Here is a 57,671-nt window from a genome sequence, read left to right on the forward strand (position 1 = left end):
CAGCACGTCGGCGCCGTGCGCGGCCAGCACCCGGCCGGCCACCGGCCCGGCGAGCACGTGCGTCAGCTCCAGCACCCGGATCCCGCCCAGCGGCCGGTCCGAGTAGAACAACGTCCGCTTCGGCGCGTCATCGATCGAACCCAGGTCGGCCAGCGGCAGCGACGCCACCGCCGCACCTTGGGGATGCGCGGCCCAGTCCGACGGCGAGCGCAGCTCGGCGGCCGCTCCCCCGGCGCTGACGACGGCGTGCTCGACCTCCCGCGCGCTGCGTCCGGCGACCGCCTTCGCGACCGCGCCGCGGCTCCCGGGCACGCCGAGTCCCCAGCACACCGCCGCTTCGTGGCGCGGGTAGTTGGCGTGCAGGCGCACCCAGCCGTCGGCCGTGCGGTAGTTGCCCGACAGCGGCGCCCAGGCCGACCCGGCGCCGACGCCGTCCACGCGCAGCAACTGCTCGCTGTGGAACGCCGCCGCCGCGTGCCGCGTGTCCGCCGTGACTACGCCCGGCTCGATCTCGCGCAGCTTCAGCATTTCGCCGGCGGCCAACGTGGCCGCGGCCACGGAAGCCGCGGCGGCCGCCGCCACCCGGTACGGCCCGGGCAGCACGTCCTCGGCGCCGGTCAGCTCGAAGGGGCCCGGCCGCGCTCCGGTGAGGGCGTGCCAGACGCCCTCCACAACCTCGCGCACTACGGGAGCGCCGCGACGAGCTCGGCGGGCGGCACGCGCGTGCCGGTGTAGAACGGGATCTCCTCGCGCACGTGCAACCGCGCCTCGGTGCCGCGCAGGTGGCGCATCAGGTCGACGATCCGGTGCAGCTCGTCGGCCTCGAAGGCGAGGATCCACTCGTAGTCGCCGAGGGCGAACGACGCGACGGTGTTGGCGCGCACGTCCGGGTAGTCGCGGGCTTCCTTGCCGTGGTCGGCGAGCATCTTGCGGCGGTCGGCGTCCGGCAGCAGGTACCACTCGTAGGACCGCACGAAGGGATAGACGCAGATGTACTTGCGGGCCTCTTCCCCGGCCAGGAACGCCGGGATGTGGCTCTTGTTGAACTCGGCGGGGCGGTGCAGCGCGGTCTGGCTCCAGACCGGCGTCGACGCGCGGCCGAGCGGTGTCCGGCGGAACCCGGCGTAGGCGGCCTGGACCTGCTCGATCTCCTCGGCGTGCCACCAGATCATGAAGTCGGCGTCGGCGCGCAGGGCGGACAGGTCGTACACGCCGCGGACGACGACGCCCTTGGCCTCGAGCCCGTCGAGGTACTCCGTGGTCTCGCGGCCGGCCGTCCCGCGGTCCTCACCCAGCTTGCCCGGCTCGATCCGGAAGACCGACCAGGTGGTGTAGCGGATGGTGTCGTTGAGCTCGTTGTAGTTGACCCGCGCCATGGCTCCATCCTGTCACCGCGGCGACCGGACTGCCGCCACGGGTCGGGTGAGAGCACTCACGAAGAGAGGTGCGGGCCGGGACCTACGCGGTGAGGTGGGCGGCGATGCGGTGCGCGGCCGCTTCGGCCGTCGCGACGCAGGCGGGCAGGCCGACGCCGTGCAGGGTCGCGCCCGCGACCGCCAGCCCCGGCAGTTCCGCGACCGCCTTCTCGATCCGCTCGACGCGCTCGAGGTGGCCGGGGCCGTACTGCGGCAGGCCGCCGCCCCAGCGCGTCACCAGCGTCTCGATCGGCGCCTCCGTCACGCCGGTCAGCCGGGCGAGGTCGGCGCGGACCACGCGGACCAGCTCGACGTCGTCGGCCTGCAGGGCGCCCAGCTCGCCGAAGCGCCCGACCGAGCCGCGGACCAGCACCGGCCCGGTGGAAAGGTGCGCCCACTTCCGCGAAGAGAACGTGAACGCCTTCGCCGCGTACGGCATGCCGGAAGCGTCTCGTTCGCCCTGGCCGATGAGGATCCCCGAGGCTTCGGGCAGCCGCGTGCCCGGCGGGAGCGCGAGCGCGACGACGGCCATCGACGCCAGCTCCACCTCGCCGAACGCCGCCGAGGCCGCCGGCACCGGGTCGGCCAGGAGCCGGCGGGCCGACGGCGCGGGCACCGCGAGCACCACCGCGTCGACGTCCTCGGTGTTGTCCGCCGGGGCGTGCGCGGTCGGCGCGGCGCCGATGCGCAGCCGCCAGCCGGCGCCGTGCCGCTCGATCTCGCAGACCGGCAGGCCGGTCCGCAGCTCGGCGCCGGAGAGTTCGGTGAGCCGGTCGATCACCGTGCCCAGGCCGCCGGGGACCGTGCCGAACACCGGTGCGGCCGAGGGGTTGGCCGGGAGCTGCGCGGCGGCCGCCGCGGTCAGCGAGCCCGCGCCCGCGGCCACCGCCGACGCCAGGCCCGGCATGGTCGCGCGCAGGCCCAGGCCGTCGGCACCGCCCGCGTAGACGCCGCCGAGCAGCGGGTCGACGAGCCGGTCGACGAGCTCGTCCCCGAACCGCGAACGCAGCAGCGGCCCCAGCGGCACGTCGCCGCCCGGCAGCCTCAGCTCGGGCAGCGACGCCTCGGCCTCGACGGCCCGGCGGCCCGCTTCCGACAGCACTCCGGCGACCGACTCCGCCGACGACGGCACGCCCATCACCGTGCCCGGCGGCAGGCCGGTCACGGTGCCGCCGGCGTGGATCTTCGCGCGGGCCTTCGTCGGGTTGACGACATCGATCCCCAGCTCGCGGGCCAGTGCGAGCATCTCGGGACGGCGGACGAGGAACGCCTCGGCGCCGACGTCGTAGGGCACCCCGGCGAGCTCGACCGTGCGCAGCTTGCCGCCGGGCGTCCGGGTCTTCTCGAACACGACGATCTCGCAGGCGTCGCCGAGCAGCCGCCGCAGCCGGTACGCCGCGGTCAGCCCGGAAACGCCGCCCCCGACGACCGCGACGCGCTTCACAGCTCGTGCACCAGCCCGGCCACGCGGGTCAGCACGTCCGGGTCGACACCCGGCAGGACGCCGTGGCCGAGGTTGAAGATGTGGCCGTCGGCCGCGCGTCCCTCTTCGACGATGCGACGGACCTCGGCTTCGAGAACCGGCCACGACGCGTGCAGCAGCGCCGGGTCGAGGTTGCCCTGGACGATCGCCTTCCCGCCGAGGCGCCGCACCGCCTCGTCCAGCGGGATCCGCCAGTCGACGCCGACGACGTCGGCGCCCGCGTCGCGCATCGCGGCGAGGAGCTCGCCCGTGCCGACGCCGAAGTGGATCCGCGGCACGCCGTAGGAGGCGATGCCTTCGAGCACCTTCGCCGAGTGCGGCAGGACGAACTCGCGGTAGTCCCGCTCGGACAGCGCGCCGGCCCAGGAGTCGAACAGCTGGATCGCGTCGACGCCGGCGTCGAGCTGCGCCCGCAGGAACGTCAGCGCGACGTCGGCCAGCCGCCCGGCCAGCTCGTGCCACAGCGCCGGCTCGGAGTGCATGAGCGCCTTGGTGTGCTCGTGGTTGCGGCTCGGGCCGCCCTCGATGAGGTAGCTGGCCAGCGTGAACGGCGCGCCGGCGAAGCCGATCAGCGGGGTCCCGCCGAGCCGCTCGACGAGCAGCCGGACGCCGTCGGCGACCTTCGAGACCTGGTCGGTCTCCAGCTCCGGCAGCGCTTTCACGGCGGCGAGGTCGCGCACCGGCGCGGCGGCCACCGGGCCGGTGCCGGGGACGATGTCGATGTCGACCCCGGCCGCCTTGAGCGGCACCACGATGTCGCTGAACAGGATCGCGGCGTCGACGCCGTGGCGGCGGACCGGCTGCAGCGTGATCTCGGCGAGCATCTCGGGGTCGAAGCAGGCGTCGAGCATCGGCACGCCCTCGCGCAGGGCGCGGTACTCGGGCAGCGAACGACCGGCCTGGCGCATGAACCAGACGGGCGTGCGGGCCGGGCGTTCGCCGCGCGCGGCGGCCAGGAACGGGGCTTCGGGCAGCTCGCGGCGGCCGGACGTGGTCGTCTGCTGCGGCAAGGGCGGCAAGGGCGTGGTCGGAGACATCGCACGCAATCGTGCCACGTGCCCCGGCGGCCCCTTCTCTCGGCGCGCCTGCGCCCGCAACGGGGCGTGCCCGCCCTAAAGTCGATGCGTGACCGCGATGACGCCAGTGCCCGAACTCTTCCGCGAAGCAGTCGCGGCGCTGCAGTCCGTCCGGCCCCGCCGGGAGGTGCTGCTGGAGCCGATGCGCCCGCCGCAGCGGCTCGCGCCGTGGTCGTACGCGGTCAGCTGCGAAGTGTCCGGCCCCGCCGACGTGCTGGCCTCGGGCCGGCTGGTGCTGCTGCACGACCCGGACGGCCAGGACGGCTGGGACGGCGTGCTGCGTCTCGTCATGTACGTGCGCGCGGAGCTCGACCGCGAACTGGCCACGGATCCCTTCCTGCCCGCGGTCGGCTGGTCGTGGCTGACCGACGCGCTCGAGGTGTCCGGCGCGAGCTGGAAGGCGCTCGGCGGCACGGTGACCGAGACGTCGTCGGCCCGCTTCGGCGACATCTCCGGCCCGGCCCGCACCGACGACCTGGAGGTGCGGGCGTCGTGGACGCCGACGGACGCCGCGCTGCTGCCGCACGGGCAGGCCTTCTGCCAGGTCATGGCGAGCGTCGTGGGCCTGCCGCCGGTCGGCGTGACCCTCTTCGGGCAGCGGCAGAACTCCTGATCTCCCGGGCGATCTTCGCAACGAAACGGCAACGGGCGCCCGCCGTCGGCCGCCCCGGGACCGCCTCTTGTACGAATGTGAGCAAATTTCACATCCACTGAACGCCGTCCAACCGCCTTGTCCGGACGCCTGTGGGCACCGCTGCGCGCGCGGGGCGGCCCACCCCGATGGGGGACCCCGGAGCCCTCACCTCGCGGTTCCTGAGGCTGATTCACGTCCCCGCCCGGCGTCCCCGTTCGTGACGCGAGGCGGTCACACACCGCAACAAGATCAACTTGCGGCACAGCGCGCGTGCGCACGCCCGCACGCGACACGGACAGTCACCGTTCCCGGCGGGAAGACGGGGCGCCGGGCCACCGCCGCGGAGTTGATCATGCCCCGGCCGGAGCCACATTCCGGGGGCCTCGGGCGCCCATCCGGCCCCCCGCCACTAGGCGCACCGGCAGCTGCACACCTCATCTGCACGGCCATTTGGGTGCCGGTAACCAGTGTGCATCGTGTTCGCTGGGCTATCCGTTAGCAACCGGCCGTGTACTAGCCCGATCGTGTTACTACGAACCCACTGAGTGACTGTTCGTTTGAGATAGATACCCATTCGATCCCCCCGCAACGGCCTCAGGGCGGCTACAGTGCCTTCGACGACACCACTTTCGGTCTAAAGCTGGCGCGGCTGAACGGCCGAAGGTCCCGGTGCCGGTCGGGGGGCACGACCGACTCCAGGGAGGTAGTGACGTGGCTACCGTCGGCTTATCTCAGGCCGTCCGATCCACGCCAGCCGGTGCTTTGCCGGCGAGCATGGTTCCGCACCCGCGGGAAGAGCTTTTTTCCGTGTTGGTGGTCGATGACCACCCGCTGTTGAGGGAGGCAATCGCAGCAAGACTCGCACAGATGGGTGCGGGTACCGTCCACGAAGCCGCCACGGTGGCCGAGGCGAGGGCGCGAGCACAGGCCACTGGGCCTTGTGACCTGGCGATCCTCGATCTCGGACTGCCGGACGGCAGCGGCATCGAGCTGGTTACGGAACTCCGTAGCCACGGGTGGCCGCGCGTGGTGGTCCTCGCATCCTCGGACGACCCGTACGCGGTCCGCTCGGCCTTCCAGGCCGGGGCCCAGGCGTACCTGCTGAAGTCCGCGTCGCCGGTCGTCGTGACCGACGGCGTGCGGCGTGTGCTCGAGGGCGGCGTCTACGCCGACCCGAGCGTGGCACCGGTGCTGGCCACCGGGACCCGCGTCGCGGGCACCGACAACACCCCGCGCGAGCTGTCCGCTCGCGAGGTGGAGGTGCTCCAGCTGGTCGCCGACGGGCAGTCCAACAAGGAGATCGGCGAGGAGCTTTCGCTCTCCGCTCTCACCGTCAAGTCCCACCTGTCCCGGATCGGGCGCAAGCTCGGCACGGGCGACCGGGCTCAGATGGTGGCGCTGGCCATGCGGGCCGGCGTGATCCGCTGACACAGGCGAACCTCCCTGCGGGACGGGCGGACCAGGCGCGGTATGCCCGTCCCGTAGGGTCGTCAGTTATGGAAAGTGCAGAGGCCGAGGACACCGGGATGGAGATCGAGTCCACGGGCGGCCCTGTGCTGCTACGCGAACCCGCCGAGGGCACGCCCCCGGTGGTCACGGATCCGGTCGCGCTGGCCGACGCCTGCGCGAAGCTCGCCGCGGGCACCGGCGCGGTCGCCGTCGACACCGAACGCGCGTCCGGCTACCGGTACTTCCCCAAGGCCTATCTCGTGCAGCTGCGCCGCGAAGGGTCCGGCACGGTGCTGATCGACCCGATCGCACTCGACGACCTCGCCCCGCTGCGCGAAGTCCTCAACTCCCTGGAGTGGGTGCTGCACGCCGCCTCCCAGGACCTCCCCTGCCTCGCCGAGCTGGGCCTGCGCCCGGCGGCGCTGTTCGACACCGAGCTGGCCGGACGGCTGGCGGGCTACGAACGCGTGGCGCTCGGGACGCTCGTCGAGCTGCTGCTCGGCTACACCCTCGAGAAGGGGCACAGCGCGGCCGACTGGTCGAAGCGACCGCTGCCGGTCGACTGGCTGAACTACGCCGCTCTTGACGTCGAGCTGCTCATCCAGCTGCGCGAGAAGCTGGAAGCGGAGCTGGGCGCCCAGGGCAAGCTGGAGTGGGCGCGGCAGGAGTTCGAGTTCGTGCGGACGGCCCCGCCGCCGCCCCCGCGGGCCGAGCCGTGGCGCCGGACGTCCGGCGTGCACAAGATCCGCAACCCCCGCAGCCTCGCGGCGGTCCGCGAGCTCTGGCAGGCCCGCGACGAGCTGGCCCGCAAACGCGACCGCGCACCGAGCCGCATCCTGCCGGACAGCGCGATCATCAACGCGGTGACGGCGGACCCGAAGACGGTCGAGGAGCTGCAGGCGCTGCCGGTGTTCAGCGGCCGGGTCCAGCGCAAGTACACGTCGAGCTGGCTGCGCCACCTGCAGGCGGCACGGGCCCTCCCGGCTTCCGAGCTGCCGTCGCCGTCCCAGCCGACCGACGGCCCGCCCCCGGTGAACCGCTGGGCGGACAAGGACCCGGACGCGGCGGCCCGCCTGTCGGCGGCCCGTGCGGCCCTGACGGCGATCGCGGAGGACCGCCGGCTGCCGGTGGAGAACCTCCTGCTGCCGGACCTCGTCCGCCGCACGTGCTGGCGCCCGCCCGCGGAGACCGACGAGGACTCGGTGGCGGAAGTCCTGCGGGCGGGCGGAGCCCGGCCCTGGCAGGTGGAGCTGACGGTCACGGCGTTGAGCAAGGCACTGCAGACCGTGGCTTCCTGACAGCGAATCGGCTCAAGCGCCCCAATGTGGTGTTCGGTGCGTCCAACGCACCCAATGTGGCGTTCGGTGCGTCCAACGCACCCAATGCTCATTGGGGTGTTCAAGACCGGTCAGTCCGTAAGCGTCGCCAGCAACGCGCGGGCCTCCGCCCGCAGCTCGTCCGACGGCTGCGGCAGCCCCACCAACCGGACCACGCCGTCGGCGCCCTCCCGCACGTGGGCCTCGACGTCCAGACCCGGGTCGTCGCGGCGGACCACCGCGATGCTCTCCACCAGCCCGAACACCAGGTCCGTCCGGATCCCGACGGCCGATGGCGCCACGCCCGCAGCCGCCACCAGGCGGCCGTAGGACTCCTTCAGCTCCGCGCGTTCCGTGCGGAAGCGGGCCAGGTTGGGTGAGCCGACCTCGGGCAGCAGGTACAGCGCACCCAGGTTGTGGCGGGCGCCGCCGAGCAGCCCGATGTCCGCGTACGCCAGGGCCCACAGCCGGACCGCCACCGGCGCGGACTCCGCGACGAGCCGGGCGGCCAGGGCCAGCGACGGCCGGACCGTCTCGGCCAGCAGGGCCGCGAGGATGTCTTCCTTGGCCGGGAAGTGGTAGTAGAGCGACGCCTGGCGCAACCCCGCGCGTTCGGCGATCGCCCGTGTCGTCGTCGCCGCGTAACCGGCTCCGGTGAACAGTTCTCCCGCCGCGTCGAGCACCGCCTGGCGCGCGTCCGGCCGGTTCGCCGCCGCTCCGCTCGCCCTCGGCCTGCCGACCCCCGACCCTTTGACCACGGATGTGATCTTGCCAGGTCACGCACCGCGACACGCGCACGGAGGTGCGGTTACGCCCGGATGTCGTCATTGACGCGGCGTCGATCCCGCCGTTAACGCACACATAACAGGACGGAGACCATCGCGTCGTGGTGGCGACCTAATTTCTGTCAAGCGACAGAAACAAGGAGCCCGCATGACGCCACCCGACGAACTCGCCGCCTTCGGTTACCGCCAGGAGCTTCGCCGGTCGCTGGGCGGGTTTTCCGCCTTCGCCGCCGGCTTTTCCTTCGTCTCCATCCTCACCACCGTCTTCCAGCTCTTCGGCTTCGGCTACACCTTCGGCGGGCCGCTGTTCTTCTGGACCTGGCCCGTCGTCCTGGCCGGCCAGCTGCTCGTCGCGCTGATGTTCGCCGAGCTCGCCGCGCGCTACCCGCTCGCCGGATCCGTGTACCAGTGGGCGAAACAGCTCAGCAAAGGCTTCCTCGGCTGGCTCGCCGGCTGGATGATGCTGCTCGGCTGCATCGTCGCGCTCGCCGCCGCCGCGATCGCGCTGCAGATCGTGCTGCCGTCGGTGTGGGACGGCTTCCAGCTCGTGAGCGGCGACCCGTCGGTGACGTCGCCGTCGGGCGCGGCCAACGCCGTGCTGCTCGGCACGCTGCTGCTCGTCTTCACCACCGCGGTCAACGCCGGCGGGGTCCGGCTGATGGCGCGGATCAACGACGTCGGCGTCGCCGCGGAGCTCGTGGGCGTCGTCGTCCTGATCACCGGGCTGGTCCTGTTCGCCGTGCGGGGCCCGCAGGTGGTGCTGCACGACGCCCCGGGCACGAGCGCCGGCATCGGCGGCGTGCTCGCTTCGGCGCTCATGGCCGCGTACGTGCTCTACGGCTTCGACACCGCCGCGTCGGTCGCCGAGGAGACGAAGGACGCGCGCCGGGCGGCTCCGCGGGCGGTGCTGCGCGCTGTGCTCGTGTCCGGGATCGGTGGCCTCGCGGTGGTGCTCACCGCGCTGATGGCCGCGCCGAGCCTCACCGACGGGCAGCTCGCCGGCAAGGGCCTGCCGTACGTGATCACCGCCGTCTTCGGCGACACGCTCGGGCGGGTCTTCCTCGCCGACGTCGCGGTCGCCGTCATCGTCTGCACCCTCACCATCCAGACCGGCACCGTCCGGCTGATCTACGCGATGGCCCGCGACGGCGCCCTGCCCGGGTCCGCCCGCCTCGCCGGGGTCAGCCCGCGCACCGGGACGCCGGTGGCGCCCGCGCTGCTGTCCGGCGCGCTGGCCATCGGCCTGCTGCTGCTCAACTTCGGCAACCCGACGCTGTTCAGCACGATCACCGGGACGTCGGTGGTCGTCGTCTACCTGGCGTACCTGCTGGTCACCGGCCCGCTGCTGGTGAAACGGCTGCGCGGGCGGTTCCCCGCCGAGCCGGGCCGGTTCTCCCTCGGTCGCTGGGGCGTACCGCTGAACGGAGCAGCCGTCCTCTACGGAATCGGCATGATCGTGAACATCGCCTGGCCGCGTGCGGAGATCTACGATCTCGCCGGTTCGGGCTCCCCCTGGATGCTCTTGTTCCCGATAGAGTTCGTCGGCGGCGCACTGGTGATCGGCCGGCTCTGCTGGTTGCGGCTGCGCCCCGCTCCCGCCCTCGAACCCGCGATTTCAGAGAGGACGCCATGAGCACCACCGCGACGACCTACGGCGCTCGCGACCACGCCCGCGCCCAGGCAGGCACCGTCGTCGACACGATGCCGTCGATCCCGGCGAGCACCTGGCCGTCACCCCCGCCCGAGGTCGCGCCCGAGGCGCTGACCTGGGCCGAGACGGTGGCCGGCGGCGGGTACACGCACAAGGTGCTGGCCCGGGGCACGCGGCTGCGGCTGACCGACGTCGACGGCGACGCCTGCGCGCACCTGCTGCTGTTCAACGCCGAGGCGCCGTGGGAACGGCTGAACGTCGCCGACACGGTCAAGGTGCAGTGGAACGCCTACCTCGGCGAGTCGGTGGCGCTGCTGTCGGACCAGGGGCGGGTGCTCGCCACGGTCGTCGCGGACTCCGGCGGGAGGCACGACGCCCTGTGCGGGACGTCCACTGTGGACGGAAACACGGCGCGTTACGGCAGCGGGGCCCCCGAAGGCCCCTCCCCCGCCGGGCTGGCGCTGTTCACGCTGGCGGCGGCGAAGAACGGCCTCGGGCCGCGCGACCTGCCGCCGAGCCTGTCGTTCTTCCAGGGCGTGCGGGTCCAGCCGGAAGGCGGGCTGGAGTTCACCGGCTCCGCGGGCGCGGGCAAGGCCGTCGACCTGCGGATCGAGCTGCCGGTGATCGTGCTGCTGGCCAACGTCGCGCACCCGGTCGACCCGCGGCCGGACTACACCGTGACCAAGCTGGAGGTCCTCGCCTGGCGCGACCGGCCGTCCACACCGGACAGTCCGGAGTGGACGTACACGCCGGAGGCGCAGCGCGCCTTCGAGAACACCGCCGACTACCTCACCGCCCGGGGGATCGCATGAGCACGGCGTACGAGTCCCGGCTGGAAGTCGGCTACGACGTCCCCGCGCGGGCACCGTTCTCGACGGTGCTGAAGCGGGGCCAGGAGCTGACGATCATCGACCTTGGTGGCAACCAAGCCGTCGACTTCCTCTGCTACGACGCGAACGACACCGCGAAGCGCTACAGCGCGGCCGCGACGATCGCCGCGCAGCGGAACATCTTCCTGACCACGGGCAGCGTGCTGCGCACCCAGGAAGGCGCGCCGCTGCTGACGGTCGTCGCCGACACCTGCGGGCGCCACGACACGCTCGGCGGCGCGTGCAGCAAGGAGTCCAACAGCCTCCGCTACGGCCAGCACACGCGGTACCAGCACGCCTGCGTCGAGAACTTCCTCATCGAGGGCGCCAAGTGGGGCCTGGGCAAGCGTGACCTGGTCAGCAACGTCAACTGGTACATGAACGTGCCGGTCGAGGCGGACGGCACCCTCGGCATCGTCGACGGCATCTCCGCGCCGGGCCTGGAAGTCCGGCTGCGCGCGGAGACCGACGTGCTCGTGCTCGTCTCGAACTGCCCGCAGATCAACAACCCCTGCAACGGCTTCGACCCGACGCCGGTGCGGCTGGTCGTCACCTCCCCCGGAGGCGGCGAGTGAGGCTGCTCGTCGCCAACCGCGGCGAGATCGCGGTCCGGATCCTGCGCAGCGCGAAGGAACTGGGTCTCGAGACCGTCGCGGTGTACTCCGACGCCGACCGCCTCGCCCCGCACGTGCGGCTCGCCGACCGGGCCGTCCGGCTCGGCCCGGCGCCCGCGGCGGAAAGCTACCTGCGGGGCGAAGCGATCATCCAGGCCGCGCTCGACACGAGCTGCGACGCGATCCACCCCGGCTACGGCTTCCTCTCGGAGGACGCGGCCTTCGCGCGGGCCTGCGAGGACGCCAAGATCGCGTTCGCCGGGCCGTCCCCGGAGCACCTGGAGGTGTTCGGCAGCAAGCACACCGCGCGCGAAGCGGCGATCGCGGCCAGCGTGCCGCTGCTGGCCGGCACCGGCCTGCTGTCCGATGTGGACGAAGCACTGGCCCGCGCCGAAGGCATCGGCTACCCGGTGATGCTCAAGGCGACCGGCGGCGGGGGCGGGATCGGCATGCGCGCGTGCGCGTCCCCGGAGGAGTTGCGCGCCGCGTGGGACACCGTGCGCAGCGTCGCGGCCAAGAGCTTCGCCAGTTCCGGCGTCTTCCTGGAACGCCTGGTGCGCCGCGCCCGGCACGTCGAGGTCCAGGTGTTCGGCGACGGCCTGGGCGAGGTCCTGGCGCTGGGTACCCGCGACTGTTCGCTGCAGCGGCGCAACCAGAAGGTCGTCGAGGAGTGCCCGGCCCCGGACCTGCCCGACGCCGTCCGGAAGCAGCTCGTCGACTCGGCCGTCGCGCTGTGCTCGTCGGTGCGGTACCGCTCGGCCGGCACGGTCGAGTACGTCTACGACCCCGAACGCGGCGAGGCGGCGTTCCTCGAGGTCAACACCCGGCTGCAGGTCGAACACCCGGTCACCGAGGCGGTCTACGGCGTCGACCTCGTCGCCTGGATGCTGCGGCTCGCCCAGGGCGACCGCGCGATGTTCCGGGCGGTGCCGGTCCCGCGCGGGCACGCCATCGAGGCGCGCGTGTACGCCGAGGACCCGAGCGCCGGGCACCGGCCGAGCGCCGGACTCGTCACCCGGGTCGCGCTGCCCGAAGCCACCCGGGTCGACACCTGGGTCGAACCGGGCACGAACGTCACCACCCACTACGACCCGTTGCTGGCCAAGGTGATCTGCACCGGCACCGACCGCGAAGACGCCTTGGCGAACCTCCGGGAAGCGCTCGCCTCGACCCGGGTCGAGGGCGTGCGGACGAACCTCGGGCAGCTGCGGGCCGCGGCCGCCGACGCCGCCTTCGGCTCGGCCACGCACGACACGTCAACTTTGGACGACGTCGAGGACGCGGAACCGCGGATCGACGTCGTCCGCGGCGGGACGATGACGACCGTGCAGGACTGGCCGGGCCGCACCGGCTACTGGCCCGTCGGGGTGCCGCCGAGTGGGCCGATGGACGACCTTTCGCTGCGGCTGGGCAACCTCGCGCTGGGCAACCCCGAGGGCGCGCCCGGCTTGGAGTGCACCGTGGACGGTGTCACGCTGCGGTTCTCGCACGCCACCGAGGTGTGCGTCACGGGCGCGCCGACGACGGTTCTCGTCGACGGCGCCGAAGTTCCGTTGTGGACACCCGTCGAAGTCCCCGCGGGCGCGACGCTCGACGTCCGTGCGTGCACGGCCGGGCTGCGCAGCTACGTCCTGGTCCGCGGCGGCGTCGACGTGCCGGAGTTCCTCGGCAGCGCGGCGACGTTCACGCTGGGGAGGTTCGGCGGGCACGGCGGCCGCGCGCTGGCCGCGGGCGACGTCCTGCAGCCCGGTCCGGCCCCCGCGGACCCGGTCGTGGGGCCGGTCGCGGAAACCGACCGGCCGTCCTTCGCTCCCCAGTGGACGGTCGGTGCCCTCGAAGGACCGCACGCGGCGCCGGAGTTCTTCACCCCCGAAGACGTCGACACGTTCTACGCCACCGACTGGCAGGTGCACTTCAACTCGGCGCGCACCGGCGTCCGGCTCGTCGGGCCGCGGCCGAAGTGGGCGCGGGCGGACGGCGGCGAAGCGGGCCTGCACCCGTCGAACATCCACGACACGCCGTACGCGATCGGCGCCGTCGACTACACCGGCGACCTGCCGATCCTGCTCGGCCCGGACGGGCCCAGCCTGGGCGGGTTCGTCTGCCCGGCGACGGTCGCCACCGGCGAGCGGTGGAAGCTCGGGCAGCTGCGGCCGGGCGACACCGTGCGGTTCGTGCCGATCGGCACCGACCACGCGGCCGCGCTCCGGACGCGGCCCGCGTCGGCGGTCGAGCCGAGCCGGACCCCGCGCCACGACGGCGGTGTCCTGGCGCGGCTGCCCGAGGCCGACGGCGAGCCGTCGGTCACCTACCGCCGCAGCGGGGACGACAACCTGCTGGTCGAGTACGGCGAGATGAAGCTCGACCTGGCGCTGCGGATGCGGGTGCACGCGCTCGCGGAACGGCTCGCGGCCGAGGGCGTGCCGGGGATCGTCGACCTGACGCCGGGCATCCGGTCGCTGCAGGTGCACGTCGACCCGGACTCGCTGCCGGTCGGCAAGGCGCTCGGCCTGGTCCGGGAGCTGGAGCGGGACCTGCCGCCGACGCACGCCCTCGTGGTGCCGAGCCGCAGCGTCCGGCTTCCCCTGTCGTGGGACGACCCGGCGACGCGCGAGGCGATCGAGCGGTACATGACCGGCGTGCGCGACGACGCGCCGTGGTGCCCGTGGAACATCGAGTTCATCCGGCGCGTGAACGGTCTGTCCAGTGTGGACGACGTGTACCGGACGGTGTTCGACGCCGAATACCTCGTGCTGGGCCTCGGTGACGTCTACCTCGGCGCGCCGGTCGCGACGCCGCTGGACCCGCGTCACCGCTTGGTGACGACGAAGTACAACCCGGCGCGGACGTGGACGGCGGAGAACTCCGTCGGCATCGGCGGCGCCTACCTCTGCGTCTACGGCATGGAAGGGCCGGGCGGCTACCAGTTCGTCGGCCGGACCGTCCAGGTGTGGAACAGCTGGCACGGCGGGGAACAGCCGTGGAACCTGCGGTTCTTCGACCGGATCTCCTGGTACCCGGTGTCCGCCGAAGAGCTGCTGGACCTGCGGGCGCAGAGCGCGTCCGGGAAGCTGGAGCTCGACACCACCGAGGGCTCCTTCGCGCTCGCCGACTACCAGAAGTTTCTCGCGGACAACGCCGGCAGCATCGCCGAGTTCCGGGCGACGCAGGCGGCGGCGTTCGAGGCGGAGCGGCAGGCGTGGGCCGCGGCGGGCGAGTTCGACCCGAAACCGGAGCCGGTCACCCGGCCGCCGGCGCGGGTCGAGGCGCCGCCGGGCGGGCACGTCGTGGAGGCGCCGTTCGCGGCGACGGTGTGGCGGGTGGACGTCACCGCGGGCGAGCGCGTCGAGAACGCGCAGTCGCTGGTGACCCTGGAAGCGATGAAGACGGAGGCGCGGATCCCCGCGCCGGCCGGCGGTGAGGTGGTCGAAGTGCTCGTGTCCCCCGGCGACCAGGTCGCGCCCGGCACCCCGCTGGTGGTGCTCGGATGACCGCCATCGAAGAGCGGGTGCGGGCCGCGTACCGCAGGATCGAGCAGGTGGATCGGCCGGAGATCTGGATCGACCTCCGGGCGGAAGCCGACGTCCTGGCGGAGGCCGCGGCTTTGGAGGAACGCGGCTTGCCGCTGTACGGCAAGCTCGTCGCGGTCAAGGGCAACATCGACGTCGCGGGACTGCCGACGACGGCGGGCTGCCCGGCGTACGCGTACAAGCCGGAGGCCGACGCGCCCGTCGTCGCGCGGCTGCGGGCGGCCGGGGCGCTGGTGCTCGGCACGACCAACCTGGACCAGTTCGCGACCGGCCTGGTCGGGACGCGAAGCCCGTACGGCGCGGTCCGCAACGCCGTCGACCCGGCTTACGTCTCCGGCGGGTCGAGTTCGGGTTCCGCGGTGGCGGTCGCACTGGGCATCGTGGATCTCGCTTTGGGCACCGACACCGCGGGTTCCGGGCGGGTACCGGCGGCGTTCAACGGGATCGTCGGGCTCAAGCCGACCCCGGGGCTCCTGCCGACGGAAGGGGTCGTCCCAGCCTGCGCGAGCATCGACTGCGTGACGCTGTTCGCCCGGACGGTGGAAGAAGCGTCGTTCGCGCTGACCTGCCTCGCCGAACCCGCTCAAGTCCACACGGGACGGTTCCGGCTCGGCGTGCCGTCCCCGGACCAGCTGGGCCCCTTGGCTCCCGGCTGGGCGGAGGCATTCGAAGCCGCGGTGTCGGACTACGCCGCCGCGGGCGCCGAAGTGACCACTGTGGACATCTCGGCGTTCCTGGAAGCCGCGCAGCTGCTGTACGGCGGCGCGTTCGTCGCCGAGCGGTACACCGCGGTCGGCGAGTTCATCGACGCCCACCCGGACGCCGTCGACCCGGTCATGCGGTCGATCATCGGCCCGGCCCGCGACATCCGCGCGCACCGGCTGTTCGCCGACCAGCGGACGCTGGCGGCCCTGCGGGCGGCAGCATTCGCTGCGTTGGCCGGCGTCGACGCGCTCCTCGTCCCGACGACGACCGAGCACCCGACGCTGGCCGAAGTCGCGGCGGACCCGGTCGTGGTCAACGCGCGCCTGGGCCGGTTCACGAACTCGACCAACCTGTTCGGGCTGTCGGCCCTCTCGGTCCCGGCGGGCACGGTGGCCGGGCGCCCGTTCGGCGTGATGTTCCTGGGCGCGCCGCACGACGACCTGAAACTGGCGGCACTGGCCGGACTGCGGCGTGAGCGGGTCCCGATCGTGGTGGTCGGCGCACACCTGAGGGGTCAGCCGCTGAACCACGAGCTGACCTCCCGCGGCGGCCGGTTCGTGTCCGAGGTTTCGACGGCGGCTTCGTACCGGCTGTACGCGCTGGACACCGTGCCGCCCAAGCCGGGACTGGTGCGGGTCGCCTCCGGCGGCGTTTCGGTGGCCGCGGAGGTGTGGGAGCTGCCGCCGCGGGGCTTCGGCGAGTTCGTGGCCGGAATCCCCGCCCCGCTGGCGATCGGCAAACTGGAACTGGCCGACGGCCGGTCGGTGTCCGGCTTCCTCTGCGAACCGGCGGCCACGGAAGGCGCGCAGGACATTTCGGCGAAGGGTGGTTGGCTGGCGCACCTCGGCGTCCGGTAAATCGGTTGCCCGCCGGTCGACACTGAGGTGGTGAACACTCTGCCCTGCGGCCATCCGGGCCGCACCGGCAGCTTGCGCCTCGGCGAGTCCGAAGTCCTCCTGCGGGACGGCGAACTCGGGGGGCAGTGGTCGACGCGCCCCTGTCCGGTGCGGCCGGTCAACGACGGCTGTCTGGCACCGATGCCCAGCGGTTGGCTCGCCCTCACCGAAGCGGGGTTCGTCCGGATCCACGGCGACGACCAGTGGCTCGTCGGACCGGTCGAGCTGCCCGAAGAGACTTGCGAAGACATCCGCGCCTTCCCCGACCGGCCGCGCCGCGGTCTGCACACCTCGCGCGAATGGGTGTGGGACCGGCCGATCGCGTGGCTCGACGACACGACCGTCGCCGTGCAGGGCTTGGGCGTGAGCCACGACCGGATGCTCGACGGCATCGAGCTGTACGACACCGCGACCGGGCGCCGGACGGGGATGTTCGCCGGGCCCGCCGGGCCGATGTGGGGTCACCGCGGGCTCCTGCACGTCACCACCGAGGACGGGTTCGAGGTCTGGGACCCCGCCGACGGCGCCCGGATCGGCTTCGCCGAGGGCTTCCGCCCCACCGCGCACGACCCCGCCACCGGCGCGTTCGCCGAACTCCGTAACGATCAGCTGAGGATCTGGGACCCCGTCGGATAACAACGCTCGTCCCGGGGCAGGAGAACGCCGATGAACCCGGTAGCGACCCCCGGAGGCGGCCATGACCACGGCGACCACATCCCCGCAGACCACCCTCGTCCACTCGTACCTGTTCCTCCGGCGCGCCATCGGGCTCATCGGCCTGGCCCTGCCGTTCGTCCTCATCCTCGGCAAGCAGCTCGCGCAGGGCGGCGACCTCGCCGGGTCGCTCAGCGACTACTACTACACCGGCCTACGGGACGTCCTGGTCGGCGCCATGTGCGCGGTCGGCGTGTTCCTCCTCGCCTACTACGGCCACGACCGGGTCGACAACCTCGCCAGCAGCGTCGCCGGGCTCGGCGCGATCGGCCTCGCCCTGCTGCCCACCACCCCGGACCACGACGTGACGGCCTGGGACCGGACCTCCGGCGTGCTGCACTGGGTCTTCGCGGCCGTGTTCTTCCTCTCCCTCGCCTACTTCTGCCTCCGCCTGTTCCCCCACGACGGTGAACAGCCTCCCGGCACCGGCGTCGTCTACCGCGTCTGCGGGGTGGTGATCCTCGCCTGCCTGGTGCTCATCGCCGTGACCAAGGCGTTCGGCCTGCTGCCGGCGCTGCTGCCCGCGTTGTGGCTGGAGAGCGTCGCGGTGTGGGCGTTCGGCGTCGCCTGGCTCGTGAAAGGACAGACGCTGGAGCCCAAGAGTGTGCGGTAGCCCACTCGACCGGGCCACACCACTGGTTACCGACCGGTAACAAGGGCTATCGTGCGGTCAACAACGTCTACTGATGGAGCTATTCGTGGCCGCACCAGCAACGCCGCTCGCGCCGACCGCGCGGGGCGTGCGAAACGTCGCCTTCGTCGAGGGGGTCCGCACCCCCTTCGGCAAGGCCGGCGACAAGGGCATGTACGCCGGGACCCGCGCCGACGACCTGGTCGTCAACGCCATCCGCGAGCTGCTGCGGCGGCACCCGGAACTGCCGCCCGAGCGCGTCGACGAGGTGGCCATCGCCGCCACCACCCAGACCGGTGACCAGGGCCTGACCATCGGCCGCACCGCCGCGCTGCTGGCCGGGCTGCCCAAGTCGGTGCCCGGCTTCGCCATCGACCGCATGTGCGCGGGCGCCATGACGGCCGTCACCACCGCCGCGTCCGGCATCGGCTTCGGGGCCTACGACATCGCCATCGCCGGCGGCGTCGAGCACATGGGACGGCACCCGATGGGCGAGGGCGTCGACCCGAACCCGCGGATCATCGCCGACAAGCTCGTCGACCCGACCGCACTGGTCATGGGCCAGACCGCGGAGAACCTGCACGACCGGTTCCCCGCGATCACCAAGCGGCGCACCGACGCCTACGCCGCGCGCAGCCAGGAGCGCTACGCCGAGGCCGTCAAGACCGGCAAGATCGGCCCCGAACTGGTTCCGGTCGCGACCCGCTCGAAGGAGCTGGGCTGGGGTCTCGCGACCGAGGACGAGCCGCCCCGCCCGGGCACCACGGTTGAGCAGCTCGCCGGGCTCAAGACGCCGTTCCGCCCGTTCGGCCGGATCACCGCGGGCAACGCCGCGGGCCTCAACGACGGCGCGACCGCGTCGATCCTCGCCGACGAGGAAACCGCCCGCGAGCTGGGCCTGCCGGTCGCCATGCGGCTGGTCGGCTACTCCTTCGCCGGCGTCGAGCCGGAGGTCATGGGCATCGGCCCGGTGCCGGCCACCGAGAAGCTGTTCAAGCGCACCGGCCTGTCCATCGACGACATCGGCCTGTTCGAGATCAACGAGGCCTTCGCCGTGCAGGTGCTGGCCTTCCTCGACCACTTCGGCATCGACGACGAAGACCCGCGCGTCAACCAGTGGGGCGGCGCGATCGCCTGCGGCCACCCGCTGGCCTCGTCCGGCGTCCGGCTCATGACGCAGCTGGCCCGCCAGTTCGCCGAGCGCCCGGACGTCCGGTACGGCATGACCACGATGTGCATCGGCATCGGCATGGGCGGCACCGTGATCTGGGAGAACCCGGCGTTCGAGGGGGCGAAGTAATGACTTTCACCGCTGAAGAAGCGAAGGCCGCGTTCCCGGACGAGGTCGTCACCGAAGCCAAGACCCGGCTGGTCAAGGTACCCGGGCTCGAGAAGCCCGTCGCGCTGATCACGCTCGACAACGGCCATGACCACACCCGGCCGAACACCTTCGGCCCGCAGGGCCTGGTGTCGCTGAACACCGCGCTGGACAAGGCGTTCGAGGCCGAGCCGGCCGCGATCGCCGTCACCGGCAAGCCGTTCATCTTCGCCGTCGGCGCCGACCTGTCCGGCGTCGAATCGGTGAGCGACCCGAAGCTGGCGCGTGAGATCGCCCAGACCGGGCACGACGTGTTCCGCCGCCTCACCGAGTCTTCGATTCCGACGTTCGGGTTCGTCAACGGCGCGGTCATGGGCGGCGGCCTGGAGCTGGCGCTCTCGTGCCACTACCGGACGCTGTCGGAGAACACCGCCGCCATCGCGTTCCCCGAGGTCTTCCTCGGCCTGTTCCCGGGCTGGGGCGGCACGCAGCTGCTGCCGAACCTGATCGGCGCGGACGCGGCCGTCACGGTGATCATCGAGAATGCCCTGGCGCAGAACAAGATGCTCAACGTCAAGCAGGCGGCGGAGCTCGGCATCGTCGACGCGGTCTTCGGCTCGGCCGACTATCTCGAGCAGTCGCTGCTGTGGCTGGCTCGTGTGGTCAACGGCGAGATCACCCCCGCCCGCCGCGAGATCGACCGCGGCTCCGACTGGGACGCGGCCATCGTCCGCGCCAAGTCCATTGTGGACGGACGCACGCACGGCGCGTCGCCGGGCGCGACCAAGGCCGTGGAGCTGCTGGAGCTGGCGCGCGAGAACGACCTCGACCGCGGCTACGCGGCCGAGACCGACGGCCTCGCCGAGCTGCTCATGTCCGACGTCCTGCGCGCCGGGCTGTACTCGTTCAACCTGGTCAACAAGCGCGCCAAGCGCCCGGCCGGCGCGCCGGACAAGTCCCTGGCCCGCAAGGTGAACAAGGTCGGCATCGTCGGCGCCGGCCTGATGGCCAGCCAGCTCGCGCTGCTGTTCGTCCGGCGCCTCAAGGTGCCGGTCGTGCTGACCGACGTCGACCAGGAACGCGTCGACAAGGGCGTCGGCTACGTCCACGCCGAGATCGACAAGCTGCTGAGCAAGAAGCGCCTCTCCCCGGACGGCGCCAACCGGCTCAAGGCCCTGGTCACCGGCTCGCTCGACAAGGCCGCGTTCGCCGACGCCGACTTCGTCATCGAAGCCGTCTTCGAGGAGCTGGGCGTCAAGCAGCAGGTGTTCGCCGAGCTGGAGCAGCACGTCAAGCCCGAGGCGATCCTGGCGACGAACACCTCGTCGCTGTCGATCACCGCGATGGCGTCGAAGCTGCAGCACCCCGAGCGCGTGGTGGGCTTCCACTTCTTCAACCCGGTCGCCGTGCTGCCGCTGCTGGAGATCGTCCGCGGCGAGCAGACCGACGACGCGGCCCTGGCGACGGCGTTCTCGGTCGGCAAGCAGCTGAAGAAGTCCAGCGTGCTGGTGAAGGACGCGTCGGCGTTCGTCGTCAACCGGCTCCTGCTGCGCTTCCTCGGCGAGGTGCTGGTCACCGTCGACGAGGGCACGCCGTTCGAGGTCGCCGACTCCGCGCTCGAGCCGCTGGGCCTGCCGATGACGCCGCTGACGCTGATGCAGCTCGTCGGCCCGGCCATCGCGCTGCACGTCGGCGAGACGCTGCACGAGTCCTTCCCGGACCGGTTCACCGTGTCCGAGAACCTCGCCAAGTTCGTCAAGGCGGGCAAGAAGGGCGTCTGGATCTGGGACGCGCAGGGCAACCAGTCGGCCGACCCCGAGGTCGTCGAACTCTGGACGCAGGGTGACCAGCCGTCCACTTCGGAGCAGGTGCGCGACCGGGCGCTGTCGGCGATCGCCGAGGAGATCCGGATCATGCTCGACGAGGGCGTGGTCGCCGAGGCGCAGGACATCGACCTGTGCCTGATCCTCGGCGCCGGCTGGCCGTTCTGGAACGGCGGCATCACGCCGTACCTGGACCGCTCCGGCGTCTCCGAGCGCGTGAACGGCAAGCCGTTCCTCGCCCCGGGCGTCGCCTCGGTCCCGGCACGCTAGTACTCGCCCTCTCTCGGGCACTTCGGCGGCGGCGCAGTGAGTTTCAGCTGCGCCGCCGTCGCGTCCGCGTCGATCACCGTCACCCGCTCGGCGGTCCGGAAGCGGGCGTGCAGCTCCTGGGCCCACGCCTCGAGGTCGGTGCCCGGGACGGCGAGCAGGGACAACGACGGCGGGTCCACGAACACCCGCCGGGCCTTCGGGTCGTCGCGGACCGACGGCACGGCCGCGCGCATCTCGGCGTCAGAGGGGAAGACCACGACGACCGCGGCGCACAGCGTGTGACCGGCCAGGGGTGCCGGGTTCGTGTCCACCGGCAGCTCCGGCGGCCGGACGAGCGCGGCGATGAAGAACGCGAGCCCGACGCCGGCGGCCAAAGCCAGCGTGATGACCGGCACCAGCACCCGGGCCAGGGGTTTCTCCGCCACACCCAAGATCACAGCACACGTTGGCCGCCGGGACACCGCCCGTTCACCCCGGCGGCTTAGCGTCCCGCCGTGACCACCGACAGACGCCGGTTCCTCAAGGGCGCCGGGCTCGCGGCCGCCGCCGCGAGCGTGCCCCTCCCGGCCCCCGCCGACCTCGACCTGAGCCGGGTGTGCGGCCGCTACCAGTGGCTGGTGGGCGATCACCACACGCACAGCCAGTACTCGTACGACGCGATGTACCGGATCGACCAGATCGCCGCCGGCGGGCGGGCGCACGGCGCGGACTGGATCGTCTTCACCGACCACGGCCACGCCGAGCACGAGAAGGTGTCGGTCGAGCCCACCGAAGCCGACTTCCTCGCCGCCCGGCGGAAGTACCCGGAGCTGCTGCTGTGGCACGGCATGGAGTGGAACGTCCCGGGCGCCGAGCACGCGACGGTGTTCTTCCAGGCCGGTGACCGGCAGGCGGCGAAGCTGCGCGAGTTCGAGCGGACCTTCGACTGGCGGCTGACGAACTCTGAGGCGTCGAGCCCGGCGAACGAAGCCCTGGCGCTCCGGGCGTTGCGCTGGCTCGCTTCGGAAGAGCAGGCGCGGCGGATCCACGCGCCGGTCGTGCTGATCAACCACCCGCTCCGCAACGGCCGCGTCGCCCCGCACGAGCTGCGGGCGTACCGCGACGCCGCCCCGGACATCGTGATCGGCATGGAAGGCGCGCCCGGCGCGCAGGCCGACGGCTTCCCGAAGCCGCTCGGCAACGGCGGCGCGCGCGGCGGCTACGCGAACAGCCCCGGCCCGAACTCGTGGCCGGGCTATCCGCCCGAGGCGTACCGGACGCACGGCGGCTGGGACTGGGCGACGGCGAAGGTCGGCGGGCTCTGGGACTCGCTGCTCGCCGAGGGCAAGCCGTGGTGGATCACCACGAACTCCGACTCCCACTACAACCGCGGTGACACGCTGGTCCGCCCGGACGTGCCGGGCGACTGGTACGACACGCACGGCAGGTTCCCCGACCCCGTCGACACCGGCGTCGCCCAGCTGGCCGCGCCGTACGCCGACTTCTACCCCGGCGAGTTCAGCCGCACGTACGTCGGCGTGACGCGGCGAAGCCTCGAAGGCGTCTTGGAGGGAATGCGGGCCGGGCGGATCTGGCTGTCGCACGGCGGTCTGGTCCAGGAACTGCAGGTCGGCGCGTACGGCAGCGGTGACGCGGCCACACTGGGCGGACGGCTGCGGGTCCGGCGCGGGTCGGACGTCACGGTGGTGGTCTCGGCGCGGCTGGCGTCCCAGCCGAACGGCGGCGGCGCGGTGCCGCGGCTGGCACGGCTCGACGTCGTCGCGGGCCCGGTCACCGGCCCGGTGACCGACCGCGACGCGATGACCGCGCCGGGCACCCGGGTGGTCGAGTCGTTCGAGCCGCGGTGGGCGCCGGGACGGCAGATCGTCTTCCGGCACACGTTCCGGAACGTGCGCGAGCCGTTCTACGCGCGGATCCGCGGCACGAACGGCGATTCCGAGCCGGCGCCGGACGTCGTCGGCCAAGCGAACCCGTTCGAGGACTTGTGGTTGTACGCGAACCCGATTTTCGTGGACGTGTGCTGAAACTCTTCGCGCGAGTGTCCGATGTATACGGTGTGAGACGGATGCTCGTGTGGTCGATCATGACCGGGCTGCGGTTCCTGCTGCGGCTACCGGAGCCGGTGCTGCGCGTGCTCGCCGGGCGGCCGGTGGTGGTGGACGGGCGCCAGCCGGTGCCGACCGCGCGGGTGCTGATCCGGGTGGCGCGGTTCGCGCCGTTCGACGCGCCGCACCACAACGGCGACCTCGCGCGGGCCCGGCGGGAGCTGAACCTGGCGGGCGCGCTCGCCGGCGCGGGGATCTGCCCGGGCGTCCGGACCCGCGGCTCTTCGTGGCCAGGGCCGGGCGGGCCGCTGCCGTTGCGGCTGTACGAACCGGACGGCGTCCCGGCGGGCGGACCGGCGCTGGTGTACTTCCACGGCGGCGGGTTCGTGCTCGGCAGCCTCGACACGCACGAAGGCGCGTGCCGGCTGCTGGCCGAGGAAGCCGGGGTGCGGGTGGTGTCGATCGGCTACCGGCTCGCCCCGGAACACCCGTTCCCGGCGGCGGCCACGGACGCGGTGGCGGCGTTCTCCTTCGTGCACGACCACGCGGCGGAGTTCGGCGTCGACCCGGACCGGCTGGCGGTGGGCGGCGACAGCAGCGGCGGCAACCTCGCGGCGGTGGTCGCCCACACGGCGGCCCGCGGCGAACTGCCCCGGCCGGTGTTCAGCCTCCTGCTCACCCCGGCGACCGACGCGCTCGGCGAGTCGGAGTCGCACCGGCAGTTCGGCTCGGGCTTCCGCCTCGACCGGGACGAGTGGAGCTGGTACCGAGCCCAGTACCTGCGCGACCCGGCCCTGTACCGGGACCCGCGCGCGTCGGTCCTCTACGACGACCACCTGGCGGGCCTACCCCCGACGTACGTGGCAACGTGCGGCTTCGACCTGCTCCGCGACGAAGGCGAGGCCTACGCGGCGCGCTTGGCTTCGGCCGGAGTCCCCCTGATCCACCGACGCCACGAAGGCCAGCTACACGGCTTCGCGAACCGAGTCGGCGTGGACCCGGACGCCCGAGCGGCCATGCTCCACGCAGCGGGAGTCCTCCGAGCAGGCCTCGCCCTCAGCCCTGCCCGTGATGAGGGAGACGACACGCGTGATTGAAGGGTCGACACGCGTGATTGAAGAGACGACACGACGAATCGAGCGAGCCGCGGAGTGTCGACCCTTCCATCACGGGAGATGACCTTCCAATCACGCGTGCTGACCCCTCGATCACGGGTCAGCGGACCGGGAGGTGGACCGTCACGCCCAGGCCGCCGCCCACGATCGGTTCGGCCGTGACCGTTCCGCCGTGCGCCGCCACCGCGGCGCGGACGATCGAGAGGCCCAGGCCCGCACCCGAACGGGCCGTGCGGGCGACGCCGGCGCGGCGGAACGGCTCGAACAGCTCCGGCACCGCCGCCGGGTCCACGAGACCGCCGGACGAGCGGACCCGCAGGGTCGACCACCGCGGCCCGGGCTGGGTGACGACGTCCAGCCAGCCGCCGTCGACGTTGTGCCGGACGGCGTTCTCCAGCAGGTTGCCCGCGATCCGCTCCAGCAGCGCGGGATCGCCGAACGCGGGCGCCGGCGGCGTCGCGAACGAAGCCCGGATGCCGCGCTGCTCGGCTTCGCGGTAGACCGCCCGCCAGGCCCGGTCGACGACCGCCGCCAGGTCGACCGGCTCGCGCACCCCGAGGCCGGCGCCGTCGGTGCGGGCCAGCAGCAGCAGCGAGTTGACCAGCTGCCCGGCCCGCTCGGTGGCGTCGCGGACCACTCCGCCCATCCGGCGCAGTTCGGCGACGTCGGCGTCGTCGTCGGCGAGGGTGACGTCCAGTTCCGTGCGGATCACCGACAACGGCGTCCGCAGCTCGTGGCTCGCGTTCGCGACGAAGTGCCGTTGCGCGTCGAACGCGGACTGGAGCCGGTCGAGCATGTCGTCGAACGTGCCCGCCAGCTCGGCCAGCTCGTCGCGCGAGCGGATCTCGCCGATCCGCTCCCCCAGCGACTCCACCGAGAGCCGCCGCGCGGTCCCGGTGATCTCGCGCAGCGGCAGCAGCACGCGCGAGGTGAACGTCCAGGCGAGGATCGCCGCGGCCGCGACGACCAGCAGGAACGCCAGCGAGCCGAACAGCAGCATCCGGTCGCGGGCGTGCACGCGCAGGTGCTCGGCGAGCGTCGAGGCGTCGACCTCCACGCCGTCGACGACGACCGTGCTGCCCGGCGGCATCTGCGGGACGGCGTCGAGCGAGTCCCGCACCAGCGTCCAGGCCAGCCAGAGCAGCAGCAGGCTGACGGCGGCGACCAGCACGGTCGCCAGCAGCGTGATCCGGGCGCGGAGCGTGCGGGTGCCCGGCAGGTTCACGCGCGCGAAGCGCCGGGCTCCGGCACCCGGTACCCGGAGCCGACGACGGTCTCGATGATCCCCGGCTCGCCGAGCTTCTTGCGCAGCGTCATCACGGTGACCCGGACGGTCGTGGTGAACGGGTCGGCGTTCTCGTCCCACACCCGCTCGAGCAGCTCTTCGCTGCTGACCACGGATCCGGCGGCCTGCAAGAGGACCTCGAGGACGCCGAACTCCTTGCGGGTCAGCTCGACCGGCCCGCTCGCGCGTCGGACGGTCCGCTTGGCCGGGTCCAGCTCGACGTCCCCGGCGGTGAGCAGCGGCGGCGCGGCCGGCGTGGCCCGGCGGCCCAGCGCCCGCACCCGCGCGACCAGCTCGGGGAAGGCGAACGGCTTGGCGAGGTAGTCGTCGGCACCCAGCGACAGCCCGTCCACGCGGTCGGACACCGAACTGCTCGCGGTGAGCATCAGCACCCGGGTCAGCTCCCCGGACGCGACGATCTCCCGGCACAGCTCGTCCCCGGACATCCCGGGCAGGTCCCGGTCCAGCAGCACGACGTCGTACCGGGTGACGGCGGCCTTCTCGTGCCCGTCGTCCCCGGTGAGCGCGACGTCCACCGCCATTCCCTCGCGGCGCAGGCCGCGGGCGATCGCGTCGGCCAGGGGTTCTTCGTCCTCGACTACCAAAACTCGCACGAGCCCACAATCCCATATTTTCCTGAGAGTGCCCTTTAAGGACCTTGTGCGTCCGGTGAGGCCCAGCGCAGCGCGAACCAGAGCCGCATCCGGGTCTCCGGGTCCGCCAGATCCACGTCCAGAGCCCGCTCGACCTGGGCGATCCGGTGCCGGACGCTGTTGCGGTGGACGCCCAGCTCGGCCGCCGTCGGCTCCCAGCCGCCGTGGTGGGCCAGCCACGTCCGCAGCGTCGGCACCAATGACCGGTCCCCAGCCCGGTCGAGCGCCACCAGTGGCTCCAGGGCCCTCGCCGCGAAGCCGCCCGCCACGGCCGGGTCCAGCAGGCCCTCGAAGTCCAGCGGCCCGCTGCCCGCCACGACCGGGCGGCCGAGGGCGCGGGCCCGCGCCAGCAGCAGGTCCAGTTCCGCCACCGCACCGGCCGTCCGGCCGGCCGGGACCGGCGAGCCCACCGCCGCGAGCCAGCCGTGCTCGCGCAGGTCCGCCAGCACCTCCGGCGCCGGGCCGGTCCCGGCGACGGCCGTGAACCGCGGCCCGGGACCGACCTCGACGAGCGGCGTGTCCAGCCGGGCCCGCAACCAGTCCGAGCGCTGGGCCACTTCGTCCGGACCCCGCCGGTACGCCGCCCCGGCGACCAGCCGGACGACCTCCGCGCCCAGCAACGACCGGGCCGCGTCCCCGGGGGACGCCCGGCCGAGCAGCAGGCCGGTGACCGCCGCGCCCAGCTCGGCCGCGTCCGAGCCCGCGCGGCCGACCAGGCCGAGCAGGGCGGCGCCGACGGCGAGGATCGCCCGGTCGGCACCGTCGAACCGCCGGGACCGGCCGACGACCACCAGGTGCGACGCCGTGGCCTGCGGGTACACCGGCTGGACGACAACGAACCCGCCGTCGAGGTCGGTGGTCGCGCTCCGGATCCCGCTGCCCGCCCGCACGGTCGCCATCAGCTCCCGCACCTCCGGCGGCAACGGCGCGGGCGCGTCATGCGCCGAGGCCAGCACGTCCCCGGCGCCGACCAGGGCGACCCAGGACCGCAGCACCGAAGCCAGCGACGACGTCAGCTCGCCGAGCCCCCCGCCCGCGGCGCGTGTCAGCGTCTCGCGCGCCGCCGTGATCCGCCGCTGTTCCCGCTGCCCGGCCTCGGTCAGCGCGACCGAGACCGCCCGGTTGACCGCCAGGAACGGCGTGCGCGACGGCACCACCAGCAGCGGCAGCCCGTGCCGCGCAAGCCCGGCGCAGCGGCTCCGGCAGGGTCTCGTGCACCGTCGGGGTGAGCCCGAACCCCAGCGCCGTCACGCCGGCGTCGCGCAGGCCGCGCACGTACCGGTCGATCCGCTCCGGCAGGTTGACGCCCGCGGTGAGGATCAGCTCGCCGCCCAGCAGGTAGGGCGCGGGTTCCTGCAGCTCACTCACGTGGGCCCAGCGCACCGCGGCGTCCAGCGCGCCCGGCCGCAGTGTCTCGGGGACGACGTCGAGGGCGAGCTCCCGGTTGCCGAGCACGTCCCGTAACGGAACATTCACCTCGGTGGACGGCGAATCCGTGATCGAGGTCATTTCATCCTCACCGATGTCGATTTGGGGATGAATCCTCCCATGCCGAGGAGGTGGCGGGCGAACCTACGGTGGCTCGAAACGACGTGAGGAGGACACCGTGACCGGCGACTACGCGGTGATCGCGCTGTACATCGCGGGCATGCTCGGGGTCGGCTGGTACGGCCTCCGGCTCGCGAAGACGAAGTCCGACTACCTGGTCGCAGGACGGCGGCTGGGCTGGTTCATGTACTCCGGCACGATGTCGGCCGTCGTCCTCGGCGGCGCGTCGACGGTCGGCGGCGTCAAGCTCGGGTACAAGTTCGGCATCTCCGGCATGTGGCTGGTGGTCAGCATCGGCGTCGGCATCCTCGTGCTGCACGCGCTGTTCGCGCGCCGGCTGGTGAAGCTGAAGGTCTACACCGTCGGCGAGATGCTCGACCTGCGCTACGGCGGCCGCACCAGCGCCGTGTCGGGCGTCGTGATGTGGGGCTACACGCTGATGCTCACGGTCACCTCGACGCTGGCGTTCGCGACCATCTTCAAGGTGCTGTTCGACCTGCCGAACTGGGCCGGGATCGCCGTCGGCGGCTCGATCGTCGTGCTCTATTCGGTGCTCGGCGGCATGTGGTCGATCACGCTCACCGACATCGCCCAGTTCGTCATCAAGACCATCGGCATCCTGGCGATCCTGCTGCCGGTCGCGATCAGCTCAGCCGGCGGCTTCTCCGGCATGAGCGCCAAGCTCGACGCGAGCTTCTTCAGCTTCACCTCGATCGGCACCGACACGATCATCACCTACTTCGTCATCTACACGTTCGGCCTGCTGATCGGCCAGGACATCTGGCAGCGCGTGTTCACCGCCCGCACGCCGGCGATCGCGACGTCCGGCGGGATCACCTCCGGCGTCTACTGCCTGGTCTACGGCCTGGCCGGCGCCCTGATCGGCACCGCGGCGCACGCGCTGTACCCGGACATCGCCAGCGCGCAGGACGCCTTCGCGACGATCGTCGAGCGGCTGCTGCCGACCGGCGTCCGCGGCCTGGTGCTGGCCGCCGCGCTCTCGGCGATGATGTCGACGGCGAGCGGCGCGCTGATCGCCTGCTCGACGACGACGACGTCGGACCTGCTCACCAAGGTCGGTCTCAAGAAGGGCGGCGAGGTGGCCCGCAACCGTGTCACCACGCTGGTGCTCGGTCTGGTCGCCATCGGTATCGCCATGATGGTCGACGATGTCGTCAACGCGCTGACGATCGCCTACGACATCCTCGTCGGCGGCCTGCTGGTGGCGATCGTCGGCGCGCTGTTCTGGAAGCGCGGCACCCGGCAGGGCGCGTACGCGTCGATGGTCGCCGGCACCGTGTGCGTGGTGGCGTTCATGATCATCGACGGCGTGGACGCCAACACCCCGATCTACTGGGGCCTGGGCACGAGCCTGGTGGTCTACCTGGCCGTCAGCTTCGCCACGCCCCGCACGTCCGACGCGATCCTCACCGTGTGGACCCGCCGGCTGAACGGCGAAGCCGAAACCACGCCCGACCCGGCCCGGGAACAGGAGCCCACCAGTGCCTAACATCGGACCCCTCGACTCCTCGCGCATCCCCCGCTTCGCGGGGTTCGCGACCTTCGCGCGGCTGCCGCGGATCGACCAGGTCGGCCACGCCGACGTCGCCGTGGTCGGGGTGCCCTTCGACTCCGGGGTGTCCTACCGGCCCGGCGCGCGGTTCGGCCCGGCGGCCGTGCGCGAGGCGAGCCGGCTGCTGCGGCCGTACCACCCGGAGCTGGACGTCTCGCCGTTCGCCGAACGGCAGGTCGTGGACGCCGGTGACATCGCGGTCAACCCGTTCAACATCGGCGAAGCGATCGAGACGCTGCAGCAGGAAGCCGAGGCGCTGCAAGCGAACGGGACGCGGCTGGTGACCGTCGGCGGCGACCACACCATCGCGCTGCCGCTGCTGCGGGCGGCGGCGAAGAAGCACGGCCCCGTCGCCCTGCTGCACTTCGACGCGCACCTCGACACCTGGGACACCTACTTCGGCGAGCCGTACACGCACGGCACCCCGTTCCGGCGGGCGTCCGAGGAAGGCATCCTCGACACGAGCGCGCTGTCGCACGTCGGGACGCGCGGGCCGCTGTACGGCAAGCGCGACCTCGAAGAGGACCGGCGGCTGGGCTTCGGCATCGTCACCTCCGGCGACGTCCTGCGCCGCGGGGTGGCCGAGACCGTCGACGCGCTGCGGCAGCGCATCGGCGACCGCCCGCTGTACGTCTCCGTCGACATCGACGTGCTCGACCCGGCCCACGCGCCCGGCACCGGCACGCCCGAGGCGGGCGGGCTGACCAGCCGCGAGCTGCTGGAGATCCTGCGTGGTTTGCGGGACCTCAACCTGGTCGGCGCGGACGTCGTCGAGCTGGCCCCGGCCTACGACCACGCCGAGATCACCGCCATCGCGGCCTCCCACGTCGCCTACGACCTGGTGAGCCTGCTGACCCTGGGGAAGGGCGCATGACGCGCATCGGCGGCGACGTCGTCGTCGAGACGCTGCGGGCGCTCGGCGCCGACACGGTGTTCGGCCTGCCCGGCCAGCACGCGCTGGGCCTGTTCGAGGCGCTGCGGCGCGCCGGCGACCTGCGCGTGATCAGCGGACGCGTCGAGAACAACCTCGCCTTCGCCGCCGACGGGCACGCCCGCGCCCGGCTCGCGGCGAACCCGGACGGCCCGGTGCCGGTGACACCCCTGATCGTCTCCACCGGCCCGGGCGCGCTGCTGACCCTGGCGTCCCTGCAGGAGTCCCGCGCCGCTTCGGTGCCGGTGCTCGGGATCTCCAGCCAGGTCCCGGTCGCCGGGCTGGGCGGCGGACGGCACGGGTACCTGCACGAGCTGCCCGACCAGCAGGCGAGCTTCCGCGACATCGTGAAGTCGGTCCACGTCGTGCGGCGCGCGAGCCAGATCCCTTCGGCTTTGCGGGAGGCGTGGACGTCGGCGGCGACCGCGCCCTACGGGCCGGTGTGGGTCGAAATCCCCCAGGACGTGCTGCTCGGCCCGGCCGGGATCCCGCCGATCACGTCGGTTTCGGCCACGCCCCCGGCACTGGAACCGCTGCCGGAACTCGTCACGGCGGCGGCCGAGCTGCTGGCGGCGGCGTCGAACCCGGTGATCCTCGCCGGGGGCGGTGCCCTGCGCTCCGGCGCGCACGCGGAGCTGCTGGCCCTGGCCGAAGCCCTGCGAGCGCCGGTGATCTCGACGTTCGGCGGCAAGGGCGTCTTCCCGTGGGGACACGAGCTGTCCGGGCGGTCCTGGCTGGAGGACTGGCACACCACGGAGTTCCTCGCCGCCGCCGACGTGCTGCTGGTGCTCGGCTCCGGCCTCGGCGAGCTGTCCAGCAACTACCGCGAGTTCGCCCCGCGCGGCCGGGTGATCCAGGTCGAGGCCGATCTGGGGAAGCTGGAGTCCAACTACCCCGGTCTCGGCATCCACGCCGACGTCCGGCTCACCGTGGGCGCCCTGCTGGAATGGGTCCCGATGCGGCCGTCCGACGGCCGGGCCGAAGCAGCCGTTTCCGGGCTCCTCTCGCGGGTCGAGTCGCGTTTGGACGGTCAGGACCTGGCCGCCGAGCGCAAGCTGGTCGACGACATCCGGGCCGCGCTCCCCGACGGCACGCAGACCTTCTGGGACATGACGATCGCCGCGTACTGGGCCTGGTCGGCGTGGAACCCCGAAGGCGCGCCGCTCCACACCGCGCAGGGCGCGGGCGGGCTGGGCTACGGCCTGCCGGGCGCGCTCGGCGGCGCGGTCGCCGGCGCTCCGACACTGGCCGTGTCCGGCGACGGCGGCGCGATGTACGGCGTCGCCGAGCTGGCCACCGCGGTGCAGCACGGTCTCGACGTCACGTGGCTGATCGTCGACGACGGCGGCTACGGCGTCCTCCGCGAGTACCTCACCGGCGCGTTCGGCCACACGACGGCCACCGAGCTGGCCCGGCCCGACTTCGTGGCGTTGGCTTCCTCCTTCGGCGTGCCGGCGTGTTTGTCCACTCCGGACACAGTGGGCACGGACCTGGCGAAGGCGCTGCGCGCACCGGGCCCGTCCGTCGTCGTCCTGCCCGCCCTGCTGAAGCTGTTCGCGCCGACCCACCTGGAGAAGGCATGACCCGCACGCTCGACCTGACCGATCCGGCGACCGGCGAGGTGTTCGGCACCAGCAGCGTCGCCTCCCAGTCCGATGTGGACGCCGCGCTCGAATCGGCCGCGCAAGCGTTTGCGGTGTGGCGGCGCAGCACGCCTGCCCAACGTCAGCTGGCCTTGCTGAAGATCGCCGACGCGGTGGAAGCCCGGGCTGCCGAGTTCGCCGGCCTCGAAGTGCGCGAGACCGGCAAGATCCGGTCCGTGGTGCTCGAGGAGGAGATCCCGGAGTGCGTGAGCGCGCTGCGGTTCTTCGCCGGCGCCGCGCGGCAGCTCGAAGGCACCGCGGCCGGGGAGTACGCGCCGGGCCACACGTCGGTGATCCGCCGCGAGCCGGTCGGGGTCTGCGCGCAGATCGCGCCGTGGAACTACCCGCTGATGATGGCGGTCTGGAAGATCGCGCCGGCCCTGGCCGCGGGCAACACGGTGGTGCTCAAGCCCGCCGAGACGACGCCGTCGACGGCCGTGCTGCTGGCCCGCGTCGCGGCGGAGTTCCTGCCTGCGGGGGCTTTCACCGTGCTGACCGGCGACCGCGACACCGGCCGCGCGCTGGTCCGGCACCCGGTCACCGACCTGGTCTCGATCACCGGTTCGACGCGCGCGGGCATCGACGTCGCCACTGTGGCCGCCGCCGACCTCAAGCGCACCCACCTGGAACTGGGCGGCAACGCGCCCCTGCTGGTGTTCCCCGACGCCGACCTCGCCGCGACGGCCGAAGGCATCGTCGGCGCCGCGTTCTACAACGCGGGCCAGGACTGCACGGCGGGCAGCCGGGTGCTGGTCCACGCCTCGATCCACGACGACTTCGTCGCTTCGCTGGCCAAGACCGCCGCGGCGCAGACACCGGGCGTCGACTACGGGCCACTGAACAGTGCCGCGCAGTTTTCCCGCGTCCAGGCCTGATCTCGCGGCTGCCGTCCCACGCGCGAATCGAGACCGGCGGGACGCGGTTCGGTTCGCGCGGGTTCTTCTTCTCGCCCACGGTGATCTCAGGCGTGCGTCAGGACGACGAGATCGTCCAGGAGGAGATCTTCGGGCCGGTGCTCACGGTCCAGTCCTTTTCGGACGAAGCCGCGGCCGTGGCGCTGGCCAACGGCGTGCCGTACGGGCTGGCGTCGTCGATCTGGACCCGGGACCTCGCCGTGGCGACCCGGGTTTCGGCCGAGCTGGACTTCGGCTGCGTGTGGGTGAACACGCACGGACCCCTGGTGGCGGAGATGCCCCACGGCGGCTTCGGCCACTCCGGCCACGGCAAGGACCTCTCGGCGTACGCCTTCGCCGAGTACACCCGCGTCAAGCACGTGATGACGCGGTTCGGCTGAGCACCCGCCCCGGTCGCGGCTCGGCGAGCCGCGCGGGGGCGCCCCCCGTTTTCCACGCTACCGGCGGCCACCGACAGTTTCGGGCCGAAATCCCGGCCCGGCGAGCGCGGCACCCACAACGCGAAGCGGCCCCGGGGAGCATCCCGGGGCCGCCGCGAACATCTCCGCTCAGCTGCGGTCGGCGTTCTTCTTCGTCGGTTCTTCCGAGCCGAGGCGGCCGGAGGCCCACTCCGTCACCCGGCGGGCCACGTCCTGCGCCGTCAGGCCGACGCGGGCCAGGACCTCGTCGCGGCTGCCGTGGTCGTGGAACGACTGCGGCACCGCCAGGTCCCGCAGCGGGACGTCGCACTCGGCGTCGCGGAACAGCGCCGCCAGCGCCGAACCGAAGCCGCCGTGGCGGCCGCTGTCCTCGACCGTCACCACCAGCTTGTGCTGGGCCGCCAGCGCCACCAGCTCGGCCGGCACCGGGAGCACCCAGCGCGGGTCGACGACCGTGACGCCGATGCCCTGGTCGGTCAGCCGGTCGGCGGCCGCCAGCCCGAGGTTCGCGAACGCGCCGACCGTCACCAGCAGCACGTCGGCGCCTTCGACCGGGCGCCGCAGCACGTCGACCGTGCCGATCCGCTCCACCGCCGTCACGTCCGTGCCGACCTTGCCCTTGGAGAACCGCAGTGCGGTCGGCCCGTCCGACACCGCGACGGCCTCGCGCAGCTCCTCGCGCAGCGTGGCCGGGTCGCGGGGCGCCGCCACCCGCATTCCCGGCACCATGCCGAGCAGCGAGAGGTCCCACATGCCGTGGTGGCTCGGCCCGTCCGGCCCGGTGATGCCGGCCCGGTCGAGCACCAGCGTCACCGGCAGGCGGTGCAGCGCGACGTCCATCAGCACCTGGTCGAACGCCCGGTTCAGGAACGTCGAGTAGATCGCCACGACCGGGTGCAGCCCGCCCATCGCGAGCCCCGCGGCCGAGGTGACCGCGTGCTGCTCGGCGATGCCGACGTCGTACCAGCGGTCCGGGAAGGCGTCGGCGAACTTGTCCAGCCCGGTCGAGCGCAGCATCGCCGCCGTGATCGCGACGACGTCCTCCCGCTCGGCGCCGATCTTCGCCAGCTCCGCGCCGAACACGCCGGTCCAGCTCGGGCCCTTCACCGGCGGCAGGCCGGTCTCCGGGTCGATCGGGTCGGTCTGGTGCATCTGGTCGTGCTCGTTGTTGACCGCGGGCGCGTAGCCGTGGCCCTTCTCGGTGACCACGTGCACGATCACCGCGCCGCCGAAGGACTTCGCGCTGTGCAGGGCCTTCTCCAGCGCCACCTGGTCGTGGCCGTCGACCGGGCCGAGGTACTTCAGGCCGAGGTCGGAGAACATCGCCTGCGGGCTGAGCGCGTCCTTCAGCCCGGCCTTCGCGGCGTGCAGCGCGGCGTAGATCGGCTTGCCGACGACCGGGGTGTGCTTGAGGATCTCGCGGCCGCCGTCGAGCAGCCGCTCGTAGCCCGGCTGCAGGCGCAGCGCGGCGAGGTGGTCGGCCAGGCCGCCGATGGTCGGCGAGTACGACCGGCCGTTGTCGTTGATCACGATGACGACCGGGCGGTCCTTGTGCGCGGCGATGTTGTTGAGCGCCTCCCAGCACATGCCGCCGGTCAGCGCGCCGTCGCCGACGACGGCGATCGCGTGCCGCCCGCCGCCGTCCAGCTCGAACGCCTTCGCCAGTCCGTCCACATAGGACAGTCCGGACGACGCGTGGCTGCTCTCCACCCAGTCGTGCTCACTCTCCGCGCGCGACGGGTAGCCGGTGATCCCGCCGGTCTGGCGCAGCAGGTCGAACCCGGCGGCGCGGCCGGTGACGACTTTGTGGACGTACGCCTGGTGGCCGACGTCCCAGACGATCGCGTCGCGAGGCGAGTCGAACACGCGGTGCAGCGCCAGCGTGAGCTCGACGACGCCGAGGTTCGGCCCCAGGTGCCCGCCGGCGCGGCGGACCTTGTCGACGAGGAAGTCCCGGATCTCGGCGGCCAGTTCGCCGAGGTCCTCGACACTCATGCGCTTCAGGTCCGCCGGTCCGTTCACGGACTCCAGCAACGTCACTCGTCTCCACCTCGCCTGCTCGGTTCACCCCATGTTCCGGCCAGTCTACGGAGACCCGCCAGGGAGGTTCCGTCCGCCGCGTCCGGCGTCACAACCGGAGCGCGACCGCACGTCAGCTCCCGGGGTGAACCTCGTCTCGGTGCGTCGCTGTGGCGGTCACGCCGCGTGGCCACGAGAATGGACCGCATGGCGGACTTCTTCATCGGCGGCGAATGGGTGGACGCGGTGGGCGGCGGACGGCGGGAGATCCGCTGCCCGGCCGACGGTTCCCTGGTCGCGACGGTCGCCGAAGGCACCGCCAAGGACACCGAGGCCGCGATCGCGGCGGCGCGCCGGGCGTTCGACACCGGCCCGTGGCCGGGCACGCCCGCGCAGCTGCGCGGTGACCTCCTGCTGCGCACCGCGGACCTGCTGGACCGCGACGCGGAGGCGTTCGCCCGCGCCGAGTCGCTCGACACCGGGAAACGCCTGGTCGAGAGCCGCTATGACATGGCCGACATCGCCGCCTGCCTGCGCTACTTCGGCAAGCTGGCGGGCCAGGACGCCGGGCGCGTCGTGGACACCGGCAACCCGGACGCGTTCAGCCGGATCGTGCACGAGCCGGTCGGCGTCTGCGGGCTGATCACGCCGTGGAACTACCCGCTGCTGCAGACCGTGTGGAAGATCGCGCCGGCGCTGGCCGCGGGCAACACGTTCGTGCTCAAGCCGAGCGAGCTGACCCCGCACACGGCGATCCTGTTCCTGAAGCTGCTGACCGAGGCCGGCCTGCCCGCCGGCGTCGGCAACCTGGTGCTGGGCGCGGGCGCCGAGGTCGGCGCGCCGCTGGCCGAGCACCCGGACGTCGACCTCGTGTCGTTCACCGGCGGGCTGGCCACCGGCAAGGTGATCGCCGCGGCGGCCGCGGGCACCGTCAAGAAAGTGGCGCTGGAGCTGGGCGGGAAGAACCCGAACGTGGTCTTCGCCGACGCGGACTTCGAGACTGCCGTCGACTACGCGCTGACGGCGGTGTTCCTGCACTCCGGCCAGGTGTGCTCGGCGGGCACGCGGCTGATCGTCCAGCGGGAGTGGCACGACGAGTTCGTGGCCGAGCTGGTGCGCCGGGCGGAGCGGATCCGGCTGGGCGGGCCGTTCGACGACCGCGCCGAGACCGGGCCGTTGATCTCGGCGGCGCACCGGGAGAAGGTCGAGCGGTACGTGGCCGCCGCGCTGGCGGAGGGCGCGGTGCTGCGGACGGGCGGCCGCCGTCCGGACGACCCGGCCCTGCAGGACGGCTTCTACTACCTGCCGACCATCCTCGACCAGGTGAAACAGGGTTCGTCGGCGGTCGTCGACGAGTCGTTCGGGCCGGTACTGACGGTCGAGACGTTCACCGACGAGGACGACGCCGTCCGCATCGCCAACGACACGCACTACGGCCTGGCCGGCGCGGTGTTCACGAACGACGCCTCGCGGGCGCAGCGCGTGGCCGGGCGGCTGCGCCACGGCACGGTGTGGATCAACGACTTCCACCCGTACCTGCCGCAGGCCGAGTGGGGCGGTTACAAGCAGTCCGGGTTCGGCCGCGAGCTGGGCCCGACCGGGCTCGCCGAGTACACCGAGGTCAAGCACATCTACCAGAACCTGCGCCCGGCGCCGCAGCACTGGTTCGCCGGCTGAGCGCTCCCCCGATCGGGATCCACTGAACGGCCCAGCCCGGAAAACGTGATCGGAAAGCCGTTTCCGGCGCTCTATGCTGCCTCCACCGCGACGCAGGGAGGCCGGAGTGGAGCAGCAGCGACCGTGGAACCGGCTCCGGGGCCCGCGCGCGGTGATCGTGACCGCGGCCGGGCTGGGGATCATCGCCGGGCTGACCCTGCGGACCGCCGACCACCCCGGGCTCCTCCCGCCGGGCACGCCCGACCCCGAACTGGACCTCGGCCTGCGGCTGGTGTGCGCGGCGGCGGTGCTGGTCGCCGGAACGCTCGCGTACCTGACGTTCGCCCGCAAGCGCGACGAGCCCCTGGCCATGGCGTGCCTGCCGGGGCTGGTCGTCACCGGCGTGATCCTGCGCCACCTGGTGGTGACGCTCCCCCAGGTGGCGCGCTTCGAGCCGGCCGCACGGATCGGCCCCGGCGCCGGGTCGTGGGTCCTGCTGGCATCGGGCCTGGTGATGACGGCGACCGGCTTGGCGGCCGCGTTCGCGGTCCGCCGCGCCGGCTGACGCCCGGCCGCGCGCACGCCACCACACCGAGCCGACCCTCCAGGCACACCAACCGACCCTTCCGGCACGCGAACCCACGCGAACCGACTGCCCCGGCACGCGAACCGACCCTCCAGCCACGCGAACCGACCGCCCCGCACCCGCCCACATCCGACCGAACCCGGCGCGAACCCGCCGGTTCGCTGCTTCGAAGGCCCGTCCAGCCCGGAACCAGGCCCCGCAAGAAACCACGTCGACCGAGCCATCCCGCGCTGCCGTAACCTCGGCCGCCTGCCGATCCTCAGCCGCTGACTCCTTTCCGTCCCAGGAACGCCGCCAGCCGGTCCGCCGCCGTCGCCCCTTCCGGTGCCTCCACCTCCGGGCCGAACGGCCCGCCGGGCTGCCTCGGCGCCGCCCCGAAGCGGGACCGCCACTGCTCCAGCGCCTGCGAGGCCAGTTCGGGCAGCAGATCCGTCGAAGCACCCGTCGCGTCCGCGATGTCCCAGCCGTGGACCACGTACTCGTTCACGCGCATGTGCACCAGGAACACCCCGGGCACCTCGCCCAGCGGGGTCGTCACCTTGCGCGTGAACAGGCCCGGCCCGGCCAGCACGGCCCGCGCCCGGGCCACCGACGCCGCGAACTCCGCCACGGGGTCGGCGCCCAGGTAGTCGCCGTCGGGGGCCGGTGGACCCGTGCCCGCCCAGAAGGCCACCTTCGCGTTGCCGTGTGCCAGGTGGTTCACCACCGCGCGGACGTCCCAGTCCGCGCACGCCGTCGGCAGCGTCCACTGGTCCGGACGGATGCCCGAGACCAGGCCGGTCAGGGTCGAAGCAGCTCGGTCGAAATCGTCGAGAGGAGTCATGCGCACAGTGTGCCGACCACCACCGACAGTTTCCGGAAGGCAGTTTCGGGAAGGCAGTTTCGGGAAGGCGGGGTCAGGAAAGCAGCGCCACGCACTCCACGTGGTGGGTCATCGGGAACGCGTCGAACGCCCGCAGGTCGGTCAGCCCGTACCCGTGCGAGGCGAAGATCGCCACGTCGCGGGCCAGCGCCGCCGGGTCGCAGGCCACGTACACGATCCGGTCCGGCGAGCCCGCCACGATCGACTCCACGACCGCCTTGCCCGCGCCCTTGCGCGGCGGGTCCAGCACCACGACGTCCACGGGCTTCTCCGCCGGCGCCAGCACGTGCTCCACCCGCCCGGCCCGCCACGAAACCTGCGGCAGGTCGGCGAGGTTCCGCTCGCCGTCGGCGACCGCGCGGCGACCGGACTCCACCGCCAGCACCCGGCCCGCGGAACCCACCTGCGCGGCCAGCACCGACGCGAACAGCCCGACCCCGGCGTAGAGGTCCCAGGCCGAGCCGCCCGCCGGCGCCTCCGCCCACTCCGCCACGACCGCGGCCAGCGTCGACGCCGCCGCCGGGTGGACCTGCCAGAAACCGTGGGCGTCGAGGCGCCAGTCGCGGCCCGCCGCGTGCTGGACCGCGACCCCGCCGGTCAGCTGCCGCGCCCGCACCTTCCCGCGCACCGTCGACAGCTCCCGCACGTGCAGGTCGCCGTCGCCGTCGGTGGTGACCTCCAGCTCGCTTCCCGGCCGCCAGCGCCGCGCGAGGACGTCGTCCAGCTCGCCGGGGACCGCGATCGGGCAGTCCTCCAGGGCCACCACCCGGTGGCTGTGGTGGGCGCGCAGGCCCGCGCGCCCGTCGCGGCCGGCGACCAGCCGGACCCGGCTGCGCCAGTCCAGCGGCCCGCCGTCGAGGGCCTCCACGACGACGTCCCGCTCGATCCCGGCCAGCCGCCGCAACTGCTCGGCCACGACCGCGGCCTTCAGCTCGCGCTGGTAGTCCGGCGAAGCGTGCTGCCAGTCGCAGCCGCCGCAGCCACCGGGTACGGCGAGCGGGCAGGGCGGCGGGACCCGGTGCGAAGACGGCGTCAGCACCTCGACGGCGTCCCCGCGGCAGAACGAGCCGCCGTTGTCCTCGGTGACCTCGACGCGGACCTGCTCGCCCGGCAGCGCGTGCCGGACGAACACGACCCGCCCCTCGGCGCGGGCCACGCAGTGGCCGCCGTGTGCCACCGGCCCGACCTCGACCTCGAGGACCCGGCCCAGCCAGCTCGTCATTCGGCGGGCTCCTTGGGCTTCGATGCGCCGGCGCCGGCCGGCTTGGCGTCGGGCGAGAACCCGCGGCGGACGTCACCGGCCGCCGGCCACTCGTTCCGGACGCGCGCGGCCGCCTTCGCCGACGACTCCAGCTGCCACGGCACGCTCGCCACGATCACGCCGGACTGGAACAGCAGGCGGCCCTTGAGCCGCAGCGCGCTCTGGTTGTGCAGCACCTGCTCCCACCAGTGCCCGACCACGTACTCCGGGATGAACACGGTGACCACGTTGCGCGGATTGTCACCGCGCACGCGCTTGACGTAGTCGAGCACCGGCTTCGTGATCTCGCGGTACGGCGACTCGACGACCTTCAGCGGCACCTTGAAGTTGTGCGCGTCCCACTCGGCGGTCAACCGGCGCGTGTCGGCATCGTCCACATTGACCGTCACGGCTTCGAGGACGTCCGGGCGCATCGCCTTGGCGTAGGCCAGCGCGCGCAGCGTCGGACGGTGCAATTTGGACACGAGGACGATCGCGTGGTTGCGCGAGGGCAGCACGGTCGGGGTGTCGCCGAGGTCCTTCAGCTCGTCGGCGACCCGGTCGTAGTGCTTCCGGATCGCGGTCATCAGCACGAAGATCGCCACCATCGCGGCGATCGCGATCCACGCGCCGAGCAGGAACTTCGTGATCAGCACGATCACCAGCACGGTGCCGGTGCAGGTGAGGCCGACCGCGTTGACGGTCTGGGAGCGCCGCATCCGCCGTCGCACGCCGGGGTCGGTTTCCTTGGCCAGCAACCGGTTCCAGTGCCGGATCATGCCGGCCTGGCTCACCGTGAAGGACACGAACACGCCGACGATGTAGAGCTGGATGAGCCGGGTGACCTCGGCGTCGAAGGCGATGATCAGCACCAGCGCGAACGCCGCCAGGAACAGGATCCCGTTGGAGAATGCCAGCCGGTCGCCGCGGGTGTGCAGCTGCCGCGGCAGGTAGCGGTCCTGCGCGAGGATCGAGCCCAGCACCGGGAAGCCGTTGAAGGCGGTGTTCGCGGCCAGCAGCAGGATGATGCCGGTGGAGAAGGAGATGTAGTAGAACGCCGGCGGGAAGTCGGCGAACACCGCGTGCGCGATCTGCGCGACGATCGTCTTCTGCTCGTAGCCGGCGGGCGCGCCGGCGAGCTGCTTCGCCGGGTCTTCGGCGAACTTCACGTCGGTGATCGTGGCGAGGGTGATGATGCCGACCAGCATCGTCACCGCGAGCACGCCCATCATCAGCAGCGTGGTCGCGGCGTTCTTCGACTTGGGCTTCTGGAACGCCGGGACACCGTTGCTGATCGCCTCGACCCCGGTCAGCGCCGCCGCGCCGGAGGAGAACGCCCGCAGCACCAGGAACGCGTACGCCACCCCCGCGAAGGTGCCCTCGGCGTTCAGCGTGAACCCGGCGCTCTCGGCCTTCATCTCGGTGCCGGTGACGGCCTGCACCAGGCCCCACACCACCATGACCATGATGCCCAGGATGAACCCGTATGTCGGGATCGCGAAGGCCTTCCCCGACTCGCGGATGCCGCGCAGGTTCAGCGACGTCAACACGACCACGATCACGATCGAGGCCAGCACCTTGTGCTGGGCGACCCACGGGACCGCCGACCCGATGTTGGCCACACCGGACGAAGTGGACACCGCGACGGTGAGCACGTAGTCGACGAGCAGCGCGCTCGCCACCGTGAGCCCGAACCGGCCGCCCAGGTTGGTGGTGGCGACCTCGTAGTCGCCGCCGCCGCTCGGGTAGGCGTGCACGTTCTGCCGGTAGGAGGCGACGACGACGAGCATGACCACGGCCACGGCGATGCCGATCCACGGCGCCAGCGCGTAGGCCGAGAGGCCCGCCACGCTCAGCGTCAGGAAGATCTCTTCCGGGGCGTACGCCACGCTCGAGAGCGCGTCGGAGGCGAAGATCGGCAGCGCGATGCGCTTGGGCAGCAGCGTGTGGGACAGCCGGTCACTGCGGAACGGACGTCCGAGAACCAGGCGTTTCAGCACGGTCGGGAACTTCGACACCACGAAAGCCTAACGGCACGGGGGCACGGTAGGTTCGGCGCTGGTAGGTAGGGGTAGCAACGGACGGGTAACCGCCAAGGAGGAGGCAGGGCGTGCACGTGGTGATCATGGGATGCGGCCGGGTAGGCGCGTCCCTGGCCGCTGCGCTGGAGCGGCTCGGCCACGAGGTGGCCGTCATCGACAAGAACCAGCAGGCGTTCCGGCGGCTCGGCAGCGACTTCCACGGCCAGCAGGTCGTCGGCGTCGGCTTCGACCGCCGGGTGCTGATCGAAGCCGGCATCGAACGGGCCGGCGCGTTCGCGGCGGTGTCCAGCGGCGACAACTCGAACATCATCTCGGCCAGGGTGGCCCGCGAGAACTTCGGCATCGAGCACGTCGTCGCGCGGATCTACGACCACAAGCGCGCGGCCGTGTACGAGCGGCTGGGCATCCCGACGGTGGCGACGGTGCCGTGGACCACCGACCGGTTCCTGCGCAGCCTCCTGCCGGACGGCGTCGCGTCGGCGTGGCGGGACCCGTCGGGCAACGTCGCGCTGCTGCAGCTGCCGCTGCACGAGGGCTGGGTCGGGCACTCCGTGCGGTCCCTGCAGGAGGCGACCGGCGCGCGGGTGGCGTTCATCATGCGCTTCGGCACCGCGGTGCTGCCCGACACCAAGACCGTGCTGCAGGCCGACGACGTCGTGTGGGTGGCCGCGCGTTCCGGCACCGTCACCGACGTGACCAGTGTGGCCCACCGCGAACCGGAGGACGAGGCATGAGGGTCGCGATTGCGGGCGCGGGCGCGGTCGGCCGCTCCATCGCCGCCGAGCTGATCGACGGCAGGCACCAGGTGATGCTCATCGAGCGCGAAGCCGACCAGTTCGAGCCGCACGCGGTCGAGCAGGCCGACTGGGTGCTCGGCGACGCGTGCGAGGTGTCGATCCTGGAGGAGTCCGGGATCGAGCAGTGCGACGTCGTCATCGCCGCGACCGGCGACGACAAGGCGAACCTCGTGGTGTCACTGCTGGCCAAGACGGAGTTCGCGGTACGGCGCGTGGTGGCCCGGGTGAACAACCCGGCCAACGAGTGGCTGTTCAACGACGCCTGGGGCGTGGACGTCGCGGTGTCGACCCCGCGGATGCTCGCGGCGATGGTCGAGGAGGCGGTCAGCGTCGGCGACCTGGTGCGGCTGATGACGTTCCGGCAGAGCAACGCGAACCTGGTCGAGCTGACGCTGCCGGCGGAGACGCCCCTGGCCGGCAAGCCGGTGAGCGAGCTGACGCTGCCGCGGGACGCGGCCTTGGTGACGATCCTGCGCGGCGACCGGGTGATCATCCCGCAGCCGGAGGACCCGCTGGAGCCGGGCGACGAGCTGCTGTTCGTGGCGACCGCGGACGTCGAGCCGGAGATCCGGACGGCGCTCGGGTACTGAGACCGCCGAGACGCGCGAAGGCCGCTTGAGGAACCCCTACGTTCCTCAAGCGGCCTTCGTGGCTTTCGGGCGACCGGAATTGTCGGTGCCTGCCGGTAGCGTGGAAAACGGGGGGCGCCCCCGCGGGCCGGGGCTTCGCGTGATGCCTTCCTGATCACGGGTGATGCCCCTCTGGACACGGGTGATGCCCCTCCGTCGCCTGCTTTCGCGTGCCTCTGGCCGGAGGTCAGGTGATCGGAGCCGGGCCTCGCGCGGTTGGAGAGGCATCTCGCGTGATTGAGGGGCATCTCGCGTGATTGTGGGGGCATCGGGCGGTCGGCGCGGCGAAACTGTCGGTGGCCGCCGGTAGAGTCGAGAACGGGGGGCGCCCCCGCGCGGGTCAGGCTTCGGGAGTCGCGTACTTCTCGCGCAGCCGGGCTTCGACTTCCGCGTCGGTCTCCGGCTTCGGCTCGGACTCCGCCAGTGCCTTCAGGCGCTTGTCCGACCGCCGGACCGCCCACACGACCACCAGCAGGCCCAGCGCGTACAGCGGGTAGCCCATGGCGATCTTCGCGAAGGCCAGCCAGCCGGTGTAGTCCTCCTGGTAGAGCCACCGCTGGACGACGAACCGGGCGGCGAAGATCGCCGCCATGGCCAGCGTGGCGACGTCGTAGCCGTAGCGGGACGGCTTGTCCTTGCGCCACGCCTGGCCGGTGCCGTTGAGCATGTTCCAGACGACGCCCGCGATCGGCCAGCGCACCACCACCGACAGCACGAAGACGCCGCAGTAGATCAGGCTGGCGTAGATCCCGAAGAGGAAGAACCCCTTCGCGGACCCGGTCCGGTAGGCGATGAACGCCGCGATCGCGACGCCGAAGAACCCGGAGATCGCCGGCTGCAGCGGCTCCTTGCGGACCACCCGCAGCACCGTGATGGCCACCGCGCTGCCCACCGACGTCCAGATGGCCGCGGTCAGGCCGAAGAACGAGTTCGCCAGGACGAACACGATGACCGGCAGCGAGGAGTAGACCAGGCCGGACACGCCGCCCATCTGCTCGAGCAGGGTCGGCTGCGGCTCTTCTTCCGCGTCGGTCTTCTTCTCGCTCGGGGCGGGTTCAGTCACGATGGGTGATCAACTCACTGGGCTCTGGAGCTCGTAATAGGGGTTGTACAGCACCTTCTGGCCGTCACGCTCGGCCATCCGGCCGCGCACCTTGATCGTCCGGCCAGGCTCGATGCCCGGGATCCGGCGGCGGCCGAGCCAGATTAGCGTCACGCCCTGTGTCCCGTCGAACAGCTCGGCCTCCAGCGTGGCGGCCTCGTTGGTCGGGCAGAGCTCCACACTGCGGAGCCGGCCCATCACGGTGACCTCTTCACCCGAGCGGCAGTCACACGCCCGCTGCGCCCCTTCGGCGCCCGACCTCATCGACATCTCGTCGGCGTCGAGTTCCTCGACGTCGCTGGTCAGCTTGCGAACCAACCGGCTGAAGTAGCCGCCGTCTTTGGCGGACATAGGTGCTCCTGTGCTCCGGGGCCCCCGACGTGGTTTTTGCGGCCCGTGCGATTTCCAGCGTAGCTGCGGTCCCCGCCAGGGAAACGCCTTTGCGCAAAGATCGCAACGTGACGTCCGCTATCAGAGTTCCCGCCGCGGTGCTGCTGCCCGGCACCGGCTCGGACGAGGTGTTCGTCCGAGCCGTCTTCGGAGGGCCGCTGCGCGCCCTCGGTGTCCCGCTCATCGCGCCACCCCCGCCACCCGGTGCGGAGCTCGCCGAGGGCTACCTGAAGACGCTGGACGCCTTGGCGGACGAATACGGCGAACTGCTCGTCGGCGGCATTTCGTTCGGCGCGCACCTCGCCGCGGAGTGGGCGGTGCGCCACCCGGGCCGTTGCGGGGGCCTGCTGGCCGCGCTCCCGGCCTGGAACGGCGTCCCCGGCTCAGCACCCGCGTCGCTGGCCGCGACGCTGTCGGCGGATCTGGTGGCCCGTTCCGGGGTCGACGCGGCACTGGCGCAGACCGCGGGCAGCCCGGACTGGCTGCGAGCGGAGCTGGACCGGGCGTGGCGCCGCCACGGCGGCGAACTGGCGGCCGGCCTGCGTGTCGCCGCGGGCCGGCCGGCGCCGACGCTCGGGGACCTGGCCGCGCTGAATGTCCCGGCCGGGATCGGCACCTGCGCGGACGACCCGATCCACCCGACGAAAGTCGCATCCGAGTGGGCGGACGCCCTCCCGCGCGCGGCCCTCGGTGAGACGACGCTCACGGCCTTGGGCGCCGACCGGGAGTCCCTCGGCCGGGCCACCGTCCTGGCCTTCCTGAAAGCCCGGCAAATGCCAGGAGGGGCACCTTCACGGCCGTAAAAGCCGGGAAGGTGCCCCTCCTGGGCTTCAGCCTTGCTGCTGCTGGGCCGCGATGTGCTCCGCCACCGCGTCCGGCAGCGTGATGGTCAGCGGGGTCCGGACCGGCATCGGCGCGTCACCGCGGTCGACGATGGTCCGCCGGACGATCTCCCGCAGCACCTCGACGGCGGCCGCGGCCTCGGACTGGGGCCCGGCGATGACGCCGCGCAGCATCCAGCGGGGCCGGTCGACGCCGACGAAGCGCAGGGCGACGTCGCCGACGATGGCCGAGATCTCCAGGCCCCACTTGCCGCGGCCGAGGTTCACCTTGGCGCCGTCGGCCCGCAGCTGGTCGGCCAGCTCGGCGCTGACCTCGCGCCACAGCCCGCCCGAGCGCGGCGCGGCGTACGCGCTGACCGTGATCTGGCCCTGCTCGGTGACGACGTGCACGGCGCGCACGCCCTGGGTCTCCGGGTCCATTTCGACCTGGACCTGGGAACCGTCGGGCACCGGCACCTTCACCGAGCCGAGGTCGATCCGCGGGACGCCGTCGTCGTCGAAGTCCGCGACGTCGTACGGGCCGTCGGAGACGTCCGACAGCTCCGGCCCGTCCTCGTCGTCGTAGCCGTCGTCCTCGATCGTGTCGTCGGCCTCGGGCGCGGCGTGCCGTCCGGCGGACCCGCCCTCGGTCCGCCGCTTGCGTCCGAAAATCCCCACTAGCTCTCCGTTCCTTCCCCCGCGCCGGCGCCCGTGGCGAGCGCCGGTGCTCCCAGTGTGGCGTGTCCACCTGTCGAGCCGTAGCCTCCGTCGCCCCGCTCGGTGGCGTCGAGCTCGGCGACCTCGACGAACTCCGCGTGCTCGACCCGCTGCACGACCAGCTGGGCGATGCGGTCGCCGCGCGTGAGCTTCACCGGGTGCACCGGGTCGTGGTTGATCAAACAGACTTTGATCTCCCCGCGGTACCCCGCGTCGATCGTGCCCGGGGTGTTCACCACCGAGAGGCCGGCCCGGGCGGCCAGGCCCGACCGTGGGTGGACGAAGCCCGCGTACCCGGGCGGGAGCGCGATCGCGACGCCGGTGCCGACGACGCCGCGTTCCCCGGGTCCGAGCACGATATCCGAGGTGGTGACGAGATCGGCGCCCGCGTCGCCCGGCCGGGCGTAGGCGGGCAGCGGGACATCCGGGTCGAGCCGGGAGAGGAGTACCTGAACGCTGGACACGGGCCGCGAGATTACTCTGTTCCCGTGGGTGAATCAGCGAAGACGGCCGCGAACACCGCGGTCCGGCATTCCGAGCGGCTGTACGTCCCGTGGTGGGGCTGGCCGCTGCCGGTGCTGGGGGCGGTCCTGCTGGCCGCCGAGATCGACCTCGGGTACCCGGGGATCCGGGCTTGGCTGCCGTACGTGATCGCGCTGCCGGTGGTCGTGGCGCTGCTGCTGTCGCTGGGCCGGTCGAAGGTCCGGATCACCGGCGGTGACGAGCCGGAGCTGTGGGTCGGCGACGCGCACCTGCCGCTGCGCTACGTCGGCGAGGTGGAGGTCTTCGACAAGGAAGCCAAGCGCAAGGCGCTGGGCCGCGACGGCGACCCCGCCGCCTACGTGCTGCACCGCGGCTGGGTCGGCCCGGTCGTGCGGCTCCGCCTGACCGACGCGAACGACCCGACACCGTACTGGCTGTTCAGCACCCGGCACCCGGAAAAGGTCGTCGAGCTGCTGAAGAACGCCTGACCCGGCTCCTCGAGACATGGGAAGGGGGCCGGCCTGCCGGCCGGCCCCCTTGTCCCCAGCGCGCTTCGAGCCTCCCCCTCGCTCTTTTGCCGAGCACTGCCCTCGAGGCTCTCCGTCGCGTCTGTTCGTCCCCTGTGTCCGAGAACCCCTCTGCGCTTCTCAGGCGCAGTCGCGGCAGATCAGGCGTCCGCCGTTGTCCTCGGCCAGCCGGCTGCGGTGGTGCACCAGGAAGCAGACGGAGCAGGTGAACTCGTCCGCCTGCTTCGGCACCACCTTCACGGTCATGTCCTCACCGGAAAGCCCGGAGAGGTCGGCACCCGGCAGCTCGAAGTTCTCGGCGGTCGCGTCCTCGTCGACGTCGACGACGCCGGACTGGTTCTCGTTCCGCCGGGCCTTGAGCTCCTCCAACGAGTCTTCGGCCAGCTCGTCGGCTTCGCTGCGGCGCGGAGCGTCGTAGTCGGTAGCCATGTGTCCCTCACCCCTGCGATCAGCTTGTGTAGTCGTTTTCCCGGACCCCCGGATGCGCCCGTGAGTCCGCCGTGCCGCTGGTCAACGTTCCAGGGCCCTCGTTTGTGCCCGACGGCCGAAGTGACCGAGGTCTCTTCTTTTTGCGCCTCTTCCTGCGGCCGGAGCCCGGGAAGGGTAGCTCACCGCTCTGCGGGTTCTGCAACGAGTCAGACATTGCCGGGGAATCGTCACCCGACAGGGGGAACCCGCAGGTAAGACGCGTTGTGGTCCGTTCGGGTTGCCCGTGGGTGGAGAACTTCACGCGCGACCCGTGTCCGCTTGCCCCGGCCGGGCCGGGCGTGGTGCGATCACTGCACGGGGATCGGCCCCGGGCGGGAGCCCGGGACCACGGGCACGACCGGATGTCCCGGCGGGGCGACCCGGGACGACGCGCGCCGTCCGGTGCGCCTAGGCTGACCGGCCTCGAACGGTGCCGGTGCACACGGCCGGACACGGTCGGATTCGGTGTTTGGGGAAGGGACAGGCAGGTGGCGTCGGGGAACGGCATCGGGGACCGTGGGGCGCGGCCGTATCGCAAGCACAAGCCGCTGCCGGCGCTGATCGTCATCGGCGTGCTCGCCGTCGCCGCGATCGTCGTCTGGGTGAACGCGGTCATCAGCAAGGGTGACATCGACGAGGCCGTCCGCTGCGACCCGCCCGCCAGCCCGCCACCGGGCGTCACGTTCAGCACCCTCCCCCACGACGCGCTCGACGGCCGCGCGCCCATCCCGCCCGACAAGGTCGCCTACCGGGTCCTCAACGCCTCCCAGTCCCGCGGCAAGGGCGGCATGACCACGACCGCGCTGAAGGAACTCGGGTTCACCGGGGCCGCCGAACCGGCCAGCGACCCGGCGTACGAGAACCGCGAGGCCAAGTGCCGTGGCCAGATCCGCTTCGGCGAGAACGGCGCCACCGCGGCCCGGACGCTCAGCCTGGTCGTCCCGTGCGCCGAGCTGGTCCAGGACAACCGCAAGGACGCGAGCGTCGACGTCGTCACGGGCACCCTCTTCGGCGACGTCCGGCCCCGCGCCGAGGCCCGCCAGATCATCACCCAGCTCGCCGACTGGTCGAAGGCCCACCAGGGCGGCGGCGGCAACGAGCAGTCCGCGGGCGCGAAGGCCCCGGTCATCGACCAGACGCTGCTGGCATCGGCCCGCAACGTGGAGTGCTGACCGGCGCCGGACCGCGCGCCGCGGGGGCGCCCCCCGTTTTCCACGCTACCGGAGGGCACCGACAGTTCCGGTCGCCCTGATGAGCAGGCCTCCCGCTCAGACGTCGGCCGCGCCGCAGTCCGCCAGGACCTTCCGCAGCGGGCCGGCGATGGACGGGGCCGCCGCGTACGTCGCGTCCGCGCCGAGGTCCGCCGCGGCGCCCGGGACGGCCACCTCCGCGCCCGCCTCCGCCGCGATCAGCGCCCCGGCCGCCCAGTCCCAGCGGTTGAGCCCGTGCTCCACGTAGGCGTCCAGCCAGCCCGCCGCCACCGCGCACAGGTCGAGTGACGCCGCGCCGTTGCGGCGGATGTCCCGCACGCGTCCCAGCAGCTCCGCCGCGAACCGCGACTGCCGGGTCCGCCGCTCCGGCGAGTACGCGAAACCGGTTCCGACGAGCGTCACCTCCAGCCGCGACGGCGCCGACACGGCCAGCCGCCGTCCGTCCAGGAACGCGCCCTGCCCGCGAGCCGCCGACCAGACGCGGCCGCTCGCCGGTTCCACGACCGCGCCGGCCACCGAGACCCCGCCGACCTGCGCCGCCACCGACACCGCGAACCACGGCAGGCCGTAGAGGAAGTTGACCGTCCCGTCGATCGGGTCGACCACCCACGTCAAGCCGTCGCCCGCCGCGCCGCCGCCTTCCTCGCCCAGCACCGGCTCCCCCGGGCGCAGCGAAGCCAGCCGCGCCCGGACGAGGCGCTCCGACTCGTGGTCCACCGCGGTCACCACGTCGGTGTCCCCGGACTTCGTGCCCACAGCGACCGTACGACCGCCCGCCATCCCCTCCCAGGCCTCGCGGACCAGCTCGGCGGCGTCCGTCGCGACCTGCACCGCGACGCTTTTCAGCAACGACTCGTCAACTCCCACGTCCGACATGTCACCACATCCGGTTAAAGTCTCCGAGGCAGGCTTCTGAATCGTGCGAGAAGGGACCACGTCCGTGGTGGAGGCGACCCGCCGAGGTTTCGGCATCGACATCGGCGGCAGCGGGATCAAGGGCGCCTTGGTCGACCTGGACAAGGGGCAGCTCATCGGCGACCGGATCCGGATCGAGACGCCGAAGCCGTCCACCCCGTCGGCGGTGGCGGACGTCGTGCACGACATCGTGACGCAGGCGGGCTGGGACGGCCCGGTCGGCGTGACGCTCCCCGCGGTCGTCAAGAAGGGCGTCGCGCACACCGCGGCCAACATCGACAAGCAGTGGATCGGCACGGACGCCGACGCGCTGTTCGCCAAGCGGCTCGGCCGCGGCGTCGACCAGGTCGCGATGCTCAACGACGCCGACGCGGCGGGCATGGCGGAGATCCGCTTCGGCGACCCGGTCGCGCGCACGGGCGTGACCGCGCTGCTCACCTTCGGCACCGGCATCGGCAGCGCGGTGTTCCAGGACGGCAAGCTCGTGCCCAACACCGAGTTCGGCCACCTGGAGATCGACGGCCACGACGCCGAGAAGCGCGCGGCCGCCTCGGTGAAGGACAACGAGGGCCTCACCTACCCCGAATGGGCCAAGCGCGTGCACCGTTACCTGACTGTGCTGGAGAACCTCATCTGGCCCGACCTGTTCATCGTCGGCGGCGGCGTCAGCAAGAAGGCCGAGAAATGGGTGCCGCTGCTGGACCTCCGGACTCCGGTGCTGGTCGCGAGCCTGCAGAACAACGCCGGGATCGTCGGCGCCGCGGCCGCCGCGGCGGAGGGCATCCAGCACTGATCGGCCCTCGAGGGTGATCGCTTCGCACCGCATGCGCGTACCGTCGTTACAATGGAACACGGCCCACGGCTGCGGAGGCCAAAACCGCAGGCCGAGGCGTGATCCCCGAATGTGAGGCAGCAGTGGCACCCGTGCCGTTGCTCGTCGTGATCGACCGCTGCGAAAGGGCGTAAGTGGCAGCCGCAAGAACCGCAACCCGAGGCGGGACGAAGACAGCGACCGCAGCCGGCGAGCCGGCCGAAGAGGCAGCCACCGGGACGGCGAAGCCGGCGGCCCGCAAGACCACCACGGCCAAGAAGGCACCGGCCAAGAAGGCACCGGCGAAGAAGCCCGCGACCAAGGGCGCGAAGACCGAAGACGGCGAGCCGGACGGTCCCGTCGACATCGACGAGGCCGAACTCGACACGCCCGACCTGTCGGACCTCGAAGAGGTCGAGGTCGACGTCGTCGACGAAACCGTCAACGACGAGCCGGACACCGACTCGGCCGACGACGATGACGACGACGATGACGAGGAGACCCCGGCGCAGCGCCGTCGCGGGGCGGCGGCGGACAAGGCGGCCGCCGCCAAGAGCTCCGACAACCCGGACTTCGTCTGGGACGAGGAGGAGTCCGAGGCGCTGCGGCAGGCGCGCAAGGACGCCGAGCTCACCGCGTCCGCCGACTCCGTGCGTGCCTACCTCAAGCAGATCGGCAAGGTCGCGCTGCTGAACGCGGAGGAGGAGGTGGAGCTGGCCAAGCGGATCGAGGCCGGGCTCTACGCCGCCGAGCGCGTGCGCACCGCCGAGGAGGAGGGCGAGAAGCTCGTCACCCAGATGCGCCGCGATCTCAAGTGGATCGTGCGTGACGGCGAGCGCGCCAAGAACCACCTGCTCGAGGCGAACCTCCGGCTCGTGGTGTCGCTGGCCAAGCGCTACACCGGCCGCGGCATGGCGTTCCTGGACCTGATCCAGGAGGGCAACCTCGGCCTGATCCGCGCGGTGGAGAAGTTCGACTACACCAAGGGCTACAAGTTCTCGACGTACGCCACGTGGTGGATCCGCCAGGCGATCACCCGCGCGATGGCCGACCAGGCCCGCACCATCCGCATCCCGGTGCACATGGTCGAGGTCATCAACAAGCTGGGCCGCATCCAGCGCGAGCTGCTCCAGGACCTCGGCCGCGAGCCGACCCCGGAAGAGCTCGCCAAGGAGATGGACATCTCTCCGGAGAAGGTCCTCGAGATCCAGCAGTACGCGCGCGAGCCGATCTCGCTGGACCAGACGATCGGCGACGAGGGCGACTCCCAGCTCGGCGACTTCATCGAGGACTCCGAGGCGGTCGTCGCGGTCGACGCGGTGTCGTTCACGCTGCTGCAGGACCAGCTCCAGTCGGTGCTGCAGACGCTGTCCGAGCGCGAGGCCGGCGTGGTCCGGCTGCGCTTCGGCCTCACGGACGGCCAGCCGCGCACGCTCGACGAGATCGGCCAGGTGTACGGGGTGACCCGTGAGCGCATCCGGCAGATCGAGTCGAAGACGATGTCGAAGCTGCGCCACCCGTCGCGGTCGCAGGTCCTGCGGGACTACCTGGACTGATTTCTTGGCACACTGAGTTCTTGGTACAAAAGGGAAAACCCCGTCACGAAAGTGGCGGGGTTTTCCCTTTTCGGGAATCTTGGTGACAAGATCGCCTACTCCCGAGAGGGTCCCCATGAAGATCGGCATCGGTTTGCCGAACCAGGTCCGCGACATGCGTCCGGACGTCATCCCCGCCTGGGCCGCGAAAGCCGAGGAAGCCGGGTTCTCGACGCTCGGCACCGTCGGCCGGATCGCCTACCCCGGCGTGATGGACACCGTCGCGCTCGCCGCGGCGGCCGGCGCCACCAGCCGGATCGGGCTGATCAGCAACGTCCTGCTCGGCACCGTGTGGCCGCCCGTGCTGCTGGCGAAGGAGATCGCCGGCATCGACGGCGTCTCCGGTGGCCGGCTCACCCTCGGCATCGGGATCGGCGGGCGGCCGGACGACTTCGTCGCCGACGGGCTCGGCCCGAAGGGGCTCGGCAAGCGGATCGACGCCGACCTCGAGGTCTACCGGGACGTGTGGAACGGCAAGCCCGTCGGCGGCGGCGACAACCCCGCCGTCCCGCCCGGCACCCGCGAAGTGCCGTTGCTGTTCGGCGGGTTCGCGCCGAAAGCCCTGGCGCGGATGGCGAAGTGGGGCGAGGGCTACGTCGCCGGTTCGGTGCCGCCCGACATGGTCGCCGGCTCGTTCGACCAGGCCCGCACCGCCTGGCGGGAGGCCGGGCGCGAGGGCGAGCCGCGGCTCGTCGCGATCGCGTACTTCGCGCTCGGCGAGCCCGAAACCGGCCGGGCGAAGGTCCACGACTACTACAGCTACATGGGCGAAGAGGGGGCCGGCTTCATCGCGTCGGGCGTGCGCACCACCCCGGACGCGGTGCGCGAAGCCGTGCAGGCGTTCGGTGACCTCGGGGCCGACGAGCTGATCTTCAACCCGGCCACCGACGAGCTTGACGACATCGCCCGGCTCGGCGGCCTCGTGCTGTGATTCACGGCCGGCCGGTGAGCACCGTCCATGGGACGTGCACCGGCCGGGAGGAGAGGTTCTGGCTGTTCACCGGCGTCTGCCCGGCCTACTCCGGGCAGACGCCGGTGTGCACGAAGTTCGTGTCCGAAACCGGTTCCACGAGCAGGACGTGCCGGTGGCCGAGCCCGTTGGCGTCCACAAAGGACAGCCGGAACTCAGGGCACGACCAGCCCGCGTTCCCGCAACGACTGCTCGACGCGCAGCCTTTCGATTTCGCGGTCCATCCCCTCGGGCAGTTCCCCGAGCCGGTGCGGGACGCCGACCTGGCGGCAGGCCACGGTGAGGAGCTCGTCGTACGCCTGCCGGGTGCCGAACCGCCGGGCGGCCGGGGTGCCGGACGGGTAACCGGCGAGCAGCCGGTGCACCCGCCGCAGGTCGGCGGCGACCCGTTCGATGGGCGGCCCTTCGGGCTGCGGCTTCGCGCGTCTCTCCCGGATCCGGCCGACGAGTTTCGGGACGCGCAGCGCGCACCAGAACAGCACCGTGGGAGCGACACAGACCACGGCGAAGAAAATCAGGTTCACGACGACACCACCGGAGCCGTCCATACCCCGATGGTAAGCCCGCAACGCCCACCTGGCGGAGAGCTTTTCGCGTGATTGAAGGGTCAGCACACGTGATTGGAGAGTCGACACGACGCCGGTCGCCGTGTCGACCCTCCAATCACGCGTGTCGTCGCTCCAATCACGCGTGTCGACCCTTCGGTTACGTGAGGTCGGGGTCCGGTGAGGTCTCTTCGGCCAGCCAGAGGACTCCCGCCGGCGGGAGCTGGAGGACGGCTGAGGCCGGCTGGCCGTGCCACGGGTCCTCCGTCGCCTCCACCGCGCCCAGGTTGCCGACGCCGGAGCCGCCGTAGATCTCGGCGTCGGTGTTGACCACCTCGCGCCAGACGCCCGCCGCGGGCAGGCCGACCCGGTAGTCGTGGTGCGGGACGCCGGCGAAGTTGGCCACGCACGCCAGCCGCGAACCGTCGGCGCCGATGCGCAGGAAGCTCAGGACGTTGCCGCTCGAGTCGTTCGCGTCGATCCAGGCGAAGCCCTCCGGGGCGGTGTCCTGGCTGTAGAGCGCCGGAGTGGACCGGTACACCGAGTTCAGCGAGCGCAGCAGGTCCTGCACCCCGCGGTGCAGGGGCTCCTCCAGCAGGTGCCAGTCCAGCGACCGCTGCTCCGACCACTCCCCTTCCTGGCCGAACTCGCCGCCCATGAACAGCAGCTGCTTGCCCGGGTGCGCCCACATGAACGCCAGCAGCGAACGCACGCCCGCCGCCTTGTTCCACGCGTCGCCCGGCATCCGGCCCCACAGGGATCCCTTGCCGTGCACCACTTCGTCGTGCGACAGCGGCAGCACGAAGTTCTCGCTCCAGGCGTACACGAGCGAGAACGTCATCTCGTTGTGGTGGTACGCGCGGTGGATCGGCTCGTGCGAGAGGTACCGGAGCGTGTCGTGCATCCAGCCCATGTTCCACTTGAAGCCGAACCCGAGGCCGCCGAGGTGCGTCGGGCGCGTGACACCCGGCCAGGCCGTCGACTCCTCGGCCACCATCACGACACCCGGGTGTCGCTTGTAGACGGTCGCGTTCAGCTCCTGCAGGAACCGCACGGCGTCGAGGTTTTCCCGCCCGCCGTACTGGTTGGGCAGCCACTCCCCTTCGTTGCGGGAGTAGTCGAGGTACAGCATCGACGCCACCGCGTCGACGCGCAGGCCGTCGAGGTGGAACTCCTCGATCCAGTACAGCGCGTTGGCGACCAGGAAGTTGCGGACTTCGTTGCGGCCGAAGTCGAACACGAGCGTGCCCCAGTCGGGCTGCTCGCCGCGACGCGGGTCCGCGTGCTCGTACAGCGCGGTGCCGTCGAACTTCGCCAGCGCCCAGCTGTCCTTCGGGAAGTGCGCGGGCACCCAGTCGACGAGCACGCCGATGCCCCGCTGGTGCAGGCGGTCGACGAAGTACCGGAAGTCGTCCGGCGAGCCGAAGCGGGACGTCGGCGCGTAGTACGACGTCACCTGGTAGCCCCACGAGCCGCCGAACGGGTGCTCCGAGACCGGCAGCAGCTCCACGTGCGTGAAGCCGGTCTCGACGACGTAGTCGGCCAGCTGGTCGGCCAGCTCGCGGTAGTCGAGGCCCGGCCGCCACGACCCGAGGTGGACTTCGTAGACGCTCATCGGCGCCGCGGCCCACTGGGTCGCTTCCCGCCGCGCGACCCACTCGTCGTCTTCCCACGCGTACGCGGAGCGGGTGACGACCGACGCCGTCGCCGGGGGCTTCTCCGTGGCGAACGCCATCGGGTCGGCCTTCTCGTGCCAGTTGCCGTCGGCGCCGAGGATGCGGAACTTGTAGCAGGTGCCCACGCCGACACCCGGCACGAACAGCTCCCAGACCCCGGACGAGCCGAGCGAACGCATCGGGTGCCCGCGCCCGTCCCAGCCGTTGAAGTCGCCGATCACGCGGATGCCGCGGGCGTTCGGCGCCCAGACCGCGAACGACGTCCCTTCGACGACGCCGTTCGGCGTGTCGTAGGAGCGGACGCGCGCGCCGAGCACCTCCCAGAGCCGCTCGTGCCTGCCCTCGCCGATCAGGTGCAAGTCCAGCTCCCCCACCGTGGGCAGCCAGCGGTACGGGTCGTCGGCGGTGGCGGTGTGCCCGTCGTACTCGACTTCCAGCCGGTAGTCGCCGGGGTGCTCCGGCACCGCGACGGCGAACAGCGCGTCGATCACCGGCTCCATCGGGTACCGGTGCTCACCCGCGCACAGCGCGACGGCCTTCGCGCCGGGCAGCAGCGCCCGGGCCGCGAAGCCCTTGCCGACGGCGTGCACGCCCAGCACCGAGTGCGGGTCGTGGTGAGACCCCGCCAGTAGCCGGTCGATGTCCGCGGCCGGCGGGGCCGCGGCCGGGAGGCCTTCCGGAACGGCGTTCACGGTGTCATCCCTCTCCGCTCGTGATCCGGGCGATCGAAGCGAGCGGCACGCCCAGCCAGTCCGGCCGGTTCGCGTGTTCGTAGCCCACTTCGTAGACCGCCTTGTCCAGTTCGAAGGCACGCAGCAGCGGGCCCTGGTCGCGGGGGTCCGCCGCGATCGCGGCGTACCCCTCGCAGAATGCCGTCCGGTTGCGCTCGGACCACTCCATCGCGCGCTCGGCCAGTGCCGGGTCGTCCGGCTGGCCGACCAGCATCTGCTGGGCCGCGTAGTCGAACGACCTCAGCATGCCCGCGACGTCGCGCAACGGCGAGCGGAGCGCGTGCCGCTCCTCCACCGGGGCCGCGGGCTCCCCTTCGAAGTCGATCAGCAGCCAGCCGCCGACCGTCCGCAGGACCTGGCCGAGGTGCAGGTCGCCGTGGATGTACTGCATGGTTACCGAGTCCAGCGGCAGCGTCCGCAGCTTCTCGAACGCCGCCCGCAGCGCCGGGGCGTGCGCGGCCAGCTCCGGGACCCGCGCGGCGATCGTGTCGAGCCGGTCGAGCATCGCCTTCGCGGAGCGCTCCAGCTCGTGAGCGTCGACCGGCTCGGTGCCGAGGGCCTCGGCGAGGTCGGCGTGCACCTCGGCGACGGCGCGCCCGAGCCGCTCGGCCTCGCCGGCGAAGTCGCCGCCGACCTCCTCGGCGTGCAGCTCCGGCGCGGCCATCAGGTCGCGGACGCTGGTCGTGGCCATCGCCCAGCCGTCGACGGCGTCCGGGACGAACTGCTGGAGCATGCCGACCGTCGTCGGCTCGCCGTCCAGGTCGCCGGTGATCGAGCCGAGCGGGTGCGCGATGTGCTTGCTGCCGACGCCCTGCAGCGCCCGGTGCAGCAGCAGGTCCTTGTTCTTGCCCGGCGTCAGCTTGCGGAACAGCTTGAGGATGTACTGCCCGCCGTAGACCAGCGACGTGTTGCTCTGCTCCGACGAGATCGGCCGCGCGCGCAGGCCGGTCTCCAGCGTCACGCCGGGCTCGTGCTCGAAGACGAGCGAGCCGACGCGTTCCTCCCTGGCCATCAGGTCCAGCAGCACGCCGGTGACGTCCAGGTCACCTGAGGCCTCGTAGGCGTTGAGATCGCCGACGGCGCCGATCCAGCTGCCGGACGCGATCTCCGGCGGGTGCGTCCGGCGGCCGACGAGCAGCTGGTAGGGCTCGCGCCGGTCGTCCTGGGCGACCTCGATGACGACGTGCAGCAGCTGCGGATCGCCGGACACCAGCTCGGTCACGCCGAGTGTCCGGACGCCGGTCACCGGCCGGTCCTTGCCGGCGAACCAGCGCTGCTCCGGCAGCCAGCGCTTCAGGTCCTCGGTCAGGTCGTCGACCAGCTCACGCGGGTCGGACAAGGGACTCACCTCGCTTCGCCTTCGTCTCCCGGGCTCGTCAGCTGGAACCAGTAGAAGCCGTGTCCCGGCAGCGTCAGCAGGTACGACAGGTCCCCGATGCTGGGGAACCGCACGCCGCCGGTGAGCTCCACCGGCGTGCACCCGCGGTGCGCGGAGAGATCCAGCTCCACCGGCTGCGGGAACCGGGAGAGGTTGTTCACGCAGAGCACGACGTCCTCCCCGCCGTCCGGGCGC

At 72.3% G+C, this 57,671-nt stretch carries 50 protein-coding genes and 2 pseudogenes (1 of these 52 running past the window's edge); 28 read left to right on the forward strand and 24 right to left on the reverse strand.

From position 1 onward, the window contains the following. The 4 genes from CF165_RS34900 to hemE all read right to left on the reverse strand — a co-directional run. A partial coding sequence (locus tag CF165_RS34900; protein WP_205661052.1) for a CoA transferase occupies positions 1–684 on the reverse strand: 684 nt, incomplete at its 3' end. Continuing rightward, on the reverse strand, positions 684–1,376 hold the full coding sequence (gene hemQ / locus CF165_RS34905; RefSeq protein WP_093951856.1) for a hydrogen peroxide-dependent heme synthase: 693 nt from the start codon (positions 1,374–1,376) through the stop codon (positions 684–686). The genes hemQ and CF165_RS34900, both read right to left, overlap by 1 nt. An 82-nt stretch (positions 1,377–1,458) precedes the next feature. Further along, positions 1,459–2,859, reverse strand: coding sequence for a protoporphyrinogen oxidase (gene hemG, locus CF165_RS34910; RefSeq protein ID WP_093951857.1), 1,401 nt, complete (start codon positions 2,857–2,859; stop codon positions 1,459–1,461). Then, positions 2,856–3,935: a uroporphyrinogen decarboxylase gene (gene hemE / locus CF165_RS34915; protein WP_093951858.1), complete on the reverse strand. Its 1,080-nt coding sequence runs from the start codon at positions 3,933–3,935 to the stop codon at positions 2,856–2,858. Before hemE ends, hemG begins: the two co-directional genes overlap by 4 nt. Before the next feature lie 88 nt (positions 3,936–4,023). Between hemE and CF165_RS34920 the strand changes: the two genes are divergently transcribed. The 3 genes from CF165_RS34920 to CF165_RS34930 all read left to right on the forward strand — a co-directional run bounded on the left by CF165_RS34920 (position 4,024) and on the right by CF165_RS34930 (position 7,355). After that, positions 4,024–4,587, forward strand: coding sequence for a DUF3000 domain-containing protein (locus CF165_RS34920; protein ID WP_167441649.1), 564 nt, complete (start codon positions 4,024–4,026; stop codon positions 4,585–4,587). Between the two features lie 732 nt (positions 4,588–5,319). Next, a complete protein-coding gene (locus tag CF165_RS34925) occupies positions 5,320–6,036 on the forward strand; it encodes a response regulator transcription factor (RefSeq protein WP_033291604.1) in 717 nt (238 codons plus the stop codon). Positions 6,037–6,134: 98 nt separating this feature from the next. Continuing rightward, the gene (locus tag CF165_RS34930) at positions 6,135–7,355 is read left to right on the forward strand and encodes a ribonuclease D (RefSeq protein WP_093951860.1); all 1,221 of its coding nucleotides are present in this window, start codon (positions 6,135–6,137) and stop codon (positions 7,353–7,355) included. 110 nt (positions 7,356–7,465) lie between these two features. Here the strand turns inward: CF165_RS34930 and CF165_RS34935 are convergent, their stop codons facing one another. Further along, positions 7,466–8,131, reverse strand: a complete 666-nt coding sequence (locus CF165_RS34935; protein WP_093951861.1) for a TetR/AcrR family transcriptional regulator — start codon at positions 8,129–8,131, stop codon at positions 7,466–7,468. A gap of 175 nt (positions 8,132–8,306) precedes the next feature. On the opposite strand from CF165_RS34935, the gene CF165_RS34940 reads away from it, so the two are divergent. The 9 genes from CF165_RS34940 to CF165_RS34980 all read left to right on the forward strand — a co-directional run bounded on the left by CF165_RS34940 (position 8,307) and on the right by CF165_RS34980 (position 21,179). Then, a complete protein-coding gene (locus tag CF165_RS34940) occupies positions 8,307–9,791 on the forward strand; it encodes an amino acid permease (protein ID WP_093951862.1) in 1,485 nt (494 codons plus the stop codon). Continuing rightward, entirely contained in the window at positions 9,788–10,621 is an 834-nt protein-coding gene (locus CF165_RS34945) for an urea amidolyase associated protein UAAP1 (protein ID WP_093951863.1), read from the forward strand. The genes CF165_RS34940 and CF165_RS34945 overlap by 4 nt, the downstream gene beginning before the upstream one ends. Then, a complete protein-coding gene (locus tag CF165_RS34950; protein ID WP_093951864.1) occupies positions 10,618–11,253 on the forward strand; it encodes an urea amidolyase associated protein UAAP2 in 636 nt (211 codons plus the stop codon). The genes CF165_RS34945 and CF165_RS34950 overlap by 4 nt, the downstream gene beginning before the upstream one ends. Further along, positions 11,250–14,783: an urea carboxylase gene (uca, locus tag CF165_RS34955; RefSeq protein WP_093951865.1), complete on the forward strand. Its 3,534-nt coding sequence runs from the start codon at positions 11,250–11,252 to the stop codon at positions 14,781–14,783. Before CF165_RS34950 ends, uca begins: the two co-directional genes overlap by 4 nt. Next, positions 14,780–16,384 carry an allophanate hydrolase gene (locus tag CF165_RS34960; protein WP_093951866.1) on the forward strand — a complete coding sequence of 535 codons (1,605 nt, stop codon included), beginning with the start codon at positions 14,780–14,782 and terminating at the stop codon, positions 16,382–16,384. The genes uca and CF165_RS34960 overlap by 4 nt, the downstream gene beginning before the upstream one ends. Before the next feature lie 30 nt (positions 16,385–16,414). Continuing rightward, entirely contained in the window at positions 16,415–17,059 is a 645-nt protein-coding gene (locus tag CF165_RS34965; RefSeq protein WP_143268725.1) for a hypothetical protein, read from the forward strand. Positions 17,060–17,120: 61 nt separating this feature from the next. After that, a complete protein-coding gene (locus CF165_RS34970; RefSeq protein WP_093951868.1) occupies positions 17,121–17,750 on the forward strand; it encodes a DUF998 domain-containing protein in 630 nt (209 codons plus the stop codon). A 127-nt stretch (positions 17,751–17,877) separates the two neighbouring features. Beyond that, complete coding sequence (locus CF165_RS34975; RefSeq protein ID WP_093951869.1) at positions 17,878–19,068, forward strand: thiolase family protein; 1,191 nt, start codon at positions 17,878–17,880, stop codon at positions 19,066–19,068. Then, positions 19,068–21,179: a 3-hydroxyacyl-CoA dehydrogenase NAD-binding domain-containing protein gene (locus tag CF165_RS34980; RefSeq protein WP_093951870.1), complete on the forward strand. Its 2,112-nt coding sequence runs from the start codon at positions 19,068–19,070 to the stop codon at positions 21,177–21,179. Before CF165_RS34975 ends, CF165_RS34980 begins: the two co-directional genes overlap by 1 nt. On the opposite strand, the gene CF165_RS34985 is transcribed toward CF165_RS34980, so the two are convergent. Next, positions 21,176–21,604: a hypothetical protein gene (locus CF165_RS34985; RefSeq protein ID WP_240521932.1), complete on the reverse strand. Its 429-nt coding sequence runs from the start codon at positions 21,602–21,604 to the stop codon at positions 21,176–21,178. The two genes, CF165_RS34980 and CF165_RS34985, sit on opposite strands and share 4 nt — an antisense overlap. A gap of 69 nt (positions 21,605–21,673) precedes the next feature. Between CF165_RS34985 and CF165_RS34990 the strand changes: the two genes are divergently transcribed. Both CF165_RS34990 and CF165_RS34995 read left to right on the forward strand, forming a co-directional pair. Further along, positions 21,674–23,203: a twin-arginine translocation signal domain-containing protein gene (locus tag CF165_RS34990; RefSeq protein WP_093951872.1), complete on the forward strand. Its 1,530-nt coding sequence runs from the start codon at positions 21,674–21,676 to the stop codon at positions 23,201–23,203. 41 nt (positions 23,204–23,244) lie between these two features. Beyond that, positions 23,245–24,321 carry an alpha/beta hydrolase gene (locus tag CF165_RS34995; RefSeq protein WP_093951873.1) on the forward strand — a complete coding sequence of 359 codons (1,077 nt, stop codon included), beginning with the start codon at positions 23,245–23,247 and terminating at the stop codon, positions 24,319–24,321. Positions 24,322–24,439: 118 nt separating this feature from the next. Here CF165_RS34995 and CF165_RS35000 read toward each other — a convergent pair whose 3' ends face one another. The 4 genes and pseudogenes from CF165_RS35000 to CF165_RS52900 all read right to left on the reverse strand — a co-directional run. Then, the gene (locus CF165_RS35000) at positions 24,440–25,564 is read right to left on the reverse strand and encodes a sensor histidine kinase (RefSeq protein WP_093951874.1); all 1,125 of its coding nucleotides are present in this window, start codon (positions 25,562–25,564) and stop codon (positions 24,440–24,442) included. Beyond that, positions 25,561–26,238 (reverse strand): response regulator transcription factor, encoded by a 678-nt coding sequence (locus tag CF165_RS35005; RefSeq protein ID WP_167441650.1) that lies wholly within the window; start codon positions 26,236–26,238, stop codon positions 25,561–25,563. The genes CF165_RS35000 and CF165_RS35005 overlap by 4 nt, the downstream gene beginning before the upstream one ends. A gap of 35 nt (positions 26,239–26,273) precedes the next feature. Next, a complete protein-coding gene (locus tag CF165_RS35010; protein ID WP_240521933.1) occupies positions 26,274–27,431 on the reverse strand; it encodes a helix-turn-helix domain-containing protein in 1,158 nt (385 codons plus the stop codon). A 79-nt stretch (positions 27,432–27,510) separates the two neighbouring features. Then, positions 27,511–27,786, reverse strand: a pseudogene (locus CF165_RS52900) (PucR family transcriptional regulator ligand-binding domain-containing protein); the annotation flags it as partial. A 97-nt stretch (positions 27,787–27,883) separates the two neighbouring features. Here CF165_RS52900 and CF165_RS35015 point away from each other — a divergent pair. The 4 genes and pseudogenes from CF165_RS35015 to CF165_RS35030 all read left to right on the forward strand — a co-directional run bounded on the left by CF165_RS35015 (position 27,884) and on the right by CF165_RS35030 (position 33,266). After that, positions 27,884–29,335, forward strand: a complete 1,452-nt coding sequence (locus tag CF165_RS35015; RefSeq protein WP_093951876.1) for a sodium:solute symporter family protein — start codon at positions 27,884–27,886, stop codon at positions 29,333–29,335. Continuing rightward, positions 29,328–30,272: an agmatinase gene (speB, locus tag CF165_RS35020; protein ID WP_093951877.1), complete on the forward strand. Its 945-nt coding sequence runs from the start codon at positions 29,328–29,330 to the stop codon at positions 30,270–30,272. Before CF165_RS35015 ends, speB begins: the two co-directional genes overlap by 8 nt. Continuing rightward, positions 30,269–31,912 carry a thiamine pyrophosphate-binding protein gene (locus tag CF165_RS35025; RefSeq protein ID WP_093951878.1) on the forward strand — a complete coding sequence of 548 codons (1,644 nt, stop codon included), beginning with the start codon at positions 30,269–30,271 and terminating at the stop codon, positions 31,910–31,912. The genes speB and CF165_RS35025 overlap by 4 nt, the downstream gene beginning before the upstream one ends. Continuing rightward, positions 31,909–33,266: pseudogene (locus CF165_RS35030) on the forward strand (aminobutyraldehyde dehydrogenase). Before CF165_RS35025 ends, CF165_RS35030 begins: the two are co-directional and overlap by 4 nt. Before the next feature lie 168 nt (positions 33,267–33,434). Here the strand turns inward: CF165_RS35030 and dxs are convergent. Then, positions 33,435–35,345: a 1-deoxy-D-xylulose-5-phosphate synthase gene (gene dxs / locus CF165_RS35035; RefSeq protein ID WP_093951879.1), complete on the reverse strand. Its 1,911-nt coding sequence runs from the start codon at positions 35,343–35,345 to the stop codon at positions 33,435–33,437. A 186-nt stretch (positions 35,346–35,531) separates the two neighbouring features. On the opposite strand from dxs, the gene CF165_RS35040 reads away from it, so the two are divergent. Together CF165_RS35040 and CF165_RS35045 are read left to right on the forward strand one after the other, a co-directional pair. Beyond that, positions 35,532–37,001, forward strand: coding sequence for an aldehyde dehydrogenase family protein (locus CF165_RS35040; RefSeq protein ID WP_093951880.1), 1,470 nt, complete (start codon positions 35,532–35,534; stop codon positions 36,999–37,001). Positions 37,002–37,107: 106 nt separating this feature from the next. Then, complete coding sequence (locus CF165_RS35045) at positions 37,108–37,545, forward strand: hypothetical protein (RefSeq protein ID WP_093951881.1); 438 nt, start codon at positions 37,108–37,110, stop codon at positions 37,543–37,545. 280 nt (positions 37,546–37,825) lie between these two features. Here the strand turns inward: CF165_RS35045 and CF165_RS35050 are convergent, their stop codons facing one another. The 3 genes from CF165_RS35050 to CF165_RS35060 all read right to left on the reverse strand — a co-directional run bounded on the left by CF165_RS35050 (position 37,826) and on the right by CF165_RS35060 (position 41,686). Continuing rightward, positions 37,826–38,389 carry a TIGR03086 family metal-binding protein gene (locus tag CF165_RS35050; RefSeq protein ID WP_093951882.1) on the reverse strand — a complete coding sequence of 188 codons (564 nt, stop codon included), beginning with the start codon at positions 38,387–38,389 and terminating at the stop codon, positions 37,826–37,828. Between the two features lie 73 nt (positions 38,390–38,462). Beyond that, complete coding sequence (locus CF165_RS35055; RefSeq protein WP_093951883.1) at positions 38,463–39,650, reverse strand: class I SAM-dependent RNA methyltransferase; 1,188 nt, start codon at positions 39,648–39,650, stop codon at positions 38,463–38,465. Next, on the reverse strand, positions 39,647–41,686 hold the full coding sequence (locus CF165_RS35060; protein ID WP_205661053.1) for an APC family permease: 2,040 nt from the start codon (positions 41,684–41,686) through the stop codon (positions 39,647–39,649). The genes CF165_RS35055 and CF165_RS35060 overlap by 4 nt, the downstream gene beginning before the upstream one ends. A 92-nt stretch (positions 41,687–41,778) precedes the next feature. Here CF165_RS35060 and CF165_RS35065 point away from each other — a divergent pair, with 92 nt between their 5' ends. Beyond that, positions 41,779–42,444: a potassium channel family protein gene (locus tag CF165_RS35065; RefSeq protein ID WP_086851807.1), complete on the forward strand. Its 666-nt coding sequence runs from the start codon at positions 41,779–41,781 to the stop codon at positions 42,442–42,444. Continuing rightward, on the forward strand, positions 42,441–43,097 hold the full coding sequence (locus CF165_RS35070; RefSeq protein WP_093951885.1) for a potassium channel family protein: 657 nt from the start codon (positions 42,441–42,443) through the stop codon (positions 43,095–43,097). Before CF165_RS35065 ends, CF165_RS35070 begins: the two co-directional genes overlap by 4 nt. A gap of 379 nt (positions 43,098–43,476) precedes the next feature. Here the strand turns inward: CF165_RS35070 and CF165_RS35075 are convergent, their stop codons facing one another. Further along, positions 43,477–44,199, reverse strand: a complete 723-nt coding sequence (locus tag CF165_RS35075) for a DUF3159 domain-containing protein (RefSeq protein ID WP_093951886.1) — start codon at positions 44,197–44,199, stop codon at positions 43,477–43,479. Positions 44,200–44,208: 9 nt separating this feature from the next. Then, positions 44,209–44,589, reverse strand: coding sequence for an OB-fold nucleic acid binding domain-containing protein (locus tag CF165_RS35080; RefSeq protein ID WP_013224481.1), 381 nt, complete (start codon positions 44,587–44,589; stop codon positions 44,209–44,211). Positions 44,590–44,726: 137 nt separating this feature from the next. Here CF165_RS35080 and CF165_RS35085 point away from each other — a divergent pair, with 137 nt between their 5' ends. Then, complete coding sequence (locus tag CF165_RS35085) at positions 44,727–45,431, forward strand: alpha/beta fold hydrolase (protein WP_093951887.1); 705 nt, start codon at positions 44,727–44,729, stop codon at positions 45,429–45,431. 27 nt (positions 45,432–45,458) lie between these two features. On the opposite strand, the gene CF165_RS35090 is transcribed toward CF165_RS35085, so the two are convergent. Then, on the reverse strand, positions 45,459–46,127 hold the full coding sequence (locus tag CF165_RS35090) for a DUF3710 domain-containing protein (RefSeq protein WP_093951888.1): 669 nt from the start codon (positions 46,125–46,127) through the stop codon (positions 45,459–45,461). Beyond that, positions 46,127–46,630, reverse strand: a complete 504-nt coding sequence (gene dut, locus CF165_RS35095) for a dUTP diphosphatase (protein ID WP_020645085.1) — start codon at positions 46,628–46,630, stop codon at positions 46,127–46,129. Before dut ends, CF165_RS35090 begins: the two co-directional genes overlap by 1 nt. A gap of 24 nt (positions 46,631–46,654) precedes the next feature. Between dut and CF165_RS35100 the strand changes: the two genes are divergently transcribed. Further along, positions 46,655–47,137 (forward strand): DUF3093 domain-containing protein, encoded by a 483-nt coding sequence (locus CF165_RS35100; RefSeq protein WP_093951889.1) that lies wholly within the window; start codon positions 46,655–46,657, stop codon positions 47,135–47,137. Positions 47,138–47,296: 159 nt separating this feature from the next. Here CF165_RS35100 and CF165_RS35105 read toward each other — a convergent pair whose 3' ends face one another. After that, a complete protein-coding gene (locus tag CF165_RS35105; RefSeq protein WP_013224476.1) occupies positions 47,297–47,605 on the reverse strand; it encodes a DUF4193 domain-containing protein in 309 nt (102 codons plus the stop codon). A 527-nt stretch (positions 47,606–48,132) separates the two neighbouring features. Between CF165_RS35105 and cei the strand changes: the two genes are divergently transcribed. After that, a complete protein-coding gene (gene cei / locus CF165_RS35110) occupies positions 48,133–48,816 on the forward strand; it encodes an envelope integrity protein Cei (RefSeq protein WP_093951890.1) in 684 nt (227 codons plus the stop codon). A 96-nt stretch (positions 48,817–48,912) separates the two neighbouring features. Here the strand turns inward: cei and CF165_RS35115 are convergent, their stop codons facing one another. Next, positions 48,913–49,731 carry an inositol monophosphatase family protein gene (locus CF165_RS35115; RefSeq protein ID WP_093951891.1) on the reverse strand — a complete coding sequence of 273 codons (819 nt, stop codon included), beginning with the start codon at positions 49,729–49,731 and terminating at the stop codon, positions 48,913–48,915. A 64-nt stretch (positions 49,732–49,795) separates the two neighbouring features. On the opposite strand from CF165_RS35115, the gene ppgK reads away from it, so the two are divergent. The 3 genes from ppgK (at position 49,796) to CF165_RS35130 (ending at position 53,107) form a co-directional block, all read left to right on the forward strand. Next, positions 49,796–50,563: a polyphosphate--glucose phosphotransferase gene (gene ppgK, locus CF165_RS35120; protein WP_093951892.1), complete on the forward strand. Its 768-nt coding sequence runs from the start codon at positions 49,796–49,798 to the stop codon at positions 50,561–50,563. 173 nt (positions 50,564–50,736) lie between these two features. Next, entirely contained in the window at positions 50,737–52,137 is a 1,401-nt protein-coding gene (locus tag CF165_RS35125; protein ID WP_093951893.1) for an RNA polymerase sigma factor, read from the forward strand. Between the two features lie 115 nt (positions 52,138–52,252). Further along, positions 52,253–53,107, forward strand: coding sequence for an LLM class flavin-dependent oxidoreductase (locus CF165_RS35130; RefSeq protein WP_093951894.1), 855 nt, complete (start codon positions 52,253–52,255; stop codon positions 53,105–53,107). 194 nt (positions 53,108–53,301) lie between these two features. On the opposite strand, the gene CF165_RS35135 is transcribed toward CF165_RS35130, so the two are convergent. From CF165_RS35135 to treS, 4 genes are all read right to left on the reverse strand, one after another. Continuing rightward, positions 53,302–53,694 (reverse strand): hypothetical protein, encoded by a 393-nt coding sequence (locus CF165_RS35135; protein ID WP_093951895.1) that lies wholly within the window; start codon positions 53,692–53,694, stop codon positions 53,302–53,304. Positions 53,695–53,851: 157 nt separating this feature from the next. After that, entirely contained in the window at positions 53,852–56,059 is a 2,208-nt protein-coding gene (gene glgB, locus CF165_RS35140) for a 1,4-alpha-glucan branching protein GlgB (protein WP_093951896.1), read from the reverse strand. 4 nt (positions 56,060–56,063) lie between these two features. Then, positions 56,064–57,437, reverse strand: a complete 1,374-nt coding sequence (locus tag CF165_RS35145) for a maltokinase N-terminal cap-like domain-containing protein (protein WP_093951897.1) — start codon at positions 57,435–57,437, stop codon at positions 56,064–56,066. Between the two features lie 5 nt (positions 57,438–57,442). After that, positions 57,443–57,671, reverse strand: the 3' portion of a protein-coding gene (gene treS, locus CF165_RS35150) for a maltose alpha-D-glucosyltransferase (RefSeq protein WP_093951898.1). It continues 1,580 nt past the right edge of the window; only the last 229 of its 1,809 coding nucleotides appear in the window; the start codon falls outside the window, past its right edge; it ends in the stop codon at positions 57,443–57,445.

Source organism: Amycolatopsis vastitatis (genome assembly GCF_002234595.1).
GTDB lineage: Bacteria > Actinomycetota > Actinomycetes > Mycobacteriales > Pseudonocardiaceae > Amycolatopsis > Amycolatopsis vastitatis.

What these genes read in the sequence shown, in the direction of transcription:
- CF165_RS34960 (WP_093951866.1), top strand. Translation starts at nt 14,780, where the DNA reads ATGACCGCCATCGAAGAGCGGGTGCGGGCCGCGTACCGCAGGATCGAG.
- CF165_RS35135 (WP_093951895.1), bottom strand. Translation starts at nt 53,694, where the DNA reads ATGGACGGCTCCGGTGGTGTCGTCGTGAACCTGATTTTCTTCGCCGTG.
- CF165_RS34980 (WP_093951870.1), top strand. Translation starts at nt 19,068, where the DNA reads ATGACTTTCACCGCTGAAGAAGCGAAGGCCGCGTTCCCGGACGAGGTC.
- CF165_RS35055 (WP_093951883.1), bottom strand. Translation starts at nt 39,650, where the DNA reads ATGACGAGCTGGCTGGGCCGGGTCCTCGAGGTCGAGGTCGGGCCGGTG.
- hemE (WP_093951858.1), bottom strand. Translation starts at nt 3,935, where the DNA reads ATGTCTCCGACCACGCCCTTGCCGCCCTTGCCGCAGCAGACGACCACG.
- CF165_RS35070 (WP_093951885.1), top strand. Translation starts at nt 42,441, where the DNA reads ATGAGGGTCGCGATTGCGGGCGCGGGCGCGGTCGGCCGCTCCATCGCC.
- CF165_RS35130 (WP_093951894.1), top strand. Translation starts at nt 52,253, where the DNA reads ATGAAGATCGGCATCGGTTTGCCGAACCAGGTCCGCGACATGCGTCCG.
- CF165_RS35115 (WP_093951891.1), bottom strand. Translation starts at nt 49,731, where the DNA reads ATGTCGGACGTGGGAGTTGACGAGTCGTTGCTGAAAAGCGTCGCGGTG.
- CF165_RS34970 (WP_093951868.1), top strand. Translation starts at nt 17,121, where the DNA reads ATGACCACGGCGACCACATCCCCGCAGACCACCCTCGTCCACTCGTAC.
- CF165_RS34995 (WP_093951873.1), top strand. Translation starts at nt 23,245, where the DNA reads ATGCTCGTGTGGTCGATCATGACCGGGCTGCGGTTCCTGCTGCGGCTA.
- CF165_RS35025 (WP_093951878.1), top strand. Translation starts at nt 30,269, where the DNA reads ATGACGCGCATCGGCGGCGACGTCGTCGTCGAGACGCTGCGGGCGCTC.
- CF165_RS35040 (WP_093951880.1), top strand. Translation starts at nt 35,532, where the DNA reads ATGGCGGACTTCTTCATCGGCGGCGAATGGGTGGACGCGGTGGGCGGC.
- CF165_RS35050 (WP_093951882.1), bottom strand. Translation starts at nt 38,389, where the DNA reads ATGACTCCTCTCGACGATTTCGACCGAGCTGCTTCGACCCTGACCGGC.
- CF165_RS34930 (WP_093951860.1), top strand. Translation starts at nt 6,135, where the DNA reads ATGGAGATCGAGTCCACGGGCGGCCCTGTGCTGCTACGCGAACCCGCC.
- CF165_RS34950 (WP_093951864.1), top strand. Translation starts at nt 10,618, where the DNA reads ATGAGCACGGCGTACGAGTCCCGGCTGGAAGTCGGCTACGACGTCCCC.
- CF165_RS35080 (WP_013224481.1), bottom strand. Translation starts at nt 44,589, where the DNA reads ATGTCCGCCAAAGACGGCGGCTACTTCAGCCGGTTGGTTCGCAAGCTG.
- CF165_RS34940 (WP_093951862.1), top strand. Translation starts at nt 8,307, where the DNA reads ATGACGCCACCCGACGAACTCGCCGCCTTCGGTTACCGCCAGGAGCTT.
- CF165_RS35105 (WP_013224476.1), bottom strand. Translation starts at nt 47,605, where the DNA reads ATGGCTACCGACTACGACGCTCCGCGCCGCAGCGAAGCCGACGAGCTG.
- CF165_RS34945 (WP_093951863.1), top strand. Translation starts at nt 9,788, where the DNA reads ATGAGCACCACCGCGACGACCTACGGCGCTCGCGACCACGCCCGCGCC.
- hemQ (WP_093951856.1), bottom strand. Translation starts at nt 1,376, where the DNA reads ATGGCGCGGGTCAACTACAACGAGCTCAACGACACCATCCGCTACACC.